This is a genomic window from Streptomyces sp. BPTC-684, from assembly GCF_030028635.1.
Lineage (GTDB): Bacteria > Actinomycetota > Actinomycetes > Streptomycetales > Streptomycetaceae > Streptomyces > Streptomyces noboritoensis.
This window is the reverse complement of record NZ_CP124863.1, coordinates 4,078,603-4,136,273: the sequence shown is the minus strand read 5'-3', so window position 1 is coordinate 4,136,273 and position 57,671 is coordinate 4,078,603. Positions and strand designations below refer to the sequence as shown.

Genomic DNA, 57,671 nt, shown 5'->3' with positions numbered 1-57,671 from the left:
ATCCGGCTCTCCCGGCGCACCCTGGCGACCATCAAGGGCAACCTGTTCTGGGCCTTCGGCTACAACGTGGCCGCGGTTCCGCTCGCCGCGGCGGGCCTGCTGAACCCCATGATCGCGGGCGCGGCTATGGCGTTCTCCTCGGTCTTCGTGGTAACCAACAGCCTACGGTTGCGCTCCTTCACCTGATCTCCACAAAGAGAGCTAGATCACAGAGATTATGAGGTAACCATCGGACCGGTTCGGGAGTCTAAGTGGTCGATGCCGAGGACGTCTTGGGGGACGTCCATGGAATGTCTTGGGGGACGTTCCAGGCAGCGCGTTGGCCGGGGCACGTACAACGGGGAGCTTTGAGCGGCCCACCTGTTACGTACGTACCCCGGCAGACCGCCGGACTCCCGGCCGGATCCCGTGGGGGGAATCCGCACCGGGTAAATGGGAAGCGCCCCGGCCGCCGACCCGTGGGGGGATCGGTGGGCGGGGCGCTTCTGTATGTTTTTTGGGGGGCGCTACGCGCCCCTTCTAGGGGCGCGGGGAACTGCGCGACCAGCCACGCACGGTCCGCAGCAGAATCACCGCACCCAGCGAAGCGTTATCGCGCCTCGACCGGCACGAAGTCGCGCAGGACCTCGCCCGTGTAGATCTGGCGCGGGCGGCCGATGCGCGAACCCGGCTCCTTGATCATCTCGTGCCACTGGGCGATCCAGCCCGGCAGGCGGCCCAGCGCGAACAGGACCGTGAACATCTCGGTCGGGAAGCCCATCGCGCGGTAGATCAGACCCGTGTAGAAGTCCACGTTCGGGTACAGGTTGCGCGAGACGAAGTACTCGTCGGAGAGCGCGTGCTCCTCCAGCTTCAGCGCGATGTCGAGCAGCTCGTCGGACTTGCCGAGGGCCGACAGGACGTCGTGCGCGGCAGCCTTGATGATCTTCGCGCGCGGGTCGAAGCTCTTGTAGACCCGGTGGCCGAAGCCCATCAGACGGACGCCGTCCTCCTTGTTCTTCACCTTGCGGATGAAGGAGTCGACGTCGCCGCCGTTGGCCTGGATGCCTTCCAGCATCTCCAGGACCGACTGGTTGGCGCCACCGTGCAGGGGGCCCCACAGCGCCGAGATGCCCGCCGAGATCGAGGCGAACATGTTGGCCTGCGACGAGCCGACCAGCCGGACCGTGGAGGTCGAGCAGTTCTGCTCGTGGTCCGCGTGCAGGATCAGCAGCTTGTCGAGCGCCGAGACGACGACCGGGTCCAGCTCGTACTCCTGCGCCGGGACCGAGAACGTCATCCGCAGGAAGTTCTCGACGTAGCCGAGGTCGTTGCGCGGGTAGACGAACGGGTGGCCGATCGACTTCTTGTACGCGTACGCCGCGATCGTCGGAAGCTTGGCGAGCAGGCGGATCGTCGAGAGGTGACGCTGCTGCTCGTCGAACGGGTTGTGGCTGTCCTGGTAGAACGTGGACAGCGCGGAGACGACCGAGGACAGCATCGCCATCGGGTGGGCGTCCCGCGGGAAGCCGTCGAAGAAGCGCTTGACGTCCTCGTGCAGCAGCGTGTGCTGGGTGACCTCGCTCTTGAACGTCGACTGCTGGTCGACCGTCGGCAGCTCACCGTTGATGAGCAGGTACGCGACCTCCAGGAAGGTCGAGCGCTCGGCCAGCTGCTCGATCGGGTAACCGCGGTAGCGCAGGATGCCCTGCTCGCCGTCGAGGTACGTGATGGCGGATTTATAGGCGGCAGTGTTGCCGTATCCGCTGTCCAGGGTCACGAGACCGGTCTGGGCCCGGAGCTTCCCGATGTCGAAGCCCTTGTCGCCGACGGTGCTGTCGATCACCGGGTAGGTGTACTCGCCATCGCCGAACCGCAGTACTACAGCGTTGTTAGCGTTCTCGCTCACGTCATCCCTCACCGACGTAGTGCCTCTTCTTCGAGGTGCCCTGACTGTCTCTACCATCCCCCATTTGGCTCAGCAGAGTGCACTCGGGGTCGCCCATTGGGCTTATTAGCGGCACTCAGTGCCGTCAACCTGCTCATCCTGCCCCCTTCGCCCCGGTTCTGGAAGCCCCGGGTGATGTTTCACACCAAAGCGCCCCCTGACAGCCGGTGAGCGAGTGCGGTAAAGCGTCTGCCTGCGGAAACCGTACGCACTGCCTGGCCGATCGCCTTGCGGGACCCGACCAGTACGACAAGTTTTCTGGCGCGGGTCACCGCCGTGTAGAGCAGGTTCCGCTGGAGCATCATCCAGGCGCCGGTGGTGACGGGGATCACCACCGCCGGGTATTCACTTCCCTGGGAGCGGTGGATCGTCACCGCGTACGCATGGGCCAGCTCGTCCAGTTCGTCGAAGTCGTACGGCACTTCCTCGTCCTCGTCCGTCAGCACCGTCAGCCGCTGTTCGTCCGGGTCGAGTGCGGTCACCACGCCGACGGTGCCGTTGAAGACACCGTTCTCGCCCTTCTCGTAGTTGTTCCGGATCTGGGTGACCTTGTCGCCCACCCGGAACACCCTGCCGCCGAGCCGCTTCTCCGGCAGGTCGGGGCGGGCCGGGGTGATGGCCTGCTGGAGGAGGCCGTTGAGGTTGCCCGCGCCCGCCGGGCCGCGGTGCATCGGGGCGAGCACCTGGATGTCGCGCCGGGGGTCGAGGCCGAACTTCGCGGGGATGCGCCGCGCCGCCACGTCCACCGTGAGCCGCCCGGCGTCCTCGGTCTCCTCCTCCACGAAGTGGAAGAAGTCGCTGAGGCCCTGGGTGAGCGGCGGGACGCCGGAATTGATGCGGTGGGCGTTGGTGACCACGCCGGACTGCTGGGCCTGGCGGAAGATCCGGGTGAGGCGGACCCTCGGCACCGGGCCGCCCTCGGCGAGCAGATCGCGCAGCACCTCGCCGGCGCCGACCGAGGGCAGCTGGTCCACGTCCCCGACCATCAGCAGGTGCGCGCCCGGGGCGACCGCCTTCACCAGCTTGTTGGCGAGCAGCAGGTCGAGCATCGAGGCCTCGTCGACCACCACCAGGTCGGCGTCGAGCGGGCGGTCCTTGTCGTACGCCGCGTCGCCGCCCGGTTTCAGCTCCAGCAGGCGGTGCACCGTCGACGCTTCGGCGCCGGTGAGCTCGGCGAGCCGCTTGGCGGCGCGGCCGGTGGGCGCGGCGAGCACCACCTTGGCCTTCTTGGCCCGGGCGAGCTCGACCACCGACCGCACGGTGAAGGACTTGCCGCAGCCGGGACCGCCGGTGAGCACCGCGACCTTGCTGGTCAGGGCGAGCCGCACGGCTGCCTGCTGCTCGGGGGCGAGCTCGGCACCGGTGCGCGCGGCGAGCCAGGACAGGGCCCGGTCCCAGTCCACGTCCTGGAAGCCCGGCATCCGGTCCTCCCCGGTGCGCAGCAGCCGGACCACCTGGGCGGCGAGGGAGAGCTCGGCGCGGTGGAAGGGGACCAGATAGACGGCGTTGACCCGCTCGGCCCCGCCCTCGGGCCCCGGGACCGGCTCGCGGACGACGCCCTCCTCGGCGACCAGCTCGCCCAGGCAGTCGATCACCAGGCCCGTGTCGACCTGGAGGAGCTTCACCGAGTCCGCGATGAGCTGCTCCTCGGGCAGGAAGCAGTGGCCCTGGTCGGTGGACTGGGACAGGGCGTACTGGAGGCCCGCTTTCACTCGCTCCGGGCTGTCGTGCGGGATGCCGACGGCCTGGGCGATGCGGTCGGCGGTGAGGAAGCCGATGCCCCAGACGTCGGCGGCCAGCCGGTAGGGCTGGTTCTTCACCACGGAGATCGAGGCGTCCTCGTACTTCTTGTAGATGCGCACGGCGATGGAGGTGGAGACGCCGACTCCCTGGAGGAAGACCATCACTTCCTTGATGGCCTTCTGCTCCTCCCAGGCGGCGCCGATGAGCTTGGTGCGCTTGGGGCCGAGGCCGGGCACCTCCACGAGGCGCTTGGGCTGCTGCTCGATGATGTCGAGCGTGTCCGTGCCGAAGTGCTCCACGATGCGGTCGGCGATGCGGGGGCCGATGCCCTTGATCAGGCCCGAGCCGAGGTAGCGCCGGATGCCCTGGATGGTGGCGGGCAGGACGGTCGTGTAGTTCTCCACCGTGAACTGCTTGCCGTACTGCGGGTGCGAGCCCCAGCGGCCCTCCATCCGCAGCGACTCGCCCGGCTGCGCGCCGAGCAGCGAGCCGACCACCGTGAGGAGATCGCCACCGCCGCGCCCGGTGTCGACCCGGGCCACCGTGTAGCCGTTCTCCTCGTTGGCGTACGTGATCCGCTCAAGGACCCCTTCGAGCACCGCGAGATTGGACATGATCCGACGCTACCGGTGGGCTCGGACAGTGCGGGACGCCTGTGGATAACTTTCCCGCCAGAGGCGGCTCGGAAATTCAAGGGGGCCCGGTCCGTATGACCGGGCCCCTCGATTCCCTCCCCTGTCCCTCCCCAACCGGCGTCCCCTCGGATCCCCCCGGATCCCTCCCCTGGAACGCCGACGCCAAGTAAGACACCCGTCACGCCACAAGGGTTGTACGACTGCGGGCAGTAATTTTTCCGGAATCTCGACGTGCCGACAAAGGGGGGTGGTCGTAGCGTTTCGCCCATGAGTGACGATTCCAGCTTCGAGCAGGACGTAATGAACGAGCTGGGGGACGACGGGCTGCGACAGCTCGCCCAGCAGCTCGGCACCGATGCGGCCGGCGCTCAGCAGGTCGTGGAGTCGGCGGCCTCCGGGCTCGCGGACGGGCTGCCCCCGGACGCGGTGGCCTCGGAGGCGGCGGCACCGCCTCAGGACGCACCCCTGCAGGGCGTCGCCACGCTCGGCGGCCTCGGTGGCGCGGTCGGCGGCGGCCTGATGGCCGGGGTCCTGGCCAAGGCGACGAAGCCGGTGGCCACGGCGGTCGCGAAGAAGACGGGCCTCCCGGTCGCGACGGTCACGCGGGGACTTGAGCTGCTGGTGCCGGTGGTGCTGGCGGTACTGAGCAAGAGAGCGGCGAGCGGCAAGGGACCCAAGTAGCCCGCCCGGAACCGCGCCCCAGCCCCCTTTCGAGGGGAAAGGCGTCACACCGCCTTCAAGTACCCCCCGTCCACCACGAAGTCCGCCCCCGTCGTGCTGCCCGACCTCGGGGACGCCAGGAGGGCCACCGCGTCCGCTATCTCCTGCGGGGTCACCAGGCGGCCCGTGGAGACGTTCATCATCTGGGGGGCCAGGGTGTCCATCACCGTGTCGCGGTCCGAGCCCGCCATCGCCGCGATGACGTCCGCCGCGCCGCCCTCCTCGGTCCACCACGCCGTCCGTACCGCCCCCGGCGACACCGTGTTGAAGCGGACGCCCTGCGGGGCGTACTCCTCCGACAGGACCTTCGTGAGGTTGGTCAGGGCCGCCTTCGCCGCGCCGTACTCCGCGTTGCCGACCGCCGGCTGACGCGCCAGGCCCGTCGAGACGTTGACGACGGCACCGCCGCCGGCGAGCAGGTGCGGCAGGGCCGCGCGGACCGCCCGTACCGCCGAGAACAGGTTGAACTCGAACATCGCGGGCCAGTCCGCGTCCGACGCGTCCAGGAACGACGTGCGCGGCAGGGACACGCCCGGCGGCGGGCCGCCCGCGTTGTTGACCAGGATGTCCAGACCGCCGAACTCCTCGACGGCACGGGCCACCACGCGCGCGGGGGCCTCGGGGTCCATGAGGTCGGCCGCCACGTGGACGAGCTCGGGGCGGGCCAGCTTCTCCAGCTCCGGGCTGGTGCGGCGGGACACCGCGACCACGCGCGCGCCCTCGTCGAGCAGTGTGCGGACCACCGCGAGGCCGATGCCCTTCGAGGCGCCGGTGACGAGCGCGGAACGGCCGGAAAGGTGCAGGTCCATGGGGTTGTCTCCTCGGGTGCGGCCCTCACCCCGGAAGGGGGCGAACCGGAGGCCGTGCACACGATCCTGGTCCGCCGCTCCCCCGCTCGCTGGCGGGAATCCGGCACCGAGTTGCACCCCGACAGCGGCTTCTGCGCGCGCGTACGTCCCGTCGGTCGAGGACCGCCACCCGGTCGCCGTGCACGCTGGCTTCTACGCGCGCGTACGTCCCGTCGAGCCCCGCACCATCAACTCCCCGTGCACCGTGGCGATCCCGCCCGGCGGCACCGGCTCCTTGCCCATCGCGAGCCGGCCCGCCCGCGCCCCCGCCTCGTACAGCGGCAGCCGTACCGTCGTCAGGGCCGGGACCGCGTCGGTGCTGAACGGGAGGTCGTCGAAGCCCGCCACCGAGACGTCGTCCGGGATGGACAGGCCCCGGTCGCGCAGGGCCGCGCAGGCGCCGAGCGCGACCGTGTCGTTGGCGGCCACCACGGCCGTCAACGACGGGTCCAGGCGCAGGAGTTCGACGGTCGCGTCATAGCCGGAGCGGCGGTCGTACGAGCCGTGGACGAGCGGGCCCGGCGCCACGCCCGCGTCCGCGAGCGCGGCCAGGTGGCCCTCGACGCGGTGGCGGGTCGTGGTGCGCTCCTCGGGGCCCGCGACATAGCCGATGCGGCGGTGGCCGAGCGCGAGCAGGTGCTCCGTCAGGCGGCGGCTGCCGCCCCGGTTGTCGAAGGTGAGCGTGGCCGCGACGGGCCCGGCGGGCCGTACACCCGTACCGGACCCGGACCCGGAGGGCACCAGCGGCGGCCGCCCGCACAGCACGATCCGGGACCCCGCCTCCGCAAGGCGTCCCAGCTTCGCCGCGACCGCCGCCGCGTGCTCGGGGTCCTCCAGGGCGCCGCCGGTGAGGATGACCGCCGCCGCGCGCTGGCGCTGGAGCAGGGTGAGGTAGGTGAGTTCGCGCTCCGGCGAGCCGCCCGTGTTGCAGACCACGGCCAGCTTCTCGCGGGCTCCGGGGCCGCCGCCGATCTCCGACTGGGCCGCGCCCGCCATGATGCCGAAGAAGGGGTCGGCGATGTCGTTCACGAGTATGCCGACCAGGTCGGAGGTGGCGGCGGCGAGCGAACTCGCGGGCCCGTTCAGGACGTAGTCCAGTTCGTCGACGGCCCGCAGGACGCGCTCGCGGGTGGCCGCCGCGACCGGATAGTTGCCGTTGAGCACCCGCGAGACGGTCGCCGGGGACACCCGGGCGCGCGCCGCCACATCCGCCAGGGTCGCTGTCATCTCTGCCTCCGGGCACGTCTGTTGGGCACTTGGGGTGGTCCGGCCGCGCGCCTCTTGTCGGCGGCGCTGTGCGCAGGCTAGCGTCCCCTTCGGTAGAAAGCGCTTGCTACGACTGTTACCAGTAGCTGAACGCTGAATCACCGCATCCCGACCGCCGGCGCGGAAGGAACCTCGACCGCCGGTACGGAAGGGGTTCAAGGGACGGAGGGGACTTCAGATGACAGCGAAAGCCGCACGCCGGACCGTGCGGATCGCCATGAACGGCGTCACCGGCCGCATGGGCTACCGCCAGCACCTCGTACGCTCCCTGCTCGCCCTGCGCGAGGCGGGCGGCCTCGACCTCGGCGACGGCACGGTCCTGTGGCCGGAGCCCGTCCTGGTGGGCCGCCGCGAGTCCGCGCTGCGGGCGATCGCCGAGCGGCACGGCCTCGCCCACTGGTCCACCGACCTGGACGCCGTGCTCGCCGACGACACCGTGGAGATCTACTTCGACGCCCAGGTCACCTCCGCCCGCCAGGAGTCCCTCGCCAAGGCCATCGCGGCGGGCAAGCACGTCTACACCGAGAAGCCCACCTCGACCGGCCTGTCCGGCGCCCTGGAGCTGGCCCGGCTCGCCCGGGACGCCGGGATCAAGCACGGCGTCGTCCAGGACAAGCTCTTCCTGCCGGGCCTGCTGAAGCTGAAACGGCTCGTCGACGGCGGCTTCTTCGGCCGGATCCTGTCGGTGCGGGGCGAGTTCGGCTACTGGGTGTTCGAGGGCGACTGGCAGGGCGCCCAGCGCCCGTCGTGGAACTACCGCGCCGAGGACGGCGGCGGCATCGTCGTCGACATGTTCCCGCACTGGGAGTACGTCCTGCACGAGCTCTTCGGCCGCGTCACCTCCGTACAGGCGCTGGCGACCACGCACGTTCCGCAGCGCTGGGACGAGGGCGGCAAGCCGTACGACGCGACCGCCGACGACGCCGCGTACGGGATCTTCCAGCTGGAGGGCGGCGCGGTCGCCCAGATCAACTCGTCCTGGGCGGTCCGCGTGCACCGGGACGAGCTGGTCGAGTTCCAGGTCGACGGCACCGAGGGCTCGGCGGTGGCGGGGCTGCGCACCTGCCGTGCCCAGCACCGCGCCGCGACCCCCAAGCCGGTGTGGAACCCGGACCTGCCCGCGACCGAGCCGTTCCGCGAGCAGTGGCAGGAGGTGCCGGACAACACCGGGTTCGACAACGGCTTCAAGGCCCAGTGGGAGCTCTTCCTGCGCCATGTGGCCCTCGACACCCCTTACCGCTGGGACCTGTTGGCGGGCGCGCGCGGCGTGCAGCTGGCCGAGCTGGGGCTGCGGTCCTCGGCCGAGGGCCGTCGTATCGAGGTGCCGGAGATCGCGCTGTGAGCCTGCTGCTGCCGCGCGCGGGCGGGGCGCTCGTACGGTACGAGCCGCGCCCGGACCCGGTCGTCGTCGCCCCGGGCGGCCCGCTCGTCTCCCGTACGGTCTTCTCGGCGGCGCACGTCGTCGCCGACCCGTACGCCGACACCGGGCCCGACGGGCCGGCCGCCGTCGACTGGGAGGCCACGCTCGCCTTCCGCCGCCATCTGTGGGCGCACGGACTCGGTGTCGCGGAGGCGATGGACACCGCACAGCGCGGCATGGGCCTGGACTGGCCCGTGGCCGCCGAGCTGATCCGGCGGTCGGCCGCCGAGGCGCGGGCCGTCGGCGGGCGGATCGCCTGCGGGGCGGGCACCGACCAACTCGCCCCGGGCGCCTCGCTTCCCGAGGTGACGGCCGCGTACGAGGAGCAGCTCGCGGTCGTCGAGGGCGCGGGCGCCCAGGCGATCCTGCTGGCGTCGCGGGCGCTGGCGGCGGTGGCGCGCGGCCCGGAGGACTATCTGGCGGTGTACGGGCGGCTGTTGGAGCAGACCGCCCGGCCGGTGATCCTGCACTGGCTCGGCCCGATGTTCGACCCGGCGCTGGCCGGATACTGGGGCTCGCCCGACCTGGACGCGGCCACGGAGGCGTTCCTGGGGATCGTCGCCGCCCACGCGGAGAAGGTCGACGGCGTCAAGGTGTCGCTGCTCGACGCCCGCCGGGAGGTGGAACTCAGACGGCGGCTGCCGGACGGCGTGAAGTGCTGTACGGGCGACGACTTCCACTACCCCGAGCTGATCGAGGGCGACGAACAGGGGTTCAGCCACGCCCTGTTGGGGATCTTCGACCCGCTGGGGCCGGTGGCCGCGGACGCGGTACGGGCGCTGGACGCGGGCGATCGGGCGGGCTTCCGCGAGCGCCTCGACCCGACCGTCGAGCTCGCCCGCCACCTCTTCGGGGCGCCGACCCGCTTCTACAAGACGGGAGTGGTCCTGCTCGCCTGGCTGGCGGGCCACCAGGACCACTTCACGATGGTCGGCGGCCTCCAGTCGGCCCGCTCGCTGCCGCATCTGGCGCGGGCGTACGAACTGGCCGACGGTCTGGGCCTGTTCCCGGACCCGGAGGCGGCCGAGTCCCGTATGCGCACCCTGCTCTCGGTCTACGGAGTCACCTCATGAGCCCCTTCGCCCCTCTGGACCTCTCCCGTCTCAGCATCAACCAGATGACCGTGAAGCAGCTCTCGCTGCCCGAACTGGTCGACGCCTGTGTGGAGTCGGGCGTGCCGGGTGTCGGGCTGTGGCGCGAGCCGGTGCGGGCGTACGGCGTCGAGGCGGCCGCGCGGCTCGTCCGGGACGCCGGGCTGAGCGTCACCACGCTGTGCCGGGGCGGCTTCTTCACGACGGGCGAGCCCCACGCGCGCGTACGTGCGCTCGACGACAACCGGGCGGCCATCGACGAGGCGGCCACCCTCGGCACGGACACGCTGGTGCTGGTCTCGGGCGGGCTGCCCGAGGGCAGCCGGGACCTGGCCGGGGCGCGGGAGCGGGTCGCCGACGCCCTGGCCGAGCTCGGGCCGTACGCGCGCGCCCGGGGCGTACGCCTGGCGATCGAGCCGCTGCACCCGATGTACGCCTCGGACCGCTGCGTCGTCTCCACCCTCGGCCAGGCCCTGGAGCTCGCCGAGCGGTTCCCGGCCGAGGAGGTCGGCGTGGTCGTCGACACCTACCACGTCTGGTGGGACGACCTGGCCCCGGCCGCCGCGGCCCGCGCCGGGGCGGGCGGCCGCATCCACTCCTTCCAACTGGCCGACTGGGTCACGCCGTTGCCCGCCGGGGCCCTGACCGGACGCGGCCAGCTCGGGGACGGCGTGATCGACCTGCGGGGCTGGTACGAGCGGGTGGGCGCGGCGGGCTACACGGGCCCCGTGGAGGTCGAGCTGTTCAACGAGGGGCTGTGGGGACGGGAGGGGGTGGAGGTGCTGCGGGAGACGGTGGAGCGGTTCGGGGAGGTGGTGCGGGGCGGGTCGGCTGTGCCGGGTGCATCGGTTGTGCCGGGTGGATCGGTGTCACCTCTGGCGCCCGCCGGGCCGACGTCCGCACCTCCCTCCGGTTCCCCCGCACGGTGACCCCCGCCCGGCATACTGACCCCGTGGCCGACACACACTCCGCCCCGCCCCGCCCCGAGCCCGTCCTGCGGGACTCCCGTCCGGGGGACCTGGGCTGGATCGTGGAGCGGCACGGCGCGCTGTACGCCGCCGAGTACGGCTGGAACACCGACTTCGAGGGCCTGGTCGCCGGGATCGTCGCGGGCTTCGCCCAGGACCACGACCCGCATCTGGAGCGCGTCTGGATCGCGGAGCTGGACGGGCGCCGCGTCGGGTGCGTGATGTGCGTGCGCGACGACGCCCCGGCCACCGCCCGTCTGCGCCTGCTCCTCGTGGAACCCGGCGCCCGTGGCCACGGGCTCGGGGACCGGCTGGTGGCGGAGGTCGTCGCCTTCGCCCGCGAAGTGGGCTACCGCGAGCTGGTGCTGTGGACCAACGACGTGCTCGCCGCCGCCCGCGTGCTCTATCTGCGCCACGGCTTCACCCTCGTGGCCGAGAAGCCCCACCGCTCCTACGGCGCCGACCTGGTCGGCCAGGACTGGCGGCTCGGCCTGGCGGACACGTGAACGGCGTGCGGTACGCGTTCTCCACCCTCGGGGTGCCCGGCCTCCCCGTCCCCGAGGTCGTCCGCCTCGCCGTCGCGCACGGCTACCACGGCGTCGAGCTCCGCGCCCACCCCGAGGAGCCGGTGCACCCCGGCATCGGCGCCCGTCAACGGGCCGAAGCGGCAGCGGAGTTCGCGGCGCACGGCATCCGCGTGCTCACCGTCGCCGGGTACGCGCGCGTGGCCGACCCCGACGACGCCGAGCGGCTGGACGCGCTGGTGGACCTCGCGTACGACATCGGCGCCTCGTACGTACGCGTCTTCCCCGGCGGCCGGGGCGGCCCGCAGGACGACGGCATTGCCGTGCGGCGGCTGCGGTCGGTGGCCGCGCTCGCCGCCGACCGGGGGGTGCGCGTCCTGCTCGAAACGCATGACTCGCACCGCACGGGCGCGGCTGTCGCCCGCGTCCTGGACCGGGTCGGCCCGCCCGAAGTCGGCGCGCTGTGGGACGTGATGCACACCTGGCTCGGCGGCGAGAGCCCGGCCGAGTCGTACGCGGCGCTCGCCCCGCACCTGGGATACGTCCAGGTCAAGGACATCGCCTCGGCCGAGGACACGACCCCGCTGCCGCTCGGCGCCGGGGTGCTGCCGCTGGCGGACGCGCTGGCGCCGCTGGGCCCGGACGGCTGGCTGTGCTGGGAGTACGAGAAGCGGTGGTACCCGGACGCGGCGGAGCTGCCGGGGCTGCTGACGGCCGGGCGGGAGCGGCTGGCCGCGCTGCTCGCGGAGACGGGGACGCCGTCGCCTCCCCGCCACCCCTGACCCACCCGAACCCCCAGTCCCGGGCGCCCCGTTCCGTACCTTTTTCGGGAACGGGCCGTGACCCGGAACCCCTCGGTGACGGGCTCCGTCCAAGTGCCGTACTGCCGGTGAGTCTCCGCAGAGCGGTGTCGGTCCTCGCTGCTGGCTGCGAACGGCCGACTCCCCTCTCCAACCGCCTGCGGCCGGCAGCACAGCCGCCACCGGTGCGCCCCCCTCCGACTGCGCCGGTGGCGGCCGCTCCCTTTTCCGGGTCCGGCGGTGCGCGCCCCCTTGACCGGCAATAACTTTCCGGTTATCCGTTCGCTTTGGAAGTTTCTTCCAGACCTAGGGATGGAGTGCCCGTGTCGCACCGCACCTCCAGACGCACCCTCCTCGCCACCGCCGCCGCGACGGCCGCCGCGGCCGCCGTCGGGCCCGCGCTCCCCGCGTACGCCGAGGCCCGGCGCGCCCCGAACGACCGCCTGCGCCGGATCGTCTCCCGGATGTCCCTGGCGGAGAAGGTCGGCCAGCTCTTCGTGATGCGGGTGTACGGACACTCCGCGACCGCGCCCGACCAGGCCGACATCGACGCCAACAGGAAAGAGATGGGCGTACGCACCGCCGCCGAGCTCATCGCCAAGTACCACGTCGGCGGCATCATCTACTTCACCTGGGCGCACAACACCCGCGACCCGCACCAGATCGCCGGCCTCTCCAACGGCATCCAGCGGGCGGGCCTGTCGCAGCCCACACCCGTACCGCTGCTCATCGCCACCGACCAGGAGCACGGCATCGTCTGCCGGGTCGGCCACCCCGCCACCCTCTTCCCGGGCGCGATGGCGCTCGGCGCCGGGGGGTCGACGCGCGACGCCCGTACGGTCGGGCGCGTCGCCGGGGCCGAGCTGCGGGCGCTGGGGATCCGGCAGAACTACTCCCCCGTCGCCGATGTGAACGTCAACCCGGCCAACCCGGTCATCGGCGTCCGCTCCTTCGGCGCCGACCCCGCGGCGGTCGCCCGGATGGTGGCGGCGGAGGTGCGCGGCTACCAGGAGGCGGGGATCGCGGCGACCGCCAAGCACTTCCCCGGGCACGGCGACACCACGGTCGACAGCCACACCGGCATCCCGGTGATCACCCACACCCGGCAGCAGTGGGAGGAGCTGGACGCGCCGCCGTTCCGGGCCGCGGTCGCCGCCGGGATCGACTCGATCATGACGGCGCACATCCAGTTCCCGGCGCTCGACGCGACCAACGACCCGGCGACGCTGTCGCACCCGATCCTCACCGGGATCCTGCGCGAAGAGCTCGGCTACCGAGGGGTGATCGTCACCGACTCGCTCGGCATGCAGGGCGTACGGGACAAGTACGGCGACGACCGGGTGCCGGTGCTCGCCCTGAAGGCCGGGGCCGACCAGTTGCTCAACCCGCCGGACCTGGCGGTGGCCTGGAACGGTGTGATGGCGGCGGTCACCCGTGGCGAGATCGGCGTGGCCCGGCTCGACGAATCGATCCTGCGGATCCTCGAACTCAAGGAGCGGCGGGGCCTGTTCAGCCATCCGTACGTGTCGGGGTCCGGCGTGGACCGGGTGGTCGGCACCCGGTCGCACCTGGCCGCCGCCGACGCGGTGGCCGAGCGGACGACGACCCTGCTCGCCAACGCGGGCGGGCTGCTCCCGCTGTCGCGGCGGCGCCACCGGAACGTGCTGGTCGTGGGCGCGGACCCGGCGTCGCCGTCCGGGACGACGGGTCCCCCGACGGCGGTCCTGGCGAAGGCCTTCACGGAGCTGGGCTTCACCGCGACCGCGCTGTCGACCGGAACCCTGCCCTCGCAGGCGCAGATCGACGCGGCGGTGGCGGCGGCGCGGGGCAGGGACGCGGTGGTCGTGGGCACGTACAACGCGGGGCCCGGCGGGGCGCAGGCGCGGCTGGTGGCGGCGCTCGGCGCGACGGGTGTGCCGGTGGTGCACCTCGCGATCCGCAACCCGTACGACATCGCGCACCTCAGCGGATACACGGCCTCGCTCGCCGCCTACTCCTGGACGGACGTCGAACTGCGGGCGGCGGTACGGGTCCTGGCGGGCCGGGCGGAGCCTGCCGGGCGGCTGCCGGTGGCGGTGCCGCGCGGGGACGATCCGGCCCAGGTTCTGTACCCGATCGGCTACGGGCTGTCGTACCAGAGATAACCCCCGGGCCCTCTGGCGTGTTCTCGCGGTGAGCGGTCACGCTGAGGTGGGGGGTCGGACATGTACAAGTACGGTGCCGCAAGGTCGGTTTGGGCCGTTCCGGCGGCAGTCTGGGCGCTGTTCCTGACGGGCTGCGGCGAGACCCCGACCGCGTCGGTGCCCCCGTCCCCCACCCCGTCCTACGGCGCCACGTTCCTCGGGGCCGGGGACTGCGCGGCGCGGGGGCGGGCGTTCAGCGAGGTGCCGTGCACCAGTGAGCGGGCGGTGGCGCGGGTGTCCGTGCGCAGTGAAGGGGCGCGGGCGGGCGGGGCGGCGGGGTGTCCGCTGGACACGGACTTCGTGCTGTACATCGGGGGTGAGGGGGCGTCCGGCTACGCGTGTATGCGCAATCTGGAGGCGCCGCATCCCGGTGACCCGGGTATGGGGGGCGGCCCCTTCACTGTGGTGGGGGACTGCGTGTACCGCGCGGGGGCGGGTCAGGTGAAGGAGACCCCGTGCGACGGGTCGGGCCCCAACGCCCCGGAGTTCAAGGTGGCTTCGTCGGTGCCGCGCCGCCCGGACTGCCCCGCGTCGACGGCGCTGTATGTGGAGCTGCCGGGGGGCGGGGAGGGGGTGGGTTGCGCGCGGCGCGTGTGATTCCCCCACCCCGCCCCTTCCCGAGACCCTCCGGGGGATGCCCGTTCGTCTGCGGACCGTGCTGGGTTGCTCGCGCAGTTCCCCGCGCCCCTAACCCCCAGGGGCGCGGGGAACTGCGCGATCAGCCACAGACGGCCCGCAGACGAACACCGGGCCCCTACGGGCGCAGCGTCGGCTCGCGGTCGAGCGGCTGGTGGTCCAGGACCACGTCGTAACGTGCCAGCGGCTTCGCCGCCGGGGACGACACGCCCGCCCAGCGCAGGATCGCCGACGTCGCCGTCGTCTTCTGGTCGGCCGCCAGGCCCGCCACCTTCGAGCCGTGGTTGCCGCCCGCGACCGTGAACACGTACGAGTCACGCGCCCCCGCCCCGAGCCGGAAGCGCTCCGCGCCCCACGGGTCGTTCTGCCCGTACACGTACAGCATGTGGTCGGCGTGGTGCCGCACCCACGTGTCGACCTGCGGCATCGCCTGCGGGTGGAAGCGCATCGGGATGGAGCGCGGGACGAAGTGGCGCGGCGGCTGGTAGCCGTAGCGGCTCAGGTCGCCGAGCCAGGGCTGCTCGATGGCGGGCGAGCCGAGCTGCGTACCCGCCTGGTAGTAGTACGGCGTGTACGGCTCCAGGCCCTGGTCCGTGTAGAACGAGAAGCCGGAGATCGTGTCGACCGTGTCCCAGATCGCCTGGTCGCTCGCGTGCCGCGCGTCCGCCGGGATGGTGCCGCAGTCCGCCAGCAGGCTGTACTGCCAGAACGCCCACACGTAGTCGAGCACGACCGCCTCGTACGACTTGTCGAGGGAGCCGGTCGTGGTGAAGGTGTAGCCGTTGGCCTTGGCGTACTCCGCGTACTTGGCCTCCAGCGGCTTGCGGCGCACCAGCGCCTCGCGCTGCACCGCCTCCAGCTTGTCGCGGCACTCCTTGGTGCCGACGTTCCGGAAGAAGCGGTCGTACGCCGAGTCCTCGTTGTTCACGACGTCGTTGGGGGCCACGTACGCCACCACGCCGTCCATGTCCTTGGGGTAGAAGCGCTTGTAGTACGTCGCCGTCATCCCGCCCTTCGAGCCGCCGGTCGTCAGCCAGTTCTTGGCGTACACCGGCTTCAGGGCCTGGAAGATGCTGTGCTGGTCGCTGGCCGCCTGCCAGATGTCCAGCTTGTTCCAGTCCGCCGGGGCGGGCCGGGACGGAGTGAAGTAGCGGTACTCGACGGAGACCTGGTTGCCGTCCACGATCTGGGTCGGCTCGGAGCGGCTCGGGTTGGTCGACACGTTGTAGCCGCTGGTGTACATGACCGTCGGGCGGCTCGTGTCCTTGTGCAGCAGGGTGATCCGCTGCTGGAAGGTGCCGGCGGCCGGGTTGTGGTGGTCCACCTGCTGGGTGAAGTTGAGGACGAAGTACCGGTAGCCCGGGTACGGCTTCTCCTCGATGAGGCTCACCCCGGGTATCGCCAGGATGCGGTCCTTGATGTCCGGCTCGGCGGCGGTGGCCGCCCCTGCCGTGGCTCCCGCCACGCTCACCGTGCCTATGAGCACGACGAGTGAAAGAAGCCATCTGAGCGTCTTGCGCATGCACTCTCCCCTGGGGTCACGACGTGACGCGATCGTCGAGAACCTAGCGGGGTGAACACCTGTGCCACCAGACCCAATTGGCCCGCCGCCGGGTTATGGCAGCGTTGTCATCCTGCTCGACCCCGGCTCAGCACAGGATCCAGCCCGTGGAGCCGCCGCTGCCCGCCACCGATCCCGACGCCCGTACACAGCGGTTGATGGCGTGCACCGTGACCGGGCCCGCCTGCTTGGTGAACCGGCCGCTGTCCGAGACCGGGCCGCCGCCGCGCGCCTGGATCGTCACCGACATCTGCCGTCTCGCGCCCGGCGACTTGGCGACCGCGACCGCGCACGCGTAGCCGCGCGTCTTGTAGACCCGCAGCTCGCCGGTGGCGAACTGGACCGTCTTGACCTGCCGCCCGCCGCACGAGGCCGCCGCGTCGGCGCTCCCCGCGCCCGGCCCGAGCACGACCAGGGCGGCCGTCGCCAGGAGCACGGCAAGCCCCGGACCGGCCCGCCCGCCCCGCACACCCCCACCGAACACACTTGCCCCCTTCCGTCACATGAACGTATGTGAGTACGGACGCGCGAGGGCTACCCACGGTTGCACGGGGACCGGGGACGGCCCGCCGTGCGGACCGTCCCCGGTGCTCGTCTGCGTACGTACGCGTACTCGGCCGCTCACACCGCCGCGGGCTCGTCCTCGCCGATGAAGGTGCGCCACAGGCTCGCGTACCGGCCGTCCTGGGCGAGGAGTTCGTCGTGGGTGCCGTCCTCGACGACCCGGCCGTGGTCCATCACCACGACCCGGTCCGCGCGGGCGGCCGTGGTGAGGCGGTGGGCGACGACCAGGGTGGTGCGGCGGCCGGTGAGCCGGTCCGTGGCCTGGTTGACCTGGGCCTCGGTGGCCAGGTCCAGGGCCGCGGTGGCCTCGTCGAGGAGCAGGACGTCCGGGTCGACGAGCTCGGCGCGGGCCAGCGCGATCAGCTGGCGCTGTCCGGCCGAGAGGTTGCGGCCGCGCTCGGCGACCTCGTGGAGGTAGCCGCCGTCCAGGGTGGCGATCATGTCGTGCGCGCCGACCGCGCGGGCCGCCGCCTCCACCTGGGCGTCGGTGGCGTCGGGCCGCCCGTAGGCGATGGCGTCCCGGACGGTCCCGGCGAACAGGTACGCCTCCTGCGGGACGACGCCCAGGCGGTGGCGGTAGGCGGTGATGTCGAGCGAGCGCAGGTCGGTGCCGTCGGCGGTGACCCGGCCGCCGCTTGGGTCGTAGAACCGCGCGACCAGCTTGACCAGCGTCGACTTGCCGGCTCCCGTCTCGCCGACGAAGGCGACGGTCTGCCCGGCCGGAATCCGCAGGCTGACGCCCGACAGGGCCTCCTCCTCGTCGCCGTACGCGAAGTCGACGTCCTCGAAGGCGATCTCGCCACGCAGCGAGAGCACGTCCAGCGGCTCCTCGGCCGCCTTCGTGGAGGTGGGCTCGCGCAGCAGCTCCTGGATGCGCTTCAGCGAGACGGCCGCCTGCTGGTAGCCGTCGAAGACCTGCGAGAGCTGCTGTACGGGGGCGAAGAACAGGTCGATGTAGAGGAGGTAGGCGACGAGCGCGCCGGTCGTCAGGGTGCCCGCGTCGACCCGGTGGGCGCCGACGATCAGCACCGAGGCAGCCGCGACCGACGACAGGAGCTGGACGAACGGGAAGTACACCGAGATCAGCCACTGGCCGCGGATGCGGGCCTCGCGGTAGTCGGCGCTGCGGGCGGTGAACCGCGCGGCGCCGTCGCGCTCGCGGCCGAAGGCCTGAACGATCCGCAGCCCGCTGACCGACTCCTGGAGGTCGGCGTTGACCCCGGCGACCCGCTCGCGGGCCAGCTCGTACGCCTTCACGCTCTGCTTGCGGAAGAAGTACGTGCCGATGATCAGCGGCGGCAGGGTCACGAAGACGACCAGGGCGAGCTGGAGGTCGATGACCAGGAGCGCCAGCATGATGCCGAAGAAGGTGACGACGGAGACGAACGCGGTGACCAGGCCGGTCTGGAGGAAGGTGGCCAGCGCGTCGACGTCGGTGGTCATCCGGGTCATGATCCGGCCGGTGAGCTCGCGCTCGTAGTAGTCCAGGCCGAGCCGCTGGAGCTGGGCGAAGATCTTCAGCCGGAGGCTGTAGAGGACGCGCTCGCCGGTGCGCCCGGTCATCCGGGTCTCGCCGAACTGCGCGGCCCACTGGATCACCACGGTCAGCAGGGCCAGGCCCGCGGCCGCCCACACCGCGCCGAGCGCCAGCTTGGAGACGCCCTGGTCGATGCCGTGCCGGATCAGGACCGGCAGCAGCAGGGACATGCCCGCGTCGACCGCGACGAGCGCGAGGCTGACGGCGAGCGGCTTGCCGAAGCCGCGCAGCAGCCGGCGCAGCCCGTACGACTCCTCGGGCCGCACGGCCCGGGCCTCGTCGATGCCCGGGGTGTCGTCGGCCGGGGGCAGCGCCTCGACCTGGGCGAGGAGTTCGGGGGTGGCCGGCATGCCGCCGGGGGCGGAGGAGACGGGCTTGTCCTCGCGGATCCACAGCGGGGGCGTGATGCCCCGCTCGGCGTCGAACTCGGCGTCCAGCTCGTCCCGTACGGTGCGGTCCTCCACCGCCTCGACGGGCACGACGTGGCCGGGCGAGACCGCGCCCAGCTCGTCGGGGTCGGTCAGCAGGCGGCGGTAGAGCGCCGAGTCGCGCTGGAGCTCCTCGTGGGTGCCGAGGGCGGCCAGGCGGCCCCCGTCGAGGACGGCGATGCGGTCGGCGAGGTTGAGGGTGGAGCGGCGGTGGGCGATGAGCAGCGTGGTGCGCCCGGCCATCACGGACTTGAGGGCCTCGTGGATCTCGTGCTCCACGCGCGCGTCCACGGCCGAGGTGGCGTCGTCCAGGACCAGCAGGCGCGGGTCGGTGAGGATGGCGCGGGCGAGCGCGACGCGCTGGCGCTGGCCGCCGGAGAGGGTCAGACCGTGCTCGCCGACCGTGGTGTCGTAGCCCTCGGGCAGCTCGGCGATGAAACGATCCGCCTGTGCGGCGCGCGCGGCCTTCTCGATCTCCTCCTGGGTGGCGTCCGGCTTCCCGTACGCGATGTTGGCGCGCACGGTGTCGGAGAAGAGGAAGCTGTCCTCCGGCACCAGGCCGATGGCGGCGCGCAGCGAGGCCAGGGTCAGCTCGCGCACGTCGTGGCCGCCGACCAGGACGGCCCCGTGGGTGACGTCGTAGAAGCGCGGCAGCAGCAGCGAGACGGTGGACTTGCCGGAGCCGGAGGCGCCGACCACGGCGACGGTCTCGCCGGGGCGGATCTCCAGGGAGAAGCCGTCCAGGACCGGGCGCCCGTCCTCGTACGCGAAGCGCACGTCGTCGAACTCGACGGTGGCCGGGGCGTCGGCGGACAGCTCTTTGGTGCCGTCGGCGATGGACGGCTCGGTGTCGATCAGCTCCAGGACGCGCTCGACGCCCGCGCGGGCCTGCTGGCCCACGGTGAGCACCATGGCCAGCATCCGCACCGGCCCGACGAGCTGCGCCAGATAGGTGGAGAACGCCACGAAGGTGCCAAGGGTGATCTCGCCCCGGGTGGCGAGCCAGCCGCCGAGCGCCAGCATGGCGACCTGGCCGAGCGCGGGGACGGCCTGGAGGGCCGGGGTGTAGCGGGAGTTCAGTTTGATGGTGCGCAGCCGGCCCGCGAAGAGCTTCTGGCCCACCTCGCGGAGCTTGCCGGTCTCCTGGTCCTCCTGGCCGAAGCCCTTGACCACGCGCACGCCCGAGACGGCGCCGTCGACGACGCCCGCGACGGCCGCCGCCTGGCCCTGGGCGTACCAGGTGGCGGGGAAGAGGCGGGTGCGGCTGAGCTTGGAGATGAACCAGAGCGCGGGCGCCACGGCCAGCGCGACCAGGGTCAGCAGCGGCGAGAGCCAGGCCATGATCGCCAGGGAGATCAGGAAGAGCAGGATGTTGCCGATGGTCATCGGCAACATGAAGAGCAGGCCCTGGATGAGCTGGAGGTCGCTGGTGGCGCGGCCGACGACCTGGCCGGTGGAGAGCTCGTCCTGGCGCCGCCCGTCGAGCCGGGTGATCGTCGCGTACATCTCGGTGCGCAGGTCGTGCTGGACGTCGAGGGCGAGGCGGCCGCCGTAGAACCGGCGTATGTACGTCAGTACGTACACGACGACCGCCGCGGCTATGAGCAGGCCGGTCCAGACCGCGAGGGACCGGGTGTGGGCCCCGATCACATCGTCGATGATCACCTTGGTGACCAGCGGGACCAGAGCCATCACCGCCATGCCGCCGAGCGACGACCCGAGCGCCAGCACGACGTCGCGCCGGTGCCGCCAGGCGTACCCGGTGAGCCGCCGTGCCCACCCCTGCTCTGCCGCCGCCACTGTGCCTCCCGTTTGTCCGCTCTGCCGCAACGCTCCAACGCCGTCACCGGCGGATTTCATCCCGTTGCAACATTCGGAAGCGAAAGACCCGCCTCTGGTCCTAGGACCGGGCGGGTCTTCCGGGAGTGCGTACGGGCGGGGCTAGCGGCCCCGGACCGTCGAGACGAGGTCGCGGCCCGCGGGTGCCTCGGGCACCGGCGGGATGGCCTCGCTCGCCACGGTCGGCCGCTGCCACTTCGGCGGGTTCCAGGGCTTGCCGCCCTCGGCCGGGCGGCCGAGGTCCGCGTGGACGGCGCGGGCGACGGCCTCGATGGTGCTGATGCCCTGGCTCATCGAGCTGTTGTCCTCGGTGAGGACGGCGATGCCGTAGTCGTGGCCGTTGTCCGTGAAGGCGCCGATGCTGTGCACCCGCCAGCCGTGCGTGGCGCGCGGCAGCCAGCCGTTCTTGACGTGCACGGTCGTACCGCCCTGGACGCCGGCGGGCGTGCCCCAGCGCTGGTCGGACTGGACGCGGTTCATCAGTCCCAGCTCGTACGCGCGGGCGTCCTCACTGAGCACCGAGTTCGGGGAGGTCAGCAGCGCGAGCAGCTTGGCCTGGTCGCGGGCGGTGATCCGGGTCAGGCCCCAGTAGCCGCCGGAGCCCGGCGTCGTCTGGGTCATCCCGGCGGCCTTGAGGAACGCGGACACCTTGGAGGTGCCGAGCTGCTTCCACAGGGCGGTCGTCGAGTCGTTGTCCGACGCGGTGATCATCTTGGTGGCCAGGGCGCGCTCGTTCGAGGTGAGCGAGCGGTGCTGCTTGCCCGCGTCCCACAGCAGCGTCGCGAGCACGGTGGCCTTGACCACGCTCGCGGAGTCGAAGGTGTCGGTCGCCCGCAGCTCGCACTTGGTGCCGGTCGAGCGGTCGTACAGGGCCACGGCCGTCAGCGACGAACGGCCGTTGAGCGCCGCGGTGATGTCCTTGGACAGCTTGGCCGCGAGACCCGCCTTGTTGGAGGTGCAGGTCACCGATGCCGCGGCGGAGGCCGGCGCGGCCCCCGCGACCACCGGCGCGAGCACGCCCGCGGCGACGGCCAGGGAGAGCGCGCCCCGGCGCGCGCGGCGGGATATCCGGGATGTGCGGAGTTGTCTGGGCAAAGCGTCCCCGTCCCCTGTTGTGTCAATGAGGCGGGCACGTCGTGGTGACGTGCCCGCCTCAGATGACTCACCGAGGACCGAAAAGTTGTACGGCTTGCACCCCGAAAAAGTTGAACTCCGTCACATCCGTCACAGGTGCGTGGGCGCGAACATCTTCAGGACGGCGGGCAGCACGACCACCGACGGGCCGGGGGCCGCCAGCGCCTTGCCCAGGTCCTCCTGGAGCGACTCCACGCTCGTACGGACCGCCGGGACGCCGAAGGACCGCGCCAGCGCGACGAAGTCGGGGCGGGCCAGCTCGGTCGCGGTGGCCTCGCCGAACGCGTCCGTCATGTACTCGCGCAGGATCCCGTAGCCGCCGTCGTCGACGATCAGCCAGGTCACCGGCAGGTCGTACTGCTTCGCGGTGGCGAGCTCCGCGATCGAGTACATCGCGCCGCCGTCGCCGGAGACCGCGAGCACCGGCCGCGTCGGATCGGCGGCCGCGGCCCCGATCGCCGCCGGGAAGCCGTAGCCGAGGCCGCCCGCGCCCTGGGCCGAGTGCAGCGCGCCCGGCCAGGCCGACCAGGCCCAGTACGCCAGGATCGTCATGTCCCAGAAGCTGGGCGCGTCGGCGGGCAGGGCCGCGCGCACATCGGCCAGGATCCGCTGCTCGACGTCCAGGTCCTGCCCCGCGATGCGCTCGCGCACCTTGGCCAGGACGGCCCGCACGGAGTCGGCCGCCGCCGGGTCGGTGCGCTCGCCCACGGTCTCCAGGAGCGCGGAGAGCGCGATGCGGGCGTCCGCGTGGATGCCGAGCGCCGGGTGGTTGGACTCCAGCTTGCCGGGGTCCGCCTCGATCTGGATCACCCGGCCGCGCGGCCTGAACGTGTGGTAGTTCGAGGAGAGTTCGCCCAGGCCCGAGCCGACCACGAGCAGGACGTCGGCGTCCTCCAGGAAGTCCGTGGTGTGCCGGTCCTCCATCCAGGACTGGAGCGAGAGCGGGTGCTCCCAGGGGAACGCGCCCTTGCCGCCGAAGGTGGTGACCACCGGCGCATCCAGCTTCTCGGCGAGCGCGCGGAGCTTCCCGGAGGCGTCGGAGCGTACGACTCCGCCGCCCGCGATGATCGCCGGGCTGGCCGCGTGCATCAGCAACTCGGCCGCCACGGCAGTCAGTTCGGGGCGCGGCACCAGGTCGTGCGGGGTCGCGTCGACGGCCGTGACGACCGGCAGGTGGGTCTCGGCGAGCAGCACGTCCTGCGGGATCTCCACCCAGACCGGGCCGTGCGGGGCGGTCAGCGCCGACTCCCAGGCCGCCGCGATCGCGGACGGGATCTGCGACTGGGTGCGGACGGTGTGCACGGACTTCACGACGTCCCGGAACGAGCCCTGCTGGTCGCGGAGTTCGTGCAGATAGCCGTGGCGGCCGCCGCCGAGCCCGGCCGTGGGCACCTGGGCGGCGATGGCGAGCACGGGGGCGCTCGCCGCGGCCGCCTCCTGGAGCGCGGCCAGCGACATCAGGGCGCCGGGCCCGGTGGACAGCAGCAGCGGGGCCGCCTCACCGGTGACCCGGCCGTACGCGTCGGCGGCGAAGGCGGCGTTGTTCTCGACGCGCAGCCCGACGTACGCCATCGACGAGCGCCGCAGCGCGTCGAACATCCCGAGGGCGTGCTGCCCCGGCAGCCCGAAGACGGTGGTGGCGCCGAGCCCCCGCAGGGTCTCGATCACCAGGTCACCGCCGATGCGGCCGGGGGGCGGGTTGAGAGCGGCCTGCACCTGCGCCGGGGTGGGCCGCAGAACGAGGTCGTGATCGTGCACCTGATGTCCTTCCTCTCCAAGTGGCCCGCGCCCGCGCCCCTTAGGGGCGCGGGGAACTGCGCGACCAGCCACAGCGGGCCCGCAGCCGAATCACGACACTCCCAGCGGAGCGCTTACGCGCGGCTCGCCGCGATCTGCCGGGACATGATCGTGGTGAGCTCGTACGCCGTGTGGGAGGCGGCCACCGAGGTGATCTCGGCGTGGTCGTACGCCGGGGCGACCTCGACGACGTCGGCCGAGACCAGGTTGCAGGAGGCCAGGCCGCGCAGGATCTCCAGGAGCTCGCGGGAGGTCATGCCGCCCGCCTCCGGGGTGCCGGTGCCGGGGGCGTGCGCCGGGTCGAGGCAGTCGATGTCGATCGAGATGTAGAGCGGGCGGTCGCCGATGCGCTGGCGCAGCTGGTCGGCGATCTCGTCGGCGCCGCGGCGGTAGACGTCGGCCGAGGTCACGATGCCGAAGCCCATCTTCTCGTCGTCGGTCAGGTCCTGCTTGCCGTAGAGCGGGCCGCGGGTGCCGACGTGGGAGAGCGCCTCGGTGTCGAGGATGCCCTCCTCCACGGCGCGGCGGAACGGGGTGCCGTGGGTGTACTCGGCGCCGAAGTAGGTGTCCCAGGTGTCCAGGTGCGCGTCGAAGTGGAGCAGCGCGACCGGGCCGTGCTTCTTGGCGACCGAGCGCAGCAGCGGCAGCGCGATGGTGTGGTCGCCGCCGAGCGTCATCAGGCGGGCGCCGGTGCCGAGCAGGTCGTCGGCGGCGGCCTCGATCGTGTCGACGGCCTCGTTGATGTTGAACGGGTTCACGGCGATGTCGCCGCCGTCCGCGACCTGGGCGAGCGCGAAGGGCGAGGCGTCCTGCGCCGGGTTGTACGGGCGCAGCAGGCGCGAGGCCTCGCGGATCGCGTTGCCGCCGAAGCGGGCGCCCGGGCGGTAGGAGACACCGCTGTCGAAGGGCACGCCGACCACGGCGACGTCGGCGGTGCCGACCTCGTCCAGGCGGGGCAGCCGGGCGAAGGTCGCGGGGCCCGCGTACCGCGGGACGCGGGACGAGTCGATCGGACCGCGCGGCGTTTCGTTGCTGCTCATGTCGGAGTGCCCTTCGTGATCGGCCTGCGTACGGACCCGACGGCCCGTGGTTCCTCCGGGCCGGTGCGGCCCGCGCTGGCCACCCTAGGCGGCCGTACCGTCATACTGAAGTGTACGTTTCCTACACTTACGGCCCCACTGATGTACGGAGTGCCCATGCCTGCCGAGCCCACGGCAGCCCCGCCCACCACTCCCGTCCCGCTGGCCGCCCTGCTGGCCCGGCCGGACCTGGGCCTGCGGCAGATCGCGGGACCGCCGGACGCCGTCGTGCACTGGGTGCACACCTCGGAGATGGCGGACCCGTACCCGTATCTGCTCGGCGGGGAGCTGCTGCTGACGGCGGGCGTGCAGCTCACGGACCCGGAGCGCTATGCGGCGCGGGTCGCCCAGGCGGGCGCGGCGGCGCTCGGCTTCGGGCTCGCGCCGGTGTACGACACGGTTCCTGCGGCGCTGGTGGCCGCCTGCGAGCGGCACGGGCTGCCGCTGGTGGAGGTGCCGCCGCCGACCACGTTCACGGCGATCGCGCGTGCCGTGTGGGGCCTGATGACCGAGGCCCGCCACCACGAGCTGCGCCGGGTCTCCCAGGCCCAGCAGGGCCTCGCCTCGGCGGCCGCCCGCCCCGACCCGGTCCCGGCGGTCCTGCACCAGCTCGCGGTGCGGCTGGGCGGCTGGGCGGGGCTGCTGGGCGCGGACGGCGCGGTGCTCGCCGGTTCGGGTCCCGACCGGCCGGACGAGGTGCGGGACGCGGTGCGGCGCCTTGCGGGGGTGGTGACGGGCCCGACCTCCGGCGGCCCCACGGCGCTGACCGCCACCGACACCGCCGCCGGGGAGCAGCTCGCCGTCTACGCGCTGGCCGGGGCCCGGCGGCTCGTCCTCGCGGTCGCCGTTCCCGGGCGCGACCCCGGCGACCACACCATCGCCGGGGTCGCGGCCGTCCTGCTCTCGCTGCTCACCGCCGAGCGGCAGGGCGCAGACGAGGCCACCCGGTCGGCCGCGCTGGTGCGGCTGCTCCTTGGAGCCGCCCCGGCCGAGGTCGCGCCGCTGCTCGGCGAGGCGCCCTGGACCGTCGTCCACGCGCGCGGCGAGGGCGCCCCGCCCGACCTCGGCAGCCCGCTGGTGGAGGCGGGCGACGGCCACGCGCGCGTGCTCGTCCCCGGCGGGCAGGAGGTCGGCCCGCACCCGGGCTGGACCCTGGGGGCGAGCGCGCCCATGGGGGCCGGGGAACTGGCCGCCGCCGACGCCCAGGCCGCCCGGGCGCTGCGCCGGGCCGAGGCGGCCCGTTCGCCCCTGGTCCGCCACCGCACCGGCGGCTACGCCTCGCTGGTGGACCCGGAGGAGGCCGCCGCGTACGCCCGCCGGCTGCTCGCCCCGCTCGCCGAGCCGCTGCTCACGACCCTGCGCGCCTGGCTCTCGCTGCACGGCAGCTGGGACCGCACGGCCGTGGCGCTCGGCGTGCACCGCAACACCGTCCGCCAGCGCCTGGCCCGCTGCGCCGCGCTGCTCGACGTCGACCTGGACGACATGGACGTCCGTACGGAGCTGTGGCTGGCGCTGCGGAGTGCGGGCGGACGTGCTCAGGCTCACTCTGGACAGTGCGAGTGACCGCCGGGTAACTTCGTATTTCAAGCTCTGAGCAAGCGCTTAGCCATGGCTTGGCCAAAGCCGCCGCCACCGTCGAAGGAGAGGCTCCGTGCGCCGTACGGTATTCAACGAGGACCACGAGGCGTTCCGGGAGACCATCCGGGCCTTCATCGAGGCCGAGGTCGTCCCGGTCTACGACGAGTGGTTCGCCGCCGGCCAGGCGCCGCGCGACTTCTACTACAAGCTCGCCGAGCTGGGTGTCTTCGGCATCCGCGTCGACGAGGAGTTCGGCGGCGCCGGCATCGACTCGTACAAGTTCGAGGCCGTGATGTACGAGGAGACGTCCCGCGCGGGCGTCCACTTCGGCGGCTCCGGCGTGCACGTGCTGCTCGGCCTGCCGTACATCAAGATGCTCGCCACCGACGAGCAGAAGAAGCGCTTCCTGCCGAAGTTCGTCTCCGGCGAGGAGATGTGGGCCCTGGCGATGACCGAGCCGGGCACCGGCTCCGACCTCGCGGGCATGAAGACCACCGCCAAGCTCTCCGAGGACGGCACGCACTACGTCCTCAACGGCTCCAAGACCTTCATCACCGGCGGCGTCCACGCCGACCGCGTGATCGTCTGCGCCCGCACCGCCGCGCCCACCGCCGAGGACCGCCGCCACGGCATCTCGCTGTTCGCCGTGGACACCAAGGCCGAGGGCTACTCCATCGGCCGCAAGCTCGACAAGCTCGGCCTGAAGACCTCCGACACCGCCGAGCTGGCGTTCGTCGACGTGAAGGTGCCGGTCGAGGACCTCCTCGGCGAGGAGAACAAGGGCTTCTACTACCTCGGCCACAACCTCGCCTCCGAGCGCTGGGGCATCGCCTTCGGCGCCTATGCGCAGGCCAAGGCCGCCGTCCGGTTCGCCAAGGAGTACGTGCAGGAGCGCACCGTCTTCGGCAAGCCGGTCGCGCACTTCCAGAACACCAAGTTCGAGCTGGCCGCCTGCCAGGCCGAGGTGGACGCCGCCGAGGCCGTCGCCGACCGCGCCCTGGAGGCCCTGGACGCGGGCGAGCTGACCCCGGCCGAGGCCGCCTCCGCCAAGCTGTTCTGCACCGAGGTCGCCCACCGCGTCATCGACAAGTGCCTCCAGCTGCACGGCGGTTACGGCTTCATGAACGAGTACCCGATCGCCCGTCTGTACGCCGACAACCGCGTCAACCGGATCTACGGCGGCACCAGCGAGATCATGAAGTCGATCATCGCCAAGGACATGGGTCTGTGACCGAGGCTCTGGATGCCCTGCTCGATCTGCTCGACCTGGAGCAGATCGAGCGGGACTACTTCCGGGGCCGCTCACGCTCGGCGCTCGTACCCCGTGTCTTCGGGGGCCAGGTGGCGGCCCAGGCGCTGGTCGCCGCGGGCCGCACCGTCCCCGGGGACCGGCCGCCGCACTCGCTGCACGCGTACTTCCTGCGCGCCGGGGACGCGGGCGCACCGATCGTCTACATGGTCGACCGTATCCGCGACGGCCGCTCCTTCACCACCCGAAGGGTGGTGGCGGTCCAGCACGGCAACCCGATCTTCCACCTCTCCGCGTCCTTCCAGACGTACGAGGAGGGGCTCGATCACCAGACGGACATGCCGCCCGCTCCGGACCCCGAGTCGCTTCCGACGGCGGCCGAGATGCTGCCGCGCCATCTGCCCGCGGACGTCGCCGAGCGGCTGATCGAGGCCCGTGCGGCCGTCGACCTGCGCTACGCCGACGCGCCGCCGTGGGGCACCGTCGGCACCCCGCGCGAGCCGCGCTCGCAGGTCTGGTTCCGTACGAACGGCAAGCTCGCGGACGACCCGCTGCTGCACATCGCGCTCGCCACCTACGTCTCCGACATGACCCTGCTCGACTCGGTGCTGCTGGCGCACGGCCGGGGCGGCTGGGCGGTCGGGGACGTGGTGGGCGCGTCCCTGGACCACGCGATGTGGTTCCACCGGCCGTTCCGGGCCGACGAATGGCTCCTGTACGACCAGGAGTCCCCGTCGGCCTCGGCGGGCCGCGGCCTGGGCCAGGCCCGCATCTACACCCAGGACGGCCGCCTGGCGGTGACCGTGATCCAGGAGGGCGTGGTGCGGGTGCCGCGCTAGCGGCCCCGGGTCACCTACAAGGGGCGCGGGGCCCCCGGCCTGCCTTTACGTATGCGGTGACCGCGACCGCCTGCTTTTAGGGGCGCGGGGAACTGCGCGACCAGCCACCCACGGTCCGCAGACGAGAGCCCACCCCCGCCCCTACGGCGCGACCTCAGACCAACTCGGCCGCACCCAGCAGATACTCGGTCATCGGCTCGTAGAACCGGGGATCGACCACATGGTCGTCCATGGGGACAGCGACCTGAAGCGTCCCCTCCGCCTCCGCCAGGAACAACGCGGGATCGTTGCAGTCCGCATACCCCACCGCATCGATCCCGCGCTGGGCAGCGCACCCCGCCCAGCCGTGATCCGCCACGACCAGATCCGGCAACGCCCGCCCCTCCCGGGCCAGCGCGTCCAGAATCGCGGCCATCGGCGCAGGCGAGTGCGTGTGCCACAGGGACGCGCCCCGCTCGTAGAGCGAGACGTCCGCGAACTGGACGACACACCCCTCGTCCGCGAGAACCCCGTCCGGGATGCGCACCACCTCGCACCCCGCGGAACGCAGCGCCGCCGCAGTCCGACTGTGCACATCGATGAGCGCACCGGGGTGACCGGTCGCGAACAGCACCCGCTCCTTGCCCGCCACAGCCTTCCGCAGCCGCGCCGCCATCCGCTCCAGGGCGTCGACGGTCAGCTCCGGGTCGATGGTGTCCTGGCCCGTGCGGTGCCCGGGGTCGTCGACGACCCCGCAGCGCTCGGCCATCACCGCGAGCACGTCCTGCTCGTCGGTCCAGCGGTCACCCAGCTCCAGGCCCAGCCAGTAGTGGCGGTCGCCGTTGGCGAGCTTGCGGTAGTGGGAGAGGTTGTTGTCGCGGGGGGTGGCGACGTCTCCGGCGATACGGGTGCGGACGAGGTGGTCGACGAGAGCGGCACGGCTGGGTATCGGCATGCGGCCCATTCTGCCCCGGTGCGCGGCGGCGGGCGCCGTCGTCCGCGCAGTGGACGCGCCCACGCGCGCGTGGCGGACTCAGCCCCCGAGCGCCGCGAACGCCCCGTGCGCCAGCCGCCGCAGCAGCGCCTCCGTGGCGTTGCGGTCGCGCAGCCCCGCCCCGTACGCCCCCAGGTGCGGCGTCGAGTTGAGCAGGCCGAACACCGCGTGGACGGCCGTCCGGACCTCGGCCTCGGACCCGAGCGGGTACAGCTCCCGTACGACCCCGACCCACAGCTCCACGTACTGCCGCTGCAACTGCCGCACCAGCTTGCGGTCGCTGTCGCGCAGCCGGTCCAGCTCCCGGTCGTGGAGCGTGATGAGCGCACGGTCGTCGAGGGCGAAGTCGATGTGGCCGTCGATGAGCGAGCCGAGGACCGCCTCGGGGCCCCCGTCGGCCTCGGCGACCCGCTTGCGGCCGCCGTCGTACAGCCGCCCGCTGATCCCCACCAGCAGCTCCGCCAGCATCGCGTCCTTGCCCGCGAAGTGCCGGTAGAGGCCGGGACCGCTGATGCCCACCGCCGCGCCTATCTCGTCGACGCCCACGCCGTGGAAGCCGCGTTCGGCGAAGAGGCGCGCGGCCTCGCGCAGGATCTGCTCGCGGCGGGTCGGGGCATCGGTCCGGGTGCTCATGAGAATTCATTCTAGACAACGCGGTTAGCGCTCGTTAACCTGGAGGAAATGAGTTAACGGTCATTAACATCCGGCCGGAAAGCTTCGCCGGAACTTCGTACGGGCAAGGGGGCTCGACACGATGCAGCAGGCACCGGTCCTTGGGAGCGCGGCAGATCCCGCGTCCGAGGCGTGGCGGGCCAACGAGGAGGCGCACCGCGCCCTCGGCGAGGAGCTGCGCGCCAGACTGGCCGCGGCCCGGCTCGGCGGCGGCGAGCGGGCCCGCGAGCGCCATGTCGCGCGCGGCAAGCTGCTGCCGCGCGACCGGGTCGACACCCTGCTCGACCCCGGCTCGCCCTTCCTGGAGCTCGCGCCGCTCGCGGCGAGCGGGATGTACGGGGACCAGGCGCCCGCCGCCGGGGTCATCGCCGGGATCGGGCGGGTCAGCGGCCGCGAGTGCGTGATCGTGGCCAACGACGCCACGGTCAAGGGCGGCACGTACTACCCGATGACGGTCAAGAAGCACCTGCGCGCCCAGGAGGTGGCCCTGGAGAACCGGCTGCCTTGTCTGTACCTGGTGGACTCCGGCGGCGCCTTCCTGCCGATGCAGGACGAGGTCTTCCCCGACCGGGACCACTTCGGCCGGATCTTCTACAACCAGGCCCGGATGTCGGCCGCCGGGATCCCGCAGATCGCGGCGGTCCTCGGCTCCTGCACGGCGGGCGGGGCGTATGTCCCGGCGATGAGCGACGAGGCCGTGATCGTCCGCAACCAGGGCACGATCTTCCTGGGCGGCCCGCCGCTGGTGAAGGCCGCCACCGGCGAGGTCGTCACCGCCGAGGAGCTCGGCGGCGGCGAGGTCCACTCGCGCACCTCCGGCGTCACCGACCACCTCGCCGAGGACGACGCGCACGCGCTGCGGATCGTGCGCAACATCGTGGCCACCCTCCCCGCGCGCGGCGAGCTCCCGTGGAGCGTGGAGCCCGTGGAGGAGCCCAAGGCCGATCCGTTCGGGCTGTACGGGGCGGTGCCGGTCGACTCGCGCACGCCGTACGACGTCCGCGAGGTCATCGCGCGCGTGGTCGACGGCTCCCGCTTCCAGGAGTTCAAGGCCGAGTTCGGCCAGACGCTGGTCACCGGTTTCGCCCGGATCCACGGGCACCCGGTCGGCATCGTCGCCAACAACGGCATCCTGTTCTCCGAATCCGCCCAGAAGGGCGCCCACTTCATCGAGCTGTGCGACCAGCGCGGCATCCCGCTGGTGTTCCTCCAGAACATCTCGGGCTTCATGGTCGGACGGGACTACGAGGCGGGCGGCATCGCCAAGCACGGCGCCAAGATGGTGACGGCGGTGGCGAGCACACGCGTGCCCAAGCTGACGGTGATCGTCGGCGGGTCGTACGGGGCGGGCAACTACTCGATGTGCGGCCGCGCCTATTCGCCGCGCTTCTTGTGGATGTGGCCCAACGCCAAGATCTCGGTGATGGGTGGCGAGCAGGCCGCCTCGGTGCTCGCCACCGTCAAGCGCGACCAGCTGGAGGCGCGCGGCGAGGACTGGCCCGTAGAGGCCGAGGAGTCCTTCAAGGACCCCATCCGCGCCCAGTACGACCAGCAGGGCAACGCCTACTACGCGACGGCCCGGCTGTGGGACGACGGGGTGATCGACCCGATGGAGACCCGCCAGGTCCTCGGGCTGGCCCTGACGGCCTGTGCCAACGCCCCCCTCCCCCAGCGGGACTACTCGGCGCCCGGCTTCGGCGTCTTCCGGATGTGAGGCGGACCATGACGATGTTCGACACAGTCCTCGTCGCCAACCGGGGCGAGATCGCGGTCCGCGTCATCCGCACCCTGCGCGCCCTCGGGGTGCGCTCGGTCGCGGTGTTCAGCGACGCGGACGCGGACGCCCGGCACGTGCGGGAGGCCGACACGGCCGTGCGGATCGGCCCGGCGGCGGCGTCCGAGAGCTACCTCTCCATCGACCGGCTCCTGGAGGCGGCCGCCAGGAGCGGCGCCCAGGCCGTCCACCCGGGCTACGGCTTCCTCGCCGAGAACGCGGCCTTCGCGCGCGCGTGCGCGGATGCGGGCCTGGTCTTCATCGGGCCCCCGGCGGACGCGATCTCCCTGATGGGCGACAAGATCCGGGCCAAGGAGACCGTGAAGGCGGCCGGTGTCCCGGTGGTGCCCGGCTCCTCGGGCAGCGGCCTCACCGACGGCCAACTGGCCGACGCGGCCCGCGAGATCGGCATGCCGGTGCTCCTGAAGCCCAGCGCGGGCGGCGGCGGCAAGGGCATGCGGCTGGTCCGCGACGAGGCGGCGCTCGCCGACGAGATCGCGGCCGCCCGCCGCGAGGCCCGCGCCTCCTTCGGCGACGACACGCTCCTGGTGGAGCGGTGGATCGACCGCCCCCGCCACATCGAGATCCAGGTCCTCGCGGACGGCCACGGGAACGTGGTGCACCTGGGCGAGCGCGAGTGCTCCCTCCAGCGCCGCCACCAGAAGATCATCGAGGAGGCCCCCTCGGTCCTGCTCGACGAGGAGACCCGGGCCGCGATGGGCGAGGCGGCGGTCCAGGCGGCCCGCTCCTGCGGCTACGCGGGCGCGGGCACGGTGGAGTTCATCGTCCCGGGCAGCGACCCGTCCTCGTACTACTTCATGGAGATGAACACCCGCCTCCAGGTCGAGCACCCGGTCACCGAGCTCATCACCGGCCTGGACCTGGTGGAGTGGCAGGTGCGGGTCGCGGCGGGCGAGGAACTGCCGTACGGACAGCAGGACATCACCCTCACCGGCCACGCCATAGAGGCCCGCATCTGCGCCGAGGACCCTTCGCGCGGCTTCCTCCCCTCGGGCGGTACGGTCCTGGCGCTGCGCGAGCCGCAGGGCGACGGTGTGCGCACGGACTCGGGGCTGAGCGAGGGAACGGAGGTCGGCAGCCTCTACGACCCGATGCTCTCCAAGGTCATCGCGTACGGGCCGGACCGCGCGACCGCGCTGCGCCGGCTGCGGGCGGCCCTGGCCGACACGGTCACCCTGGGCGTGCCCACCAACGCGGGCTTCCTGCGCCGGCTGCTCGCCCACCCGGCCGTGGTCGCGGGCGACCTCGACACGGGCCTGGTGGAGCGGGAGGCGGACTCGCTGGTGCCGGAGGGGGTGCCGGAGGAGGTGTACGCGGCGGCGGCGCTGGTGCGTCAGGAGGGGCTGCGCCCCTCGGCCACGGGTGCGTGGCTGGACCCGTTCGCGGTGCCCAGCGGCTGGCGCATGGGCGGCGAACCGGCGCCCCTGGCCTTCCCGTTCCGGGTGCCGGGACTCGAACCCGTCACTCACGTCGTACGGGGCGAGGCCGCCGGGCAGGTCTCCCCCGGCCTCGTCAGTGTCGAACTCGACGGCCTCACCCACACCTTCACCACCGTCCCCTCCCCGGAGGGGACCTGGCTCGGGCGGGACGGGGACAGCTGGCACGTGCTGGACCACGATCCCGTCGCGGCGAGCCTCACCGGCGCCGCGCGCGGCGGCCTCGACACACTGGCCGCGCCGATGCCCGGCACCGTCACCGTCGTCAAGGTGGCGGTCGGCGACGAGGTCGACGCGGGCCAGAGCCTGCTGGTGGTGGAGGCGATGAAGATGGAGCACGTCATCTCCGCCCCGCACGCCGGCACCGTCACCGAGCTGGACGTCTCCCCCGGCTCGACCGTGGCCATGGACCAGGTCCTGGCCGTGGTGACCCCGAAGGAGGAGGACCAGTGACACTGCCCATGGTCGTACCGGCGCCGGACCTGCCCGCCCCGGTGCGGATCCACGAGGTCGGGGCCCGCGACGGCCTGCAGAACGAGAAGGCCGTCGTCCCCACCGAGATCAAGGCCGAGTTCATCCGCCGCCTGGCGGACGCGGGCCTGACCACCATCGAGGCGACCAGCTTCGTGCACCCCAAGTGGGTGCCCCAACTGGCCGACGCCGAGCGGCTGTTCCCCATGCTCGACGGCATCGAGGGCGTGGCGCTGCCGGTCCTGGTGCCCAACGAGCGGGGCCTGGACCGGGCGCTCGCGCTCGGCGCCCGCCGCATCGCGGTCTTCGCCAGCGCCACGGAGTCGTTCGCCAAGGCCAATCTGAACCGTACGGTGGACGAGTCGCTCGGGATGTTCGCGCCCGTCGTGGCCCGCGCCAAGGAGCAGCAGGTCCACGTCCGGGGCTATCTGTCGATGTGCTTCGGCGACCCGTGGGAGGGAGCCGTCCCCGTCCACCAGGTCGTCCGGGTCGCCAAGTCCCTGATGGACCTGGGCTGCGACGAGCTGAGCCTCGGGGACACGATCGGGGTCGCGACCCCGGCCCACGTCCAGAGCCTGCTCGCGGCCCTGAACGAGGAGGGCGTGCCGACCTCCGCGATCGGGGTGCACTTCCACGACACGTACGGCCAGGCGCTCGCCAACACCCTCGCCGCGCTGCAGCACGGCGTGACCACGGTCGACGCCTCGGCGGGCGGCCTGGGCGGCTGTCCGTACGCCAAGTCCGCCACCGGAAACCTCGCCACCGAAGACCTCGTGTGGATGCTCCAGGGCCTCGGTATCGACACCGGGGTCGACCTCGGCAAGCTCACCGCCACCAGCGTCTGGCTGGCCGAGCAGCTGGGACGGCCGAGCCCGTCCCGCACCGTCCGCGCCCTCTCCCCCGACTCCCACAAGGAGTGACCCCCATGTCCCTTGACCACCGGCTCTCAGACGAGCACGAAGAACTCCGCCGTACGGTCGAGGAGTTCGCGCACGACGTCGTCGCCCCGAAGATCGGCGACTTCTACGAGCGCCACGAGTTCCCGTACGAGATCGTCCGCGAGATGGGCCGCATGGGCCTGTTCGGGCTGCCCTTCCCCGAGGAGTACGGGGGCATGGGCGGCGACTACCTCGCGCTCGGCATCGCCCTGGAGGAGCTGGCGCGGGTCGACTCCTCGGTCGCCATCACCCTGGAGGCCGGGGTCTCGCTCGGCGCGATGCCGGTGTTCCGGTTCGGCACGGAGGAGCAGAAGCGGGAGTGGCTGCCCCGGCTCTGCTCCGGCGAGATGCTGGGCGCGTTCGGCCTCACCGAGCCGGACTGCGGCTCGGATGCGGGCGGCACGCGCACGACGGCGGTGCGCGACGGCGACGAGTGGGTCATCAACGGCACCAAGTGCTTCATCACCAACTCGGGTACGGACATCACGGGCCTGGTGACGGTGACCGCCGTGACCGGCCGCAAGCCCGACGGGCGTCCGCTGATCTCCTCGATCATCGTCCCGTCCGGCACGCCGGGCTTCACGGTGGCCGCGCCGTACTCGAAGGTGGGGTGGAACGCGTCGGACACCCGCGAGCTGTCCTTCGCGGACGTCCGCGTCCCGGTCGCCAACCTCCTGGGCGAGGAGGGCCGGGGCTACGCGCAGTTCCTGCGCATCCTCGACGAGGGCCGCGTCGCCATCTCGGCGCTGGCCACGGGTCTGGCGCAGGGCTGTGTCGACGAGTCGGTGAAGTACGCGCACGAGCGCCACGCCTTCGGCCGCCCGATCGGTGACAACCAGGCGATCCAGTTCAAGATCGCCGACATGGAGATGCGGGCGCACATGGCCCGGGTGGGCTGGCGCGACGCGGCGTCCCGGCTGGTGCGGGGCGAGTCCTTCAAGAAGGAGGCGGCGCTGGCGAAGCTGTACTCGTCGACGGTCGCGGTCGACAACGCGCGCGACGCCACGCAGATCCACGGCGGGTACGGGTTCATGAACGAGTACCCGGTGGCCCGTATGTGGCGCGACTCCAAGATCCTGGAGATCGGCGAGGGCACGAGCGAGGTCCAGCGCATGCTGATCGCAAGGGAGTTGGGCCTGCCGGCGTAAGGCTCGGCCCGGGGTTCGTCTGCGGACCGGTGGGGGCTGGCCGCGCAGTTCCCCGCGCCCCTAAAAGCGCCCCTGCGGGGCGCCCAGGGGATGCCGCGCAGCGGCACTTAAGGGGCGCGGGGAACTGCGCGAGCAACCCAGCACGGTCCGCAGACGAAAGGGGCCGGGGGCGCAGCCCCGAACCGGGGTCCGGGGACTTCGCTCGAAGGGGTGGCCCCGCGGCGTACACCCCGCGCACCCCCACCCCCGCCGACCACCCTGGCACCCGTGACCCCGCCCACCTGCCCCGCCTGCCCGACGCGTCCGCCGCTGTGGAAGGACACCTCCACCACCGTCCCCGGCGCCGCCGACCACTGGCACTGGCACTGCACCGCGTGCCGCACCCTCTACGAGCCGACCGCGTCCCACAAGGTCCGCTTCACGTACGCCCCGCTACGGCGATAGGCACACCCGGGAGACCCCTACAGATCCTTGTGAGGTTAGGCTAACCTACCCAGGAACTGCCAGAGGCCGACCCCGGCACGTACGAAAGCGGATCGTCATGCCCATTTCCCGAGCGTCCCACCTCTCCCGTCGCGGCCTGCTGGCCGCCGGCGGTGCCATCGGCCTCGGGGCCGCGCTGGCCGCGTGCGGGGACGACGACAAGAAAAAGGGCGACTCGCAGAAGGCCGCGGAGAAGTCCGGCCCCTGGTCCTTCAAGGACGACCGCGGCAAGGCCGTCGAGACGAAGTCCACCCCCAAGACCATCGTGGCCTTCACCGGCACCGCCGCCGCCCTCCACGACTACGGCATCGAGGTCAAGGCCGTGTTCGGCCCGACCAAGACCAAGGACGGCAAGCCGGACGTCCAGGCGGGCGACCTCGACGTCAACAAGGTCGAGATCCTCGGCAACGTCTGGGGCGAGTTCAGCGTCGAGAAGTACGCGGCCCTCGCGCCCGACCTGCTCGTCACGGACATGTGGGAGAAGGACGCCCTCTGGTACGTGCCGGACAACAGCAAGGACAAGATCCTCCAGCTCGCCCCCAGCGTCGCGCTGTGGGCCGCGCAGATCAGCATGCCGGCCGCGCTCCAGCGCCGCGCCGACCTCGCCGCGGCCCTCGGCGCCGACCTGAAGGCCGCCAAGTTCACCGAGTCCAAGGCCCGCTTCGAGAAGGCCGCCGCCCGGCTGCGCGCCGCCACCAAGGCCAACCCCGGCGTCACGGTGATGATCGGCTCCGCCAGCGCCGACCTGTTCTACGTCTCCGCGGCCAAGACGTCCGCCGACACCGCGTACTTCCAGGAGCTGGGCGTCAAGTTCGTCGAGCCGAAGGTCAACGCGCAGGGCTTCTTCGAGGAGCTCAGCTGGGAGAACGTCGGCAAGTACAAGGCCGACGTGATCATGATGGACAACCGCTCCACCGCCCTCCAGCCGGACGCCCTGAAGTCCAAGCCGACCTGGACCGGGCTGCCCGCCGTCAAGGCCGGCCAGATCACCCCGCGCACCACCGAGCCGATCTACTCGTACGACAAGTGCACCCCGATCCTCGAAACCCTCGCCAAGGCCATCGAGACCGCGAAGAAGGTTGCCTGACCATGACACTGACAGCCGAGACCGCCACCGTCCCCTTCCGTCTCTTCGATCTGAGCGTGGTACGGACCCGGCGGCTCGGCCCGTCGCTGGTCAGGATCACCTTCGGCGGCGAGCAGTTGGCGTACTTCGAGGGCGGCGGCCGGGACCAGAGCCTCTCGCTCTTCCTGCCGCACCCCGGCCAGGACGCGCCCGTACTGCCGCCCGCCGAGAACCCGGAGACGTGGTTCGCGGAGTACCGGGCGCTGCCCGACGGCGTACGGGCCGTGATGCGGTCGTACACCCTGCGGGAGCAGCGCCGCGACCCCGACGAGGTCGACATCGACTTCGCGCTCCACGAGGACGGCGGCCCGGCGTGCCGCTGGGCCGACGCCGCCGTGCCCGGGGACCGTGTGGCGGTCCTCGGTCCGGCGGTCGCCGACAACACGGCGGTGCGGTTCCGCCCTCCCGTGGGTACGGACTCCGTCGTCATCTGGGGTGACGAGACCGCGCTGCCCGCCGTCTCCGCGATCCTGGAGTGGCTGCCCGCGGGTACGCCCGCGCGGGTGTGGCTCGAAGTGCCGTTCAGTGGCGACCGGATGCCGCTTCCGACTGCCGCGGATGCCCGGATCACGTGGCTGGTGCGGGAGGAGGGCGCGGCCTCCGTCGTGGATGCGGTCCGTTCCGAAGCCGCGCTGCCTGGGCTCGACCCGTATGTGTGGATCGCCGGGGAGGCGTCCACCATGCGGGAGCTGCGGCGTCACTTCGTGAATGAGCGTCAGGTGGACCGCAGGAACGTTACTTTCGTCGGTTACTGGCGGCGGGGGCGCAGTGAGGACCAGTTGCGCGAGGAAGAGGGCGCGTAGGTCGTTTACGCGACTGCGGGCCGTGGGGGCTTGTCGCGCAGTTCCCCGCGCCCCTAAAGGGGCTCGGTGACGCCAGCCACCCCCAAGTACAGCGCTTCCCCAGGGGGCGAGGGCTTGTTGAGATCGAAGTTAGGTTAGGCTAACCTTACTTCGAGATCGCGGTCCTCGCCCCCTTCCTTTCTGCCCGGAGGGCCCGACGAAGTCCCCGATCCGGGAGGACAGTTCATGCGTTCGCACCTGCTCAATGACACGACGGCGGAGAGCTACCGGCGCTCCGTGACCGAAGGAGTCGAGCGGGTGGCGTCGAAACTCGCCGCGACACGCCGCCCGTTCACCGGTGCGGGCGTCGAGGACATCGCCCCGCTCATCGACCGCGTCGACCTCGACCGACCGCTGGGCGACACCTCCGCCGTCCTGGACGAGCTGGAGGACGTGTACCTGCGCGACGCCGTCTACTTCCACCACCCCCGCTACCTGGGCCACCTCAACTGCCCGGTGGTCATCCCCGCCGTCCTGGGCGAAGCGGTCCTCTCGGCCGTCAACTCCTCGCTGGACACCTGGGACCAGAGCGCCGGCGGCACCCTCATCGAGCGCCGTCTGATCGACTGGACCGCCGGCCGCGTCGGCTACGGCCCGGCCGCCGACGGCGTGTTCACCAGCGGCGGCAGCCAGTCCAACCTCCAGGCGCTGCTGCTCGCCCGCGAGGAGGCCAAGACCGACGACCTGTCGAAGCTGCGGATCTTCTCCTCCGAGTGCAGCCACTTCAGCGTCCAGAAGTCCGCCCAGCTGCTCGGCCTGGGCCGCGGCGCCGTCGTGTCGATCCCCTGCGACCACGACAAGCGGATGCAGACCGTGGCGCTCGCCCGCGCCCTGGAGCGCTGCGCCGCCGAGGGCAACGTCCCGATGGCCGTCGTCGCCACCGCGGGCACCACCGACTTCGGCTCCCTCGACCCGCTGCCCGAGATCGCCGAGCTCTGCGCCCAGTACGGCGCGTGGATGCACGTGGACGCCGCGTACGGCTGCGGACTGCTCGTCTCGCCGACCCGCCGTCACCTCCTGAACGGCATCGAGCACGCCGACTCGGTCACCGTGGACTACCACAAGTCCTTCTTCCAGCCGGTGAGTTCCAGCGCGATCCTGGTCAAGGACGGCAGCACCCTGCGGCACGCCACGTACCACGCGGACTACCTCAACCCGCGCCGGGCCGCCGAGGAGCGCATCCCCAACCAGGTCGACAAGTCCCTCCAGACCACCCGCCGCTTCGACGCCCTGAAGCTGTGGATGACGCTGCGCACCATGGGCGCCGAGGGCGTCGGCTCGCTCTTCGACGAGGTGTGCGACCTGGCCGCCGAGGGCTGGCGGCTGCTCGCCGCCGACCCGCGCTACGACGTGGTCGTCGAGCCCACGCTGTCCACCCTGGTCTTCCGCTTCATCCCGGACGCGGTCACCTCGCCCGCCGAGATCGACCGCGCCAACCTCTACGCCCGCAAGGCGCTGTTCGCGTCCGGCGAGGCGGTCGTCGCCGGTACCAAGACCGGCGGCCGCCAGTACCTGAAATTCACCCTGCTCAACCCCGAGACGACGGTCTCCGACATCGCCGCCGTCCTCGATCTGATCGCCGGCCACGCCGAGCAGTACCTGGGAGAGAACCTTGTCCACGCAGCCTCGTGAGCCGTACGACTTCATCGGGATCGGCCTCGGGCCCTTCAACCTGGGCCTGGCCTGCCTGACCGAGCCGGTCGACGAGCTCAGCGGCCTCTTCCTGGAGACCAAGCCGGACTTCGAGTGGCACTCGGGCATGTTCCTGGAGGGCGCCCACCTCCAGACCCCGTTCATGTCGGACCTGGTCACCCTCGCCGACCCGACCTCGCCGTACTCCTTCCTCAACTACCTGAAGGAGTCGGGCCGCCTCTACTCGTTCTACATACGCGAGAACTTCTACCCGCTGCGCACCGAGTACAACGACTACTGCCGCTGGGCGGCCGGCAAGCTCTCCTCGATCCGCTTCAACCAGACGGTGAAGACGGTGACGTACGAGAACGAGGTGTACGTCGTACGCACCGAGGACGGCTCCGAGTTCCGCGCCCGGCGGCTGGTGCTCGGCACCGGCACCCCGCCGTTCGTCCCCGAGCCGTGCCAGGGCCTGGGCGGCGACTACCTGCACAACTCCCGCTACCTGGATCACAAGGAGGCGCTCCAGAAGAAGGAGTCGATCACCCTGGTCGGCAGCGGGCAGTCCGCGGCGGAGATCTACTACGACCTGCTGAGCGAGATCGACGTCCACGGCTACCGGCTGAACTGGGTCACCCGCTCGCCGCGCTTCTTCCCGCTCGAATACACCAAGCTGACGCTGGAGATGACCTCGCCGGAGTACGTGGACTACTTCCACGCGCTGCCCGAGGCCACCCGCTACCGGCTGGAGACGCAGCAGAAGGGCCTGTTCAAGGGCATCGACTCGGAGCTCATCGACGCGATCTTCGACCTGCTCTACCAGAAGAACCTCAAGGGCCCCGTCGGCACCCGACTGCTCACCAACTCCTCGCTGAACACGGCCAGTTACGACGCCGCCTCCGGCACGTACACCCTGGGCCTGCGCCAGGAGGAGCAGGAGAAGGACTTCAGCCTCACCACCGAGGGCCTGGTCCTGGCCACCGGCTACAAGTACGCCGAGCCGGAGTTCCTCGCGCCGGTGGCCGACCGGCTCAAGCGCGACGGCCGCGGCCGCTTCGACGTGGCCCGCAACTACGCCATCGACACCAACGGCGGCGAGATCTTCCTCCAGAACGCCGCCGTGCACACCCACTCGATCACCTCGCCCGACCTGGGCATGGGCGCCTACCGCAACGCGTACATCATCGGCGAGCTGCTCGGCCGCGAGTACTACCCGGTCGAGAAGTCCATCGCCTTCCAGGAGTTCGCCGTATGAGCACCATCGCCGACATAGGCACCTTCACCGTCCGGACCCTCGACCCGCTGAAGGACGCCGAGCTGCTGCACGGCTGGGTCACCCACCCCAAGGCCGCGTTCTGGATGATGCAGGACGCGAAGCTGGAGGACGTCGAGCGGGCGTACATGGAGATCGCCGCCGACGAGCACCACCACGCGCTGCTCGGGCTGCACGACGGCGAGCCCGCCTTCCTGATGGAGAAGTACGACCCGGCCCACCGCGAGCTGGTCGGCCTCTACGAGCCCGAGCCGGGCGACGTCGGCATGCACTTCCTGGTCGCGCCGACCGGCACGCCGGTCCACGGCTTCACCCGCGCGGTGATCACCGCCGTGATGGGGCACCTGTTCGCGGACCCGGCGACCCGGCGGGTCGTCGTGGAGCCCGACGTGGGCAACAAGGCCGTCCACGCGCTCAACGCCGCCGTCGGCTTCGAGGTCGTCGGCGAGATCACCAAGCCGGAGAAGAGGGCGCTGCTGAGCGTCTGCACGCGGGCCGCGTTCGAGGAGGCCACCCGATGACGACGACCACGGACATCACCGTCCCGCACCTCTCCCCCGAGCTGTGGGCGCGCGCCAACCGGCTGCTGATCCGCAAGGCGCTCGCCGAGTTCGCGCACGAGCGGCTGCTGAAGCCGCAGCCGCTGGGCGAGGACCGGTACAGCGTGCGCAGCGACGACGGCACGGTGGAGTACCGCTTCACCGCCGCGCTGTACGCGCTCGACCACTGGCAGGTCGACCCCGAGTCGGTGTCCCGGCACGGGTCGGACGGCCAACTCCCGCTCGACGCCCTCGACTTCTTCATCGAGCTGCGCGCGACGCTGGGCCTGAGCGACGAGATCCTGCCGGTGTACCTGGAGGAGATCTCCTCCACGCTCTCCGGTACGGCGTACAAGCTCACCAAGGAGCAGACCCCGGCTGCCGAGCTCGCCCGGGCGGGCTTCCAGGCGATCGAGACGGGCATGACCGAGGGCCACCCGTGCTTCGTGGCCAACAACGGGCGGCTCGGGTTCGGTGTGCACGAGTACGCGGCGTACGCGCCGGAGGCCGCCGCCCCGGTCCAGCTGATCTGGCTGGCGGCGCGGCGCGACCGGGCGACCTTCACCTCGGGCGCGGGGCTCGACTACGAGACGCTGATCGAGGCGGAGCTGGGCGCGCAGACGCTGGAACGTTTCGCCGCGACGCTGGCGGCGCGGGGCCTGGACCTCGCGGACTACCAGCTGCTGCCGGTCCACCCGTGGCAGTGGTGGAACAAGCTGTCGGTGACGTTCGCGGCGGAGGTGGCACAGGACAGGCTGGTGCCGCTCGGGGTGGGCGACGACAGCTACCTGGCCCAGCAGTCGATCCGCACGTTCTTCAACACGACGGACCCGTCGAAGCACTACGTCAAGACGGCGCTGTCGGTCCTGAACATGGGCTTCATGCGGGGCCTGTCGGCGGCCTACATGGAGGCGACGCCGGCGATCAACGACTGGCTGGCGGGCCTGGTGGAGCGCGACTCCGTGCTCCAGGCGGCCCGGTTCTCGATCATCCGCGAGCGGGCGGCGATCGGCTACCACCACCGCCAGTACGAGCGGGCCACCGACCGCTACTCGCCGTACCGCAAGATGCTGGCGGCGCTGTGGCGGGAGAGCCCGGTGCCGTCGCTTGAGCCGGGCGAACGCCTTGCGACGATGGCGTCGCTGCTGCACGTCGACGGGGCCGGGGCGTCGTTCGCGGGCGCGCTGATCGCGGAGTCGGGAGTGGGGGCGACGGAGTGGCTGCGCCGCTACCTGGACGCGTACCTGCTCCCCGTCCTGCACTCCTTCTACGCGTACGACCTGGTCTACATGCCGCACGGCGAGAACGTGATCCTGGTCCTGGCGGAGGACGGGACGGTCTCGCGGGCGATCTTCAAGGACATCGCCGAGGAGATCGCGGTCATGGACCCGGACGCGGTGCTGCCGCCGGCGGTGGAGCGCATCCGTGCGGACGTGCCGGACGACATGAAGCTGCTGTCCGTCTTCACGGACGTCTTCGACTGCTTCTTCCGTTTCTTGAACGCGACGCTCGTGAGTGAGGGCGTGGTCGGGGAGGACGAGTTCTGGGCGGCGGTGGCGTCGTGCGTCACGTCGTACCAGGCTTCTGTGCCCGAACTGTCCGACAAGTTCAAGCAGTACGACATGTTCGCCCCGGAGTTCGCGCTGTCCTGCCTGAACCGGCTGCAGCTGCGCAACAACAAGCAGATGGTGGATCTGGCGGATCCGGCGGGGGCGCTCCAACTGGTGGGCAACCTGCGGAACCCGATCGCGGGTTGAAGCCCCTCCCCGTCCCTTCCCTAAACCCTCCGGGGGGGCGGGAGGGGGCGGGCTTCCCGGGGGCCGCTGCGGGGCCTGCGGCCCCTGCACCCCGCTTCGTTCGTCTGCGGACCGTGCTGGGTTGCTCGCGCAGTTCCCCGCGCCCCTTAAATGCCGCTGCGCGGCAATCCCCTGGGCGCCCCGCAGGGGCGCATCTCAGGGGCGCGGGGAACTGCGCGACCAGCCCCCACCCACCCGCAGACAAACACGGGTCCAGGGGCGAAGCCCCCCGGCCGCCCGCCCAGGGCTTCAGGGAAGGGGCGGGGTGGGGAATTACTCCCACGGCACCACCGGCGACCGGTAGAAGTTCACCCCCAGCGCCGCCAGCCTCGGCCCCTGCGCCGCCAGGCGGGTCCGGTAGCCCGGCCAGTCGTGGGTCCGCGCCGGGGACCAGCCGATCTCCGCGATCCCGGGCAGCCGCGGGAACGCCATGTATTCGATGTCCGCGCTCTTCGTCAGCGTCTCCGACCACAACGGCGCCTCGACACCCAGGACCGACCCCGCCGGAAGGTCCTTGATGAACGTGTCCGGGTCCCACCCGTAGGACTTGTCCACCTCCACGAACCCCGCCCAGTCAAGCCCGAGTTCCGTGTTCGCGTCGTACTTCATATCCAGGTACGCCCGATTCGCCGGCGACATCACCAGCTTCGTCCCCGCCCTCGCCGCCGCCACGACCTCCGCCTCGTTGCCGTCCGTGCCCCAGTACTGCGCCACCGCCCCGGCGACCGGCCGCGCCCCGGCCAGCTGGTGCCAGCCGATGACCGTCTTGCCGTACGTGCCGACGATCGCCTGCGCCCTGTCCATGAAGGCCACGTAGTCGGCGTGCGCCGTCGAGTGCGCCTCGTCGCCGCCGATGTGGATATATCGACCTGGCGTCATCGCCGCCAGCTCCCGCACCACGTCGTCCAGGAACACGTACGTCACCGGCTTCGGCACGCACAGTGAGCTGAAACCGACGTCCGTGCCGGTATAGAGGGGAGGCGCGACACCGTCGCAGTTCAGCTCGGCGTACGAGGCGAGCGCCGCGTTCGTGTGGCCGGGAGTGTCGATCTCGGGGATCACTTCCAGGTAGCGGCTCGCCGCGTACCGGACGATCTCCGCGTAGTCCGCCTTCGTGTAGAACCCGCCCTTGCCGCCGCCCACCTGCGTCTGCCCGCCGTACGCCGCCAGCCTCGGCCAGGAGTCGATCGCGATCCGCCAGCCCTGGTCGTCGCTGAGGTGCAGATGCAGCGTGTTGACCTTGTAGAGCGCCAGCTGGTCGATGTACCGCTCCACCTGCGCGGGCGTGAAGAAGTGGCGTGAGACGTCGAGCATCGCGCCCCGGTAGGCGTACCGCGGGCTGTCCTCGATCGTTCCGCCCGCCACCTGCCACGGGCCCTGCTGCCTCGTCCGCTTCTCCACCGACGCGGGCAGCAGCTGCCGCAGGGTCTGGACGCCGTGGAAGAGCCCGGCCGCCCGGTGCGCCGTGAGGGTGACCGCGCCCCGGCCGCTCTCCAGCCGGTACCCCTCCTCCCCCAGCCGTGCGTCGCCGGAGAGCCGCAGCCGGATGCCGCCCGGGCCGTCGGCCTTCACCGGCAGCGCGTACCCGGTCGAGGGGCGCAGCACGTCCGCCAGATACCCGGCGATCCGGCGGCCCTCGGCGCCCGCGGCGGCGTCGACCCGGATCGGGGTGGTGGACGTGATCGTGTACGGGGTGCCGCCCGGCGCGACCGACGCCGGCGCGGGGACGATCTGACCGAGGGGGCGGGGGGCGCGGGACGCGCCGGCCGTGGAGCCGGTCGCGGCTCCGGCCGAGGTGCCCGCCGCCACCAGCAGCAGGGCGCCGAGCAGGACGGAGACTGTTCTGGATCGAGTTCTGCGCTGACTCACTAGCGGTTCCCTTCAACGGGGTACGCCGAGCAACCGAACGGAAACCATCACTACCGCCCGCCCCACCGACGGTCAAGGTGTAGACCACTGCGGACCGGCCGCCCAACTGCCCAGCGCCCCAAGGCCGGATGGAAGAATCACCTCATGGCGGAAATCATCCAGAAGGACGGGACCTGGAGCTTCGACGGGGACGGCGTGCGCATCGTGCCCGGCAGCGACAAGGGCGTCAGCCTGCTGCGCCGCACGCTCGGCGAGGTCACGGTGCCACTCGTGGCACTGGCCGGGGTGGCGTACGAACCGGGGCGCAAGACCGGGCGGCTGCGGCTGAAGCTGCGCGACGGGGCCGACCCGCTGCTCCAGGTCACCGGCGGCAAACTGGACGACGCCTCCGACCCGTACACCCTGACCGTGGAGACGAAGGCGGCCGCGATAGCCGAGTACTTCGTGGACGAGGTCCGCAACGCCCTGCTGCTCGACTCGGTGCCCACCGGGCCGGTCGACCGCTATCTGCTGCCTGGGCCCTCGCTGCCGATGACCGTGGGCGCGGGCGACGGCACGGCCAGCTTCGACGGGCGCACGGTCCGCCTGGAGTGGACCTGGCACACCGACGAGGTGAAGACGGGCGCCGGCCCGGCCAGCATCGCGCTGGAGGATCTGCACGCGGTGGAGTGGCTGCCCGCGCGGGGCCTGGTGGACGGGCACCTGCGCTTCGTGAGCTCGCCGAACGCGCCCCGGGTGCCCGCCGGGCACGATCCGCACGCCGTGGAGCTCAACGGCTTCAAGAAGGACCCGCTGATGGCGCTGCTCGCCGCGGCCGTGGTGGTGCGGATGCCGCACCCGCACGCGCCGGAGCCCGTGCCCGTACCGGAGCCCAAGTCGCTCGGCCCCGCGCCCGGCGCCGCCGACGACCCCGACGCCCTGCTGCGGCGGCTGCGCGAGCTCGGGGAGCTGCACGCCTCCGGGATCCTCACGGACGAGGAGTTCAGCCTGGCCAAGCAGGCCGTGCTGAAGCGCTTCTGAGGGGCCTCTGGGGCGCCCCACCCGCACCTCTGGTCCAGACCATCAAATAATCCGACCTACGATCATGAGAATCCTGCCCGAAATCGGGCAGGATTCTTGCGTACGGCCCCCATACCCCTCAATATCGACGAGTGCTCGAACGTCGCCCGTCGTCCCACGACGACCTCATCGACCACCTGGTGCGCAGCACCGCGCTCCAGCGCGGCGAAGCGGCCCGGGTGGTGCTCGATGTGCTGGCGTACTTCGACGAGACGTACGAGGAATTCGTCCGCCGCCGCCACCGTGAGCTGCAGTCCGGTGGCCTGGTGAACGCGGAGATCTTCGAGCGGATCGCGGCCGAGCTGCCGCACCGCGCCGTGGCGCCACCGGAACTCTCGCTCCGGCAGCTGCGCCGCATCGTCTACGGCTAGCTCGTCCACGGCCTCAACGGCCGGGCACGCGTACGAACTCTGAACGTCGATGGAGGGGCAAGACTCTATGTGCGGAATCGTCGGTTATATCGGTAAGCGTGATGTCGCTCCCCTGCTGCTGGAAGGCCTGCAGCGGCTGGAGTACCGGGGTTACGACTCCGCGGGCGTGGTCATCAACAGCCCCAAGTCGGGCGCGCTGAAGATGGTCAAGGCCAAGGGTCGCGTCCGCGACCTGGAGGCCCGCGTCCCCAAGCGCTTCACCGGCACCACCGGCATCGCGCACACCCGCTGGGCCACCCACGGCGCCCCGAGCGACGTCAACTCGCACCCGCACCTGGACCCGGAGAACAAGGTCGCCGTCGTCCACAACGGCATCGTGGACAACGCCCAGGAGCTGCGCGCCAAGCTGGAGGCCGACGGGGTCGTCTTCGCCTCCGAGACCGACACCGAGGTCATCACCCACCTCGTCGCCCGCGCCCAGGCCGAGACCCTTGAGGAGAAGGTCCGCGAGGCGCTCAAGGTCATCGAGGGCACCTACGGCATCGCCGTGATGCACGCCGAGTTCCCCGACCGCATCGTGGTGGCCCGCAACGGCTCCCCGGTCGTCCTCGGCATCGGCGAGAAGGAGATGTTCGTCGCCTCGGACGTCGCCGCGCTGATCGCCCACACCCGCCAGGTCGTCACCCTCGACGACGGCGAGATGGCCACCCTGAAGGCCGACGACTTCCGTACGTACACGACCTCGGGCACGCTGACCACCGCGACCCCCGAGACCGTCGAGTGGGAGGCCGCCTCCTACGACATGGGCGGCCACGACACGTACATGCACAAGGAGATGTCGGAGCAGGCCGACGCCGTGGACCGGGTGCTGCGCGGCCGCATCGACGACCGGTTCTCCACCGTCCACCTCGGCGGCCTCAACCTGGACGCCCGCGAGGCCCGCGGGGTGCGCCGGATCAAGATCCTCGGCTGCGGCACCTCGTACCACGCCGGTCTGATCGGCGCCGGCCTCATCGAGGAGCTCGCCCGCATCCCCGCGGACGCCGAGCCGGCCTCCGAGTTCCGCTACCGCAACCCGGTCGTGGACCCCGACACGCTGTACATCGCGGTCTCGCAGTCCGGTGAGACCTACGACGTGCTCGCCGCCGTCCAGGAGCTCAAGCGCAAGGGCGCCCGCGTCCTGGGCGTCGTGAACGTCGTCGGCTCGGCGATCGCCCGCGAGGCGGACGGCGGCACGTACGTGCACGCCGGCCCCGAGGTCTGCGTCGTCTCCACCAAGTGCTTCACCAACACCGTCGTCGCCTTCGCGCTGCTCGCGCTGCACCTGGGCCGCATCCGCGACCTGTCGGTGGCCGACGGCAAGCGGATCATCGAGGGCCTGCGCAAGCTGCCCGGGCAGATCTCCGAGATCCTGGCGATGGAGCCGGAGATCGAGAAGCTGGCCAAGGAGTACGCGGGCGCCCAGTCGATGATGTTCATCGGCCGTGTGCGCGGCTACCCGGTCGCCCTGGAGGCCTCCCTGAAGCTCAAGGAGATCTCCTACATCCACGCCGAGGCCTACCCCGCCTCCGAGCTCAAGCACGGCCCGCTGGCGCTCATCGAGCCCGCGCTGCCGACGGTCGCGATCGTCCCCGACGACGACCTCCTGGAGAAGAACCGCGCGGCCCTGGAGGAGATCAAGGCCCGCAGCGGCCGCATCCTCGCCGTCGCCCACCGCGAGCAGGAGAAGGCCGACCACACCATCGTCGTCCCGAAGAACGAGGACGAGCTGGACCCGATCCTGATGGGCATCCCGCTCCAGCTCTTCGCGTACCACACGGCGCTGGCCATGGGCCGCGACATCGACAAGCCGCGCAACCTGGCGAAGTCCGTCACGGTCGAGTAGTACGGCAGGACACCAGCGGACAGAAGCGGCCCCGCACGCGCCACCAGGCGTGCGGGGCCGCTCCCTTGCCTGCCGATGCCGCCCAACGCACCGGCCTGCGGCTGCCTAACCGGCGGCCGTCACCCCCCGGCCGGCAGCGCGTCGCGGAATCTCCGTCGGCCACTTGGCCAGGCCCGCCGTCGCCCCGTACCAGGACACGGCGCCCGCGACCGCCGCCACCCAGCCGCCGGCCTTCGCGAGGCCGTCGTTGGTGGCGAAGTCGGCGATCGCGAGGAGCACCAGGGAAACGAACAGCAGGGCGTACGAGCCCTGCCGGATGGGTCCGTAGCCCGCCGAGCCCGCCGCCAGGCTCAGCGCGAGGAGCCCGAACAGGAGCAGGAACAGGCCTGCCGCGTTGGTCGAGACCTTGGAGTCCGCGCCGCTGGCCCAGGTGAACCAGAAGGCGCCCAGGCCCGCGAACGCGGTGCCGGTGAAGGCGTCCTGGTCACGGAACGCGACGATTCCGAGGACGAAGAGGCCGATGCCGCCGACATAGGTCGCGATCGACACGGCGTCCGCCACGGTGACGCCGTCGACGACCTTGGTGGTGCCGAGGCCGAAGGCGAGCAGAGTGAGTCCGAGTGCGAGGTGGCCGAGAGTGGAAGTGATGCTTCCCGCGGGGGCTTCGTGGTCCACGACGGGCTCCCTTCATGTGCAGTTGTGCCGCAGGTCGTGCTGCTTCCCAGCGACCCTTATGTACCCTTCACAAGGGCACAATCCACCCCCTACCGAAGGGTAGATTCGCCCTGGAACAAAGGGAGTTGACAGCGCCTCAGCTGGGACAACAAACGGACACGGCCGGGTTACGGAACGGCGTCGCGGAGCATCGGGGAAGGCCGGGGAAGATCGGGAAAACCGGGAACGGCGTCGGGAAACGGCGTCAGGGGATGACGACCACGGGGCGCTGGGCGCGCCGGGCCAGGCGTCCGGCGACCGAGCCGAAGATCCGGCCGACGATGCCGTGCGTGGAGCCGACGACGATCGCGTCCGCCGCGTACTCCCGCCCGACTTCTTCCAGTTCGTGGCAGATGTCCCCGCCGCGCTCGACCAGGATCCAGGAGACCTCGGCGAGGTAGTCCGCGCAGGCGAGCTCCAGGCCGAGCACTTCCGTCCGGTGATCCGGCACGTCCACGAAGACCGGCGGCTCGCAGCCCGCCCACACGGTGGTGGGCAGCCGGTTGGCGACGTGCACGATGATCAGACCGGAACCGGAGCGTCTGGCCATGCCGATGGCGTACGCGAGGGCGCGCTCGCTCGACGTGGAGCCGTCGAATCCGACCACCACTCCGTGCCGGAAGGCGGGGTCACAGGACAGACGTGGCTCTTCTGCCGCCTGGAGGTCCGACGTCGGGTCGGCTACCTGCTTGCGGTCCGCGGGTTCGGGGAATTCTTGACCGGCCATGGGTGTCTCGGCGTTTGGATCCTCATGGGAGGGCGACAGTTGGCGGCGGAGCTGTGTCCGGGAATCATCTTCCCAAGCCCATACCCCCAAGGGTACGGCGACACTCCTCTCCTGCCCAGAGCCGCCGATGCTGCACGGCGTTCCCCGGAGCATGCACGAGCCCGCCCCGGATGGCAATGGCAGTTGGCCGGTACAGAGGTCCCTTCTTCAACATTCTGTGCACGTTCGATCCACTTCGGTGACGCTCGGACTGTGCTTCGGCTGTGGCCCGGCTGTGTACGCGCAGTGACCGGAACGCGTGCCCGCCCGTTAGACACGCGGCCGTTCCGACGCTGTTCCGACACCCTCCATGGAGCCCGTGCCCGTGCCCGCCCCGCCGCTCGCCCAGGACGCCTCCCCGCCCACCCCGCCCGGCGGCTCCCCCCGGGCCGCGCACGCCCCCCAGGGGCCCGGCGCGCCCGCGCCCGCGGGAGGGTCGCGGTGCGCCGAGGGGAGTGCCGAGGAGGGCGCGCACGGCGTGCGGGCGCCCTCCGCGGTTGCCGGGGACTGTGCGGGCGACGTCGTGCGCTGGGCGGCGTTCAGCTGCGTCCTGGTGCCGGTGGTGCTCGTCGTCTACGGTTCCTCGTTCGCCGGGGCGACCGGCTCGGCGGTCGGGCTCGCGGCGGTCACCGCGGTCTGCCGGCTGCTGCTGCGCCAGTCCGAGCGGGCGGCGGCCCGGCCGGGGCCCGGAAGGCACCGGGACGGCGGGGCGAACGGCGAAAGTTCGCCGTTGGACTGACGCGTTCGTACACACGGACCCGTATGTTTTCAGCCAACTTCCCCTCCCCCCTCACCCCTGCCCGAAATGGCCTGCCAACCCCCTTGCCACCAGGGGAAAACGGGCAGGGGTGGCGGCTTTGGCCATACGGGTACGGGCCATGCATGGGACGCCCACTTCCCTACGGGCGCGCTGGATGAAACCCTTCGTGATCGAACGCTTCGCGCCAAGTTGCCAAGTCGACATAGCGCTGAGTACCGGACTTGTCACGCCGACGCCACAGAACGCAGTAGATTCGATCATGCGTATCGAAGGCTGGGGGACTCGTGCAAAACCAAGGGGAAAAGTGCAGGAGCGACAAGCCCGACAAGAACGGGGAGCCGCGAACACCGAGGGGGGCTTAGCAAAATGAGCCAGGACTCCGCTGCCGCATCACCGGAGGCCACAAGGAAGCTCGCCGGCCGTCGACGCCGGGAAGTCGTAGCCGTACTGCTGTTCAGTGGCGGCCCCATCTTCGAGAGCTCCATTCCGCTCTCCGTGTTCGGGATCGACAGGCAGGACGCGGGCGTGCCCCGCTACCGCCTGCTGGTCTGTGCCGGAGAGGAGGGCCCCCTGCGGACCACAGGCGGGCTCGAACTGACCGCGCCCTATGGGCTGGAGGCCATCAACCGGGCCGGCACCGTGGTGGTGCCCGCCTGGCGGTCCATCACCTCGCCGCCGCCGGCGGCCGCGCTCGACGCACTGCGCCGGGCGCACGAAGAAGGGGCCCGCATCGTGGGCCTCTGCACCGGGGCGTTCGTCCTCGCGGCCGCCGGGCTGCTCGACGGCCGCCCGGCGACCACGCACTGGATGTACGCGCCGACGCTCGCCAAGCGCTATCCGTCGGTCCACGTGGACCCGCGGGAGCTGTTCGTCGACGACGGGGACGTCCTCACGTCGGCGGGCACGGCGGCCGGAATCGATCTCTGTCTGCACATCGTGCGGACCGACCACGGCAGCGACGCCGCCGGAGCCCTCGCGCGCCGGCTCGTCGTCCCGCCGCGGCGCAGCGGCGGTCAGGAGCGCTACCTCGACAGGTCTTTACCTGAAGAGATCGGGTCCGACCCGCTGGCCGAGGTCGTGTCCTGGGCGCTGGAGCACCTCCACGAGCAGTTCGACGTGGAGACCCTCGCCGCTCGCGCGTACATGTCACGCCGTACGTTCGACCGGCGGTTCCGCTCGCTGACCGGATCGGCCCCGCTCCAGTGGCTGATCACCCAGCGGGTGCTTCAGGCCCAGCGTCTCCTGGAGACGTCGGACTACTCGGTCGACGAGGTCGCGGGCCGCTGCGGCTTCCGCTCGCCGGTCGCGCTGCGCGGGCACTTCCGCCGCCAGCTCGGCTCGTCCCCGGCGTCCTACCGGGCGGCGTACCGGGCACGCCGGCCGCAGGCGGAGCCGTCCGGGGGTCCGCCGACCCTGGAGACGGTGCCGCCGCAGGCCCTGCCGCAGTCGCGGCGCACGGCGGCGGCGAGCGCCCTGGTCGGTCCGTCGGCGATCTCGCACGCGCCGCCGCCGGACCCCGGCAAGTCCGTCCCGGAGCTGTACGCCACCGGTTACATGCGTCCGAGTCTGCCGGGTCAGCGGAGCGGCCCCGTAGGCTGAGGCACATGAACGACCGCATGGTGTGGATCGACTGCGAGATGACCGGGCTCTCGCTGGCGGACGACGCACTTATCGAGGTGGCCGCCCTGGTCACCGACTCGGAGCTGAACGTGCTCGGTGAAGGGGTGGACATCGTGATCCGTCCCCCGGACGCCGCGCTGGAGACCATGCCGGAGGTGGTGCGCGAGATGCACACCGCCTCCGGGCTCCTCGACGAGCTGGCCGGCGGCACCACGCTGGCCGACGCCGAGGCGCAGGTCCTGGCCTACGTCCGCGAGCACGTGAAGGAGCCGGGCAAGGCACCGCTGTGCGGAAACTCGGTCGGCACCGACCGCGGCTTCCTGTCGCGGGACATGCAGGCCCTGGAGGAGTACCTCCACTACCGGATCGTGGACGTCTCCTCGGTGAAGGAGCTCGCCCGCCGCTGGTACCCGAGGGCGTACTTCAACAGTCCGGACAAGAACGGCAACCACCGCGCGCTCGCGGACATCCGTGAATCCATCGCGGAGCTCCGCTACTACCGCGAGGCGATCTTCGTCGCCCAGCCGGGCCCGGACTCGGACACGGCGAAGTCGATCGCGGCCAAGCACGTCCTGCCTGCGGAGTAACCCTTCGGGGGAGCTCCACGGGCGCCCCGGGAGGGGGCCGCGCATACATGTGCGCGAGCACCCTCCCGGACCCTGTACACTTTTTCTCGGCCGGTAGGAAAACCCCCAGGGGCTTCCAAGACCACAACAGTCCGGTCACGCATGGTGGGTATAGCTCAGCTGGTAGAGCACCTGGTTGTGGTCCAGGATGTCGCGGGTTCGAGTCCCGTTACTCACCCTGATCGGGAAGGCCCGGTCCGCTTCGGCGGGCCGGGCCTCTCTCGTTCCCGGGACCTCCGGGCTCAGGTCGACGACCGGACGACCAGCTCCGTCGGCAGGACCAGGCGCGGGCGGGACGGCTCGCCCGCCGCGATCTGGGCCAGCAGCAGCTCCGTCATCGCCCGGCCCATCTCCTCGATCGGCTGGCGCACGCTGGTGAGCGGCGGCTCCATGTGGCGGGCGATCGCCGAATCGTCGAAGCCGACGAGGGAGACGTCCTCGGGGACCCGGCGGCCGCGCTCGCGCAGCACCTGCCGGGCGCCGGACGCCATCACGTCCGAGGCCGCGAAGACCGCGTCCACCTGCGGGGCCCGGCCCAGCAGATCGGCCATCGCCCGGCGGCCGCCCTCCTCGGTGAAGTCCGCCGGGGCTATCAGGTGCGGGGCGGCGGGCAGCCCGGCCTCGGCGAGTGCGGCCCGGTAGCCGTCGAGGCGGCGGCGCGCCCCGTACACGTCCAGCGGCCCGGTGATCGTGGCTATCGAACGGCGCCCGCGCGCCACCAGGTGGGCCACGGCCGCCCGCGCCCCCGCGAAGTTGTCCGAGTCCACCGAGGCCAGCGGCTCCTCCTCGGAGCGCGGGCCGCTGATCACCACCGGCATGTCCAGCTGCTCCAGGAGCTCGGGCAGCGGGTCGTCGGCGTGCACGCCCACCAGCAGGACGCCGTCGACGCGATGGCCCGTCAGGTACTGGGCGAGCCGGCGGCGCTCCCGGTCGCTGCCCACCAGGGTCAGCAGGAGCTGCATCTCCGTCTCCGCGAGGGCCTGGCCGACGCCCCGGACGACCTCCGAGAAGTACGGCTCCGCGAAGAAGCGCGTCCCCGTCTCGGGGACGACCAGGGCGATCGCGTCCGTACGGTTGGCGGCCAGGGCGCGGGCCGCGCGGTTGGGCACATAGCCGAGCTCGGCCACCGCCGCCTCGACGGCCGCGCGGGTACGGTCGCTGACCCGGGGCGAGCCGTTGATCACCCGCGACACCGTGCCCCGGCCGACCCCGGCACGCGCCGCCACCTCTTCAAGGGTGGGCCGCCCGGCTCCGCGGCCCCGAATCGTGCGAGCTGCTGTCATGCCTGCCTCCCCGTCTCGCCGCACATCGCGGAACTGGGGTGAAAGCTAACAGCCGGACCTCGACCGCGGGCTGCCTTTGTCCGCTCCCTTGACACCCTCCCGGGCAGTCGCCACCCTTCAACACATCACGGCTGGGAGCGCTCCCGCTCTGGATGCCCGTACACCTTCCGCACCTTCCCCCACTGCACGACTGACCGTCAATCACCCTGCACGGCAAGCCAGTTGGAGGATCACCATGCGTATGCGTACAAGAAAACGCGCGCCCGGCCGGGTCGCGGCCCTGGCCGTCACCGCCGCGCTCGGCGCCTCGCTGCTCGCGGGCTGCGCCGACGACGGCGACGGCAAGGACTCCGCCTCGTCCGGCTCGTCCTCCTCCGGCGGCAGCGGGGGCAGCGGGGCCAGGACGACGCTCACGGTCGGCGTCTTCGGCGCCTTCGGCCTCAAGGAGGCCGGGCTCTACGACGCGTACATGAAGCTCCACCCGGACATCGAGATCAAGCAGACGTCGATCGAGCGGAACGAGAACTACTACCCGCAGCTGCTCACCCACCTCGGCTCCGGGAGCGGGCTCGCCGACGTCCAGGCCGTCGAGGTCAACAACATCGCCGAGGTCACCGCCACCCAGGCGGGCCGCCTTGAGGACCTCGGCAAGGTGCGGGGCGTCGACAAGGACGCCTTCCTGCCCTGGAAGTGGGGCCAGGCCACCACCAAGGACGGCAGGACCGTCGGCCTCGGCACCGACATCGGGCCGCAGGGCATCTGCTACCGCAAGGACCTGTTCGCCGCCGCCGGGCTGCCCACCGACCGGGAGGCCGTGGGGAAGCTGTGGGCGGGCGACTGGCGGAAGTACCTGGCGGCCGGTGACCGCTACAAGGCGAAGGCGCCCAAGGGCACGGCGTTCGTCGACTCCGCGTCCGGGGTCATGACCGCCATCACCGGCGGCAGCACCACCCGCTACTACGACGCGGACGGCAAGGTCGTCTACAAGACCAACCCGGCCGTGAAGGATGCCTGGGACACGGCCGCCTCGTTCGCCACGCACGGGCTGACCGCCAAGTTGCAGCAGTTCCAGCCCAGTTGGGACCAGGGGTTCGCCAACGGCACCTTCGCCACCGTCTCCTGCCCCGCCTGGATGCTCGGCTACATCCAGGACAAGGCGGGCGCGGCCGGAAAGGGCAAGTGGGACGTGGCGGCCGCGCCCAAGCCGTCCAACTGGGGCGGCTCGTTCCTGGTCGTCCCGTCAGCGGGCAGGCACCGCGCCCAGGCCGCCGAGCTCGCGGCCTGGCTCACCGCCCCGGCCCAGCAGGCGACGCTCTTCGCAAAGCGCGGCAGCTTCCCGAGCGCCCGGGCCGCGTACGCCCTGCCCGCCGTCTCCGGCGCCCAGCACCCCTACTTCGGCGGCGCCCCCATCGGGCAGATCTTCGCCAAGGCCGCCGAGGGCACCCCGGTGCAGATCCTCGGCCCGAAGGACCTGATCATCGCGCAGAACCTCGCCGACGTCGGCATGCTCCAGGTCGACCAGAAGGGCCGCTCCCCCGAGGCGGGCTGGGACGCGGCGGTGAAGGCCATCGACAACGCACTGGACCAATGAGGGTGGGGAGCGACACGGGGGCGGTGACCAGCGGCACGGGGGCGGTGGGCGCTCCCGCCGCCGCCCCCGCCGGCCCCATCGACCCCGCCGAGGCGCGGCGGCGGGAGCGGCGCAGCCGGTGGTACCGGCGCGATGTGCGCTGGAGTCCGTACGCCCTCGTCGCGCCCTTCTTCCTCTTCTTCGCCGCGTTCGGGCTCTTCCCCCTCCTCTATACGGGCTGGGCCTCGCTGCACCAGGTCGAGCTGACCGCGCCGAACGAGATGCACTGGGTCGGGCTGCGCAACTTCTCCCGGCTGCTGTCGGACGAGTTCTTCTGGAACGCGCTGCGCAACACCTTCACTATCGGCGTCATCTCCACCGTCCCCCAGCTCCTGATCGCGCTCGGCGTGGCCCATCTGCTCCACTTCAAGCTGCGCGGCTCGATGTTCTTCCGCGTCGCCGTCCTCACTCCGTACGCCACCAGCGTGGCCGCCGCGACCCTCGTCTTCGTGCTGCTCTTCGGGCGCGACTACGGCATGGTCAACTGGGCGCTCGGGCAGCTCGGCCGGGGCCCGGTCGACTGGCAGAACGGCACCTGGACCTCGCGGTTCGCCGTCTCCACGATCGTGGTGTGGCGCTGGACCGGCTACAACGCGCTGATCTATCTGGCCGCGATGCAGGCCATCCCTCCCGACCTGTACGAGTCCGCCGCGCTCGACGGGGCCTCGCGGTGGCAGCAGTTCCGGCACGTCACCGTGCCCTCGCTGCGGCCGACGATCCTGTTCACCTGTGTCGTGTCCACGATCGGCGCGACCCAGCTGTTCGGCGAGCCGCTGCTGTTCAACGGCAGCGCGGGCGCCACGGGCGGCTCCGACCACCAGTTCCAGACGCTCGGCCTCTATCTGTACGAGCAGGGCTGGGTGAACCTCCACCTCGGCCGGGCCTCCGCGATCGCCTGGACGATGTTCCTGATCCTGCTGCTGATCGGCGCGGCGAACTGGCTGATCTCGCGCGCCCTGCGCAAGGAGACGACGTGAGCGCCAAGACGACCCGCGCCGGGCGCCAACTGCACGGCGGACGGCTGACGTACACGATCCTGATCCTCTTCACCGCGGGCTCGCTCTTCCCCCTGGTGTGGACGGCGGTCGCCGCCTCCCGCACCAACGGGCGGCTCGCCCAGACTCCCCCTCCCTTCTGGTTCGGCGGCAATCTCTTCAAGAACCTGAAGATCGCCTGGACCGACGCCAACATGGGCACGGCCCTGCTCAACACCACGATCGTGGCGGGCTCGATCGCGCTCGGCACGGTCTTCTTCTCCACGCTCGCCGGATTCGCCTTCGCCAAGCTGCGGTTCCGCTTCAAGAACGCGCTGCTCCTCCTGGTGATCGGCACGATGATGATCCCGCCGCAGCTCAGCGTCGTCCCCCTCTACATGATGGTGGCCGAGCTGTCCTGGACCGATCAGCTCCAGGCGGTCGTCCTGCCGACCGTGGTCAGCGCCTTCGGGGTGTTCTTCATGCGGCAGTTCCTCGTCGAGGCGCTGCCCACCGAGCTGATCGAGGCCGCCCGGGTCGACGGCGCGAGCAGCTGGCGGGTGGTGTGGCACGTGGTCTTCCCGGCCGCCCGGCCCGCGATGGCCGTCCTGGGCATGCTGACGT

47 protein-coding genes, 1 tRNA gene and 1 pseudogene (2 of these 49 only partly in view) are annotated in these 57,671 nt (G+C 71.7%); 33 read left to right on the top strand and 16 right to left on the bottom strand.

Annotation, left to right across the window (positions count from 1 at the left end):
• Positions 1-186: the 3' portion of a heavy metal translocating P-type ATPase gene (locus QIY60_RS18270; protein WP_283143415.1), read on the top strand. 2,115 nt of this gene lie to the left of the window's left edge; the window shows 186 of its 2,301 coding nt (coding positions 2,116-2,301); its start codon lies beyond the left edge, outside the window; its stop codon occupies positions 184-186.
• A 403-nt stretch (positions 187-589) separates the two neighbouring features.
• Here QIY60_RS18270 and QIY60_RS18265 read toward each other — a convergent pair whose 3' ends face one another.
• Together QIY60_RS18265 and QIY60_RS18260 are read right to left on the bottom strand one after the other, a co-directional pair.
• Complete coding sequence (locus QIY60_RS18265) at positions 590-1,888, bottom strand: citrate synthase (protein ID WP_283143414.1); 1,299 nt, start codon at positions 1,886-1,888, stop codon at positions 590-592.
• Between the two features lie 179 nt (positions 1,889-2,067).
• Positions 2,068-4,284 carry an ATP-dependent RecD-like DNA helicase gene (locus QIY60_RS18260; protein WP_283143413.1) on the bottom strand — a complete coding sequence of 739 codons (2,217 nt, stop codon included), beginning with the start codon at positions 4,282-4,284 and terminating at the stop codon, positions 2,068-2,070.
• A 288-nt stretch (positions 4,285-4,572) separates the two neighbouring features.
• On the opposite strand from QIY60_RS18260, the gene QIY60_RS18255 reads away from it, so the two are divergent.
• The gene (locus QIY60_RS18255) at positions 4,573-4,986 is read left to right on the top strand and encodes a DUF937 domain-containing protein (protein WP_283143412.1); all 414 of its coding nucleotides are present in this window, start codon (positions 4,573-4,575) and stop codon (positions 4,984-4,986) included.
• Between the two features lie 44 nt (positions 4,987-5,030).
• Here the strand turns inward: QIY60_RS18255 and QIY60_RS18250 are convergent, their stop codons facing one another.
• Entirely contained in the window at positions 5,031-5,834 is an 804-nt protein-coding gene (locus tag QIY60_RS18250; protein WP_283143411.1) for an SDR family oxidoreductase, read from the bottom strand.
• A gap of 192 nt (positions 5,835-6,026) precedes the next feature.
• Entirely contained in the window at positions 6,027-7,100 is a 1,074-nt protein-coding gene (locus QIY60_RS18245) for a LacI family DNA-binding transcriptional regulator (protein ID WP_283143410.1), read from the bottom strand.
• A 217-nt stretch (positions 7,101-7,317) separates the two neighbouring features.
• On the opposite strand from QIY60_RS18245, the gene QIY60_RS18240 reads away from it, so the two are divergent.
• From QIY60_RS18240 to QIY60_RS18210, 7 genes and pseudogenes are all read left to right on the top strand, one after another.
• On the top strand, positions 7,318-8,481 hold the full coding sequence (locus QIY60_RS18240) for a Gfo/Idh/MocA family oxidoreductase (RefSeq protein WP_283143409.1): 1,164 nt from the start codon (positions 7,318-7,320) through the stop codon (positions 8,479-8,481).
• The gene (locus QIY60_RS18235) at positions 8,478-9,632 is read left to right on the top strand and encodes a dihydrodipicolinate synthase family protein (protein ID WP_283143408.1); all 1,155 of its coding nucleotides are present in this window, start codon (positions 8,478-8,480) and stop codon (positions 9,630-9,632) included. Before QIY60_RS18240 ends, QIY60_RS18235 begins: the two co-directional genes overlap by 4 nt.
• Complete coding sequence (locus tag QIY60_RS18230) at positions 9,629-10,579, top strand: sugar phosphate isomerase/epimerase family protein (RefSeq protein ID WP_283143407.1); 951 nt, start codon at positions 9,629-9,631, stop codon at positions 10,577-10,579. The genes QIY60_RS18235 and QIY60_RS18230 overlap by 4 nt, the downstream gene beginning before the upstream one ends.
• 56 nt (positions 10,580-10,635) lie before the next feature.
• Positions 10,636-11,124, top strand: a pseudogene (locus QIY60_RS18225) (GNAT family N-acetyltransferase); the annotation flags it as partial.
• Between the two features lie 5 nt (positions 11,125-11,129).
• Positions 11,130-11,924: a sugar phosphate isomerase/epimerase family protein gene (locus QIY60_RS18220; protein ID WP_283145991.1), complete on the top strand. Its 795-nt coding sequence runs from the start codon at positions 11,130-11,132 to the stop codon at positions 11,922-11,924.
• A gap of 341 nt (positions 11,925-12,265) precedes the next feature.
• Positions 12,266-14,086: a glycoside hydrolase family 3 protein gene (locus QIY60_RS18215; RefSeq protein ID WP_283143406.1), complete on the top strand. Its 1,821-nt coding sequence runs from the start codon at positions 12,266-12,268 to the stop codon at positions 14,084-14,086.
• Between the two features lie 60 nt (positions 14,087-14,146).
• The gene (locus QIY60_RS18210; RefSeq protein ID WP_283143405.1) at positions 14,147-14,722 is read left to right on the top strand and encodes a hypothetical protein; all 576 of its coding nucleotides are present in this window, start codon (positions 14,147-14,149) and stop codon (positions 14,720-14,722) included.
• Positions 14,723-14,879: 157 nt separating this feature from the next.
• Here the strand turns inward: QIY60_RS18210 and QIY60_RS18205 are convergent, their stop codons facing one another.
• The 6 genes from QIY60_RS18205 to speB all read right to left on the bottom strand — a co-directional run bounded on the left by QIY60_RS18205 (position 14,880) and on the right by speB (position 24,661).
• On the bottom strand, positions 14,880-16,283 hold the full coding sequence (locus QIY60_RS18205; protein ID WP_283143404.1) for a S28 family serine protease: 1,404 nt from the start codon (positions 16,281-16,283) through the stop codon (positions 14,880-14,882).
• Positions 16,284-16,410: 127 nt separating this feature from the next.
• Positions 16,411-16,791 carry a hypothetical protein gene (locus tag QIY60_RS18200; RefSeq protein WP_283145990.1) on the bottom strand — a complete coding sequence of 127 codons (381 nt, stop codon included), beginning with the start codon at positions 16,789-16,791 and terminating at the stop codon, positions 16,411-16,413.
• Between the two features lie 152 nt (positions 16,792-16,943).
• Positions 16,944-20,651, bottom strand: coding sequence for an ABC transporter ATP-binding protein (locus tag QIY60_RS18195; RefSeq protein ID WP_283143403.1), 3,708 nt, complete (start codon positions 20,649-20,651; stop codon positions 16,944-16,946).
• A 141-nt stretch (positions 20,652-20,792) separates the two neighbouring features.
• Positions 20,793-21,785, bottom strand: coding sequence for a serine hydrolase (locus QIY60_RS18190; protein WP_283143402.1), 993 nt, complete (start codon positions 21,783-21,785; stop codon positions 20,793-20,795).
• A gap of 129 nt (positions 21,786-21,914) precedes the next feature.
• Positions 21,915-23,582 carry a thiamine pyrophosphate-binding protein gene (locus QIY60_RS18185; RefSeq protein WP_283143401.1) on the bottom strand — a complete coding sequence of 556 codons (1,668 nt, stop codon included), beginning with the start codon at positions 23,580-23,582 and terminating at the stop codon, positions 21,915-21,917.
• Positions 23,583-23,695: 113 nt separating this feature from the next.
• On the bottom strand, positions 23,696-24,661 hold the full coding sequence (gene speB, locus QIY60_RS18180) for an agmatinase (protein WP_283143400.1): 966 nt from the start codon (positions 24,659-24,661) through the stop codon (positions 23,696-23,698).
• A gap of 156 nt (positions 24,662-24,817) precedes the next feature.
• Here speB and QIY60_RS18175 point away from each other — a divergent pair, with 156 nt between their 5' ends.
• The 3 genes from QIY60_RS18175 to QIY60_RS18165 all read left to right on the top strand — a co-directional run bounded on the left by QIY60_RS18175 (position 24,818) and on the right by QIY60_RS18165 (position 28,366).
• The gene (locus QIY60_RS18175; RefSeq protein ID WP_283143399.1) at positions 24,818-26,263 is read left to right on the top strand and encodes a PucR family transcriptional regulator; all 1,446 of its coding nucleotides are present in this window, start codon (positions 24,818-24,820) and stop codon (positions 26,261-26,263) included.
• Positions 26,264-26,351: 88 nt separating this feature from the next.
• The gene (locus tag QIY60_RS18170) at positions 26,352-27,509 is read left to right on the top strand and encodes an acyl-CoA dehydrogenase family protein (RefSeq protein WP_101388391.1); all 1,158 of its coding nucleotides are present in this window, start codon (positions 26,352-26,354) and stop codon (positions 27,507-27,509) included.
• Positions 27,506-28,366, top strand: a complete 861-nt coding sequence (locus QIY60_RS18165; RefSeq protein ID WP_283143398.1) for an acyl-CoA thioesterase II — start codon at positions 27,506-27,508, stop codon at positions 28,364-28,366. Before QIY60_RS18170 ends, QIY60_RS18165 begins: the two co-directional genes overlap by 4 nt.
• A gap of 154 nt (positions 28,367-28,520) precedes the next feature.
• On the opposite strand, the gene QIY60_RS18160 is transcribed toward QIY60_RS18165, so the two are convergent.
• Both QIY60_RS18160 and QIY60_RS18155 read right to left on the bottom strand, forming a co-directional pair.
• Positions 28,521-29,300: a phosphatase gene (locus QIY60_RS18160; RefSeq protein WP_283143397.1), complete on the bottom strand. Its 780-nt coding sequence runs from the start codon at positions 29,298-29,300 to the stop codon at positions 28,521-28,523.
• Between the two features lie 78 nt (positions 29,301-29,378).
• Positions 29,379-29,972 carry a TetR/AcrR family transcriptional regulator gene (locus tag QIY60_RS18155; protein WP_283143396.1) on the bottom strand — a complete coding sequence of 198 codons (594 nt, stop codon included), beginning with the start codon at positions 29,970-29,972 and terminating at the stop codon, positions 29,379-29,381.
• 121 nt (positions 29,973-30,093) lie between these two features.
• Between QIY60_RS18155 and QIY60_RS18150 the strand changes: the two genes are divergently transcribed.
• The 11 genes from QIY60_RS18150 to QIY60_RS18100 all read left to right on the top strand — a co-directional run bounded on the left by QIY60_RS18150 (position 30,094) and on the right by QIY60_RS18100 (position 43,451).
• Positions 30,094-31,725, top strand: a complete 1,632-nt coding sequence (locus tag QIY60_RS18150; RefSeq protein ID WP_283143395.1) for a carboxyl transferase domain-containing protein — start codon at positions 30,094-30,096, stop codon at positions 31,723-31,725.
• 14 nt (positions 31,726-31,739) lie between these two features.
• Positions 31,740-33,695 (top strand): acetyl-CoA carboxylase biotin carboxylase subunit, encoded by a 1,956-nt coding sequence (locus QIY60_RS18145; protein WP_283143394.1) that lies wholly within the window; start codon positions 31,740-31,742, stop codon positions 33,693-33,695.
• Between the two features lie 8 nt (positions 33,696-33,703).
• Entirely contained in the window at positions 33,704-34,633 is a 930-nt protein-coding gene (locus tag QIY60_RS18140; RefSeq protein WP_283145989.1) for a hydroxymethylglutaryl-CoA lyase, read from the top strand.
• A 5-nt stretch (positions 34,634-34,638) separates the two neighbouring features.
• A complete protein-coding gene (locus QIY60_RS18135; RefSeq protein WP_283143393.1) occupies positions 34,639-35,799 on the top strand; it encodes an acyl-CoA dehydrogenase family protein in 1,161 nt (386 codons plus the stop codon).
• A 267-nt stretch (positions 35,800-36,066) separates the two neighbouring features.
• Positions 36,067-36,243, top strand: a complete 177-nt coding sequence (locus tag QIY60_RS18130) for a hypothetical protein (RefSeq protein WP_283143392.1) — start codon at positions 36,067-36,069, stop codon at positions 36,241-36,243.
• A 97-nt stretch (positions 36,244-36,340) separates the two neighbouring features.
• Positions 36,341-37,369 (top strand): ABC transporter substrate-binding protein, encoded by a 1,029-nt coding sequence (locus tag QIY60_RS18125; RefSeq protein ID WP_283143391.1) that lies wholly within the window; start codon positions 36,341-36,343, stop codon positions 37,367-37,369.
• Positions 37,370-37,371: 2 nt separating this feature from the next.
• Entirely contained in the window at positions 37,372-38,211 is an 840-nt protein-coding gene (locus tag QIY60_RS18120) for a siderophore-interacting protein (protein WP_283143390.1), read from the top strand.
• A 225-nt stretch (positions 38,212-38,436) separates the two neighbouring features.
• Positions 38,437-39,882 carry an aspartate aminotransferase family protein gene (locus tag QIY60_RS18115; protein WP_283143389.1) on the top strand — a complete coding sequence of 482 codons (1,446 nt, stop codon included), beginning with the start codon at positions 38,437-38,439 and terminating at the stop codon, positions 39,880-39,882.
• Positions 39,863-41,137 (top strand): lysine N(6)-hydroxylase/L-ornithine N(5)-oxygenase family protein, encoded by a 1,275-nt coding sequence (locus tag QIY60_RS18110; protein WP_283143388.1) that lies wholly within the window; start codon positions 39,863-39,865, stop codon positions 41,135-41,137. Before QIY60_RS18115 ends, QIY60_RS18110 begins: the two co-directional genes overlap by 20 nt.
• Positions 41,134-41,676, top strand: a complete 543-nt coding sequence (locus QIY60_RS18105; RefSeq protein WP_283143387.1) for a GNAT family N-acetyltransferase — start codon at positions 41,134-41,136, stop codon at positions 41,674-41,676. The genes QIY60_RS18110 and QIY60_RS18105 overlap by 4 nt, the downstream gene beginning before the upstream one ends.
• Positions 41,673-43,451, top strand: coding sequence for an IucA/IucC family siderophore biosynthesis protein (locus QIY60_RS18100; RefSeq protein WP_283143386.1), 1,779 nt, complete (start codon positions 41,673-41,675; stop codon positions 43,449-43,451). Before QIY60_RS18105 ends, QIY60_RS18100 begins: the two co-directional genes overlap by 4 nt.
• 312 nt (positions 43,452-43,763) lie before the next feature.
• Here the strand turns inward: QIY60_RS18100 and QIY60_RS18095 are convergent, their stop codons facing one another.
• The gene (locus tag QIY60_RS18095) at positions 43,764-45,359 is read right to left on the bottom strand and encodes a beta-N-acetylhexosaminidase (RefSeq protein ID WP_283143385.1); all 1,596 of its coding nucleotides are present in this window, start codon (positions 45,357-45,359) and stop codon (positions 43,764-43,766) included.
• 144 nt (positions 45,360-45,503) lie between these two features.
• Here QIY60_RS18095 and QIY60_RS18090 point away from each other — a divergent pair, with 144 nt between their 5' ends.
• The 3 genes from QIY60_RS18090 (at position 45,504) to glmS (ending at position 48,674) form a co-directional block, all read left to right on the top strand.
• Positions 45,504-46,379: a DUF4429 domain-containing protein gene (locus tag QIY60_RS18090; RefSeq protein ID WP_283143384.1), complete on the top strand. Its 876-nt coding sequence runs from the start codon at positions 45,504-45,506 to the stop codon at positions 46,377-46,379.
• A 131-nt stretch (positions 46,380-46,510) separates the two neighbouring features.
• Entirely contained in the window at positions 46,511-46,789 is a 279-nt protein-coding gene (locus QIY60_RS18085) for a hypothetical protein (RefSeq protein ID WP_190091738.1), read from the top strand.
• Between the two features lie 67 nt (positions 46,790-46,856).
• Positions 46,857-48,674: a glutamine--fructose-6-phosphate transaminase (isomerizing) gene (gene glmS, locus QIY60_RS18080; protein WP_283143383.1), complete on the top strand. Its 1,818-nt coding sequence runs from the start codon at positions 46,857-46,859 to the stop codon at positions 48,672-48,674.
• Positions 48,675-48,779: 105 nt separating this feature from the next.
• On the opposite strand, the gene QIY60_RS18075 is transcribed toward glmS, so the two are convergent.
• Entirely contained in the window at positions 48,780-49,349 is a 570-nt protein-coding gene (locus QIY60_RS18075; RefSeq protein WP_283143382.1) for a GPR1/FUN34/YaaH family transporter, read from the bottom strand.
• A 244-nt stretch (positions 49,350-49,593) separates the two neighbouring features.
• Positions 49,594-50,115 carry a universal stress protein gene (locus tag QIY60_RS18070; protein ID WP_067159339.1) on the bottom strand — a complete coding sequence of 174 codons (522 nt, stop codon included), beginning with the start codon at positions 50,113-50,115 and terminating at the stop codon, positions 49,594-49,596.
• Positions 50,116-50,632: 517 nt separating this feature from the next.
• Between QIY60_RS18070 and QIY60_RS18065 the strand changes: the two genes are divergently transcribed.
• The 4 genes from QIY60_RS18065 (at position 50,633) to QIY60_RS18050 (ending at position 53,338) form a co-directional block, all read left to right on the top strand.
• Entirely contained in the window at positions 50,633-50,893 is a 261-nt protein-coding gene (locus QIY60_RS18065; protein WP_283143381.1) for a hypothetical protein, read from the top strand.
• Between the two features lie 387 nt (positions 50,894-51,280).
• Positions 51,281-52,513, top strand: coding sequence for a helix-turn-helix domain-containing protein (locus tag QIY60_RS18060; protein WP_283143380.1), 1,233 nt, complete (start codon positions 51,281-51,283; stop codon positions 52,511-52,513).
• A 5-nt stretch (positions 52,514-52,518) separates the two neighbouring features.
• Positions 52,519-53,121 (top strand): oligoribonuclease, encoded by a 603-nt coding sequence (gene orn / locus QIY60_RS18055; RefSeq protein WP_283143379.1) that lies wholly within the window; start codon positions 52,519-52,521, stop codon positions 53,119-53,121.
• Between the two features lie 144 nt (positions 53,122-53,265).
• Positions 53,266-53,338 (top strand) — tRNA-His (locus tag QIY60_RS18050).
• 64 nt (positions 53,339-53,402) lie between these two features.
• Here the strand turns inward: QIY60_RS18050 and QIY60_RS18045 are convergent.
• Complete coding sequence (locus tag QIY60_RS18045; RefSeq protein WP_283143378.1) at positions 53,403-54,443, bottom strand: LacI family DNA-binding transcriptional regulator; 1,041 nt, start codon at positions 54,441-54,443, stop codon at positions 53,403-53,405.
• Positions 54,444-54,678: 235 nt separating this feature from the next.
• Here QIY60_RS18045 and QIY60_RS18040 point away from each other — a divergent pair, with 235 nt between their 5' ends.
• The 3 genes in view from QIY60_RS18040 to QIY60_RS18030 are tightly spaced (each overlapping or abutting the next) and all read left to right on the top strand, a layout consistent with a single transcriptional unit that may run on beyond the window.
• Positions 54,679-56,034 carry an ABC transporter substrate-binding protein gene (locus QIY60_RS18040; RefSeq protein WP_283143377.1) on the top strand — a complete coding sequence of 452 codons (1,356 nt, stop codon included), beginning with the start codon at positions 54,679-54,681 and terminating at the stop codon, positions 56,032-56,034.
• Positions 56,031-57,050 (top strand): sugar ABC transporter permease, encoded by a 1,020-nt coding sequence (locus QIY60_RS18035; RefSeq protein WP_283143376.1) that lies wholly within the window; start codon positions 56,031-56,033, stop codon positions 57,048-57,050. The genes QIY60_RS18040 and QIY60_RS18035 overlap by 4 nt, the downstream gene beginning before the upstream one ends.
• On the top strand, positions 57,047-57,671 hold the 5' portion of the coding sequence (locus QIY60_RS18030; RefSeq protein ID WP_283143375.1) for a carbohydrate ABC transporter permease. Its footprint extends 224 nt past the window's final position; only the first 625 of its 849 coding nucleotides appear in the window; its start codon is at positions 57,047-57,049; its stop codon lies off the right edge, out of view. Before QIY60_RS18035 ends, QIY60_RS18030 begins: the two co-directional genes overlap by 4 nt.

Bases quoted from the DNA above. Each gene is read 5' to 3' on its own strand.
- QIY60_RS18100 (WP_283143386.1), top strand. From the start codon at position 41,673: ATGACGACGACCACGGACATCACCGTCCCGCACCTCTCCCCCGAGCTG.
- QIY60_RS18260 (WP_283143413.1), bottom strand. From the start codon at position 4,284: ATGTCCAATCTCGCGGTGCTCGAAGGGGTCCTTGAGCGGATCACGTAC.
- QIY60_RS18240 (WP_283143409.1), top strand. From the start codon at position 7,318: ATGACAGCGAAAGCCGCACGCCGGACCGTGCGGATCGCCATGAACGGC.
- QIY60_RS18135 (WP_283143393.1), top strand. From the start codon at position 34,639: ATGTCCCTTGACCACCGGCTCTCAGACGAGCACGAAGAACTCCGCCGT.
- QIY60_RS18090 (WP_283143384.1), top strand. From the start codon at position 45,504: ATGGCGGAAATCATCCAGAAGGACGGGACCTGGAGCTTCGACGGGGAC.
- QIY60_RS18210 (WP_283143405.1), top strand. From the start codon at position 14,147: ATGTACAAGTACGGTGCCGCAAGGTCGGTTTGGGCCGTTCCGGCGGCA.
- QIY60_RS18150 (WP_283143395.1), top strand. From the start codon at position 30,094: ATGCAGCAGGCACCGGTCCTTGGGAGCGCGGCAGATCCCGCGTCCGAG.
- QIY60_RS18175 (WP_283143399.1), top strand. From the start codon at position 24,818: ATGCCTGCCGAGCCCACGGCAGCCCCGCCCACCACTCCCGTCCCGCTG.
- QIY60_RS18255 (WP_283143412.1), top strand. From the start codon at position 4,573: ATGAGTGACGATTCCAGCTTCGAGCAGGACGTAATGAACGAGCTGGGG.
- QIY60_RS18250 (WP_283143411.1), bottom strand. From the start codon at position 5,834: ATGGACCTGCACCTTTCCGGCCGTTCCGCGCTCGTCACCGGCGCCTCG.
- QIY60_RS18105 (WP_283143387.1), top strand. From the start codon at position 41,134: ATGAGCACCATCGCCGACATAGGCACCTTCACCGTCCGGACCCTCGAC.
- QIY60_RS18160 (WP_283143397.1), bottom strand. From the start codon at position 29,300: ATGCCGATACCCAGCCGTGCCGCTCTCGTCGACCACCTCGTCCGCACC.
- QIY60_RS18205 (WP_283143404.1), bottom strand. From the start codon at position 16,283: ATGCGCAAGACGCTCAGATGGCTTCTTTCACTCGTCGTGCTCATAGGC.
- QIY60_RS18120 (WP_283143390.1), top strand. From the start codon at position 37,372: ATGACACTGACAGCCGAGACCGCCACCGTCCCCTTCCGTCTCTTCGAT.
- QIY60_RS18125 (WP_283143391.1), top strand. From the start codon at position 36,341: ATGCCCATTTCCCGAGCGTCCCACCTCTCCCGTCGCGGCCTGCTGGCC.
- QIY60_RS18040 (WP_283143377.1), top strand. From the start codon at position 54,679: ATGCGTATGCGTACAAGAAAACGCGCGCCCGGCCGGGTCGCGGCCCTG.
- QIY60_RS18230 (WP_283143407.1), top strand. From the start codon at position 9,629: ATGAGCCCCTTCGCCCCTCTGGACCTCTCCCGTCTCAGCATCAACCAG.
- speB (WP_283143400.1), bottom strand. From the start codon at position 24,661: ATGAGCAGCAACGAAACGCCGCGCGGTCCGATCGACTCGTCCCGCGTC.
- QIY60_RS18045 (WP_283143378.1), bottom strand. From the start codon at position 54,443: ATGACAGCAGCTCGCACGATTCGGGGCCGCGGAGCCGGGCGGCCCACC.
- orn (WP_283143379.1), top strand. From the start codon at position 52,519: ATGAACGACCGCATGGTGTGGATCGACTGCGAGATGACCGGGCTCTCG.
- QIY60_RS18035 (WP_283143376.1), top strand. From the start codon at position 56,031: ATGAGGGTGGGGAGCGACACGGGGGCGGTGACCAGCGGCACGGGGGCG.
- QIY60_RS18145 (WP_283143394.1), top strand. From the start codon at position 31,740: ATGTTCGACACAGTCCTCGTCGCCAACCGGGGCGAGATCGCGGTCCGC.
- QIY60_RS18070 (WP_067159339.1), bottom strand. From the start codon at position 50,115: ATGGCCGGTCAAGAATTCCCCGAACCCGCGGACCGCAAGCAGGTAGCC.
- QIY60_RS18245 (WP_283143410.1), bottom strand. From the start codon at position 7,100: ATGACAGCGACCCTGGCGGATGTGGCGGCGCGCGCCCGGGTGTCCCCG.
- QIY60_RS18115 (WP_283143389.1), top strand. From the start codon at position 38,437: ATGCGTTCGCACCTGCTCAATGACACGACGGCGGAGAGCTACCGGCGC.
- QIY60_RS18155 (WP_283143396.1), bottom strand. From the start codon at position 29,972: ATGAGCACCCGGACCGATGCCCCGACCCGCCGCGAGCAGATCCTGCGC.
- glmS (WP_283143383.1), top strand. From the start codon at position 46,857: ATGTGCGGAATCGTCGGTTATATCGGTAAGCGTGATGTCGCTCCCCTG.
- QIY60_RS18140 (WP_283145989.1), top strand. From the start codon at position 33,704: ATGGTCGTACCGGCGCCGGACCTGCCCGCCCCGGTGCGGATCCACGAG.
- QIY60_RS18060 (WP_283143380.1), top strand. From the start codon at position 51,281: ATGAGCCAGGACTCCGCTGCCGCATCACCGGAGGCCACAAGGAAGCTC.